55 protein-coding genes (1 of these 55 running past the window's edge) are annotated in these 55,931 nt (G+C 73.7%); 35 read left to right on the top strand and 20 right to left on the bottom strand.

Features of this window, described 5'->3' with window-relative positions; all coding sequences use genetic code 11:
- Nucleotides 1-495 carry the start of a PucR family transcriptional regulator ligand-binding domain-containing protein gene (locus ABTW95_RS28720; protein WP_396447329.1) on the bottom strand. 924 nt of this gene lie to the left of the window's left edge, so 495 of the gene's 1,419 nt are visible here — the first part of the coding sequence; its start codon is at nt 493-495; its stop codon lies beyond the left edge, outside the window.
- 96 nt (nt 496-591) lie between these two features.
- On the opposite strand from ABTW95_RS28720, the gene uraD reads away from it, so the two are divergent.
- From uraD to ABTW95_RS28665, 11 genes are all read left to right on the top strand, one after another.
- Complete coding sequence (gene uraD / locus ABTW95_RS28715; RefSeq protein ID WP_500227904.1) at nt 592-1,056, top strand: 2-oxo-4-hydroxy-4-carboxy-5-ureidoimidazoline decarboxylase; 465 nt, start codon at nt 592-594, stop codon at nt 1,054-1,056.
- Entirely contained in the window at nt 1,053-1,364 is a 312-nt protein-coding gene (gene uraH, locus ABTW95_RS28710; protein ID WP_500227903.1) for a hydroxyisourate hydrolase, read from the top strand. Before uraD ends, uraH begins: the two co-directional genes overlap by 4 nt.
- 5 nt (nt 1,365-1,369) lie before the next feature.
- Nucleotides 1,370-2,230 carry a factor-independent urate hydroxylase gene (pucL, locus tag ABTW95_RS28705; RefSeq protein ID WP_500227902.1) on the top strand — a complete coding sequence of 287 codons (861 nt, stop codon included), beginning with the start codon at nt 1,370-1,372 and terminating at the stop codon, nt 2,228-2,230.
- 13 nt (nt 2,231-2,243) lie between these two features.
- Nucleotides 2,244-3,122 carry an FAD binding domain-containing protein gene (locus tag ABTW95_RS28700; protein ID WP_500227901.1) on the top strand — a complete coding sequence of 293 codons (879 nt, stop codon included), beginning with the start codon at nt 2,244-2,246 and terminating at the stop codon, nt 3,120-3,122.
- Nucleotides 3,122-3,613 carry a (2Fe-2S)-binding protein gene (locus tag ABTW95_RS28695; RefSeq protein ID WP_396447334.1) on the top strand — a complete coding sequence of 164 codons (492 nt, stop codon included), beginning with the start codon at nt 3,122-3,124 and terminating at the stop codon, nt 3,611-3,613. The genes ABTW95_RS28700 and ABTW95_RS28695 overlap by 1 nt, the downstream gene beginning before the upstream one ends.
- Nucleotides 3,610-4,962 carry an 8-oxoguanine deaminase gene (locus ABTW95_RS28690; RefSeq protein ID WP_500227900.1) on the top strand — a complete coding sequence of 451 codons (1,353 nt, stop codon included), beginning with the start codon at nt 3,610-3,612 and terminating at the stop codon, nt 4,960-4,962. The genes ABTW95_RS28695 and ABTW95_RS28690 overlap by 4 nt, the downstream gene beginning before the upstream one ends.
- Complete coding sequence (pucD, locus tag ABTW95_RS28685; RefSeq protein WP_500227899.1) at nt 4,962-7,292, top strand: xanthine dehydrogenase subunit D; 2,331 nt, start codon at nt 4,962-4,964, stop codon at nt 7,290-7,292. Before ABTW95_RS28690 ends, pucD begins: the two co-directional genes overlap by 1 nt.
- Entirely contained in the window at nt 7,289-8,107 is an 819-nt protein-coding gene (locus ABTW95_RS28680; RefSeq protein WP_500227898.1) for a hydroxypyruvate isomerase family protein, read from the top strand. The genes pucD and ABTW95_RS28680 overlap by 4 nt, the downstream gene beginning before the upstream one ends.
- Nucleotides 8,092-9,411 (top strand): allantoinase AllB, encoded by a 1,320-nt coding sequence (allB, locus tag ABTW95_RS28675; protein WP_500227897.1) that lies wholly within the window; start codon nt 8,092-8,094, stop codon nt 9,409-9,411. Before ABTW95_RS28680 ends, allB begins: the two co-directional genes overlap by 16 nt.
- Nucleotides 9,408-10,421 carry an allantoicase gene (gene alc, locus ABTW95_RS28670; protein ID WP_500227896.1) on the top strand — a complete coding sequence of 338 codons (1,014 nt, stop codon included), beginning with the start codon at nt 9,408-9,410 and terminating at the stop codon, nt 10,419-10,421. The genes allB and alc overlap by 4 nt, the downstream gene beginning before the upstream one ends.
- Before the next feature lie 138 nt (nt 10,422-10,559).
- Nucleotides 10,560-11,903, top strand: a complete 1,344-nt coding sequence (locus tag ABTW95_RS28665; RefSeq protein WP_500227895.1) for an alpha/beta fold hydrolase — start codon at nt 10,560-10,562, stop codon at nt 11,901-11,903.
- A gap of 57 nt (nt 11,904-11,960) precedes the next feature.
- On the opposite strand, the gene ABTW95_RS28660 is transcribed toward ABTW95_RS28665, so the two are convergent.
- Nucleotides 11,961-12,197, bottom strand: coding sequence for a DUF397 domain-containing protein (locus ABTW95_RS28660; RefSeq protein WP_396447341.1), 237 nt, complete (start codon nt 12,195-12,197; stop codon nt 11,961-11,963).
- Nucleotides 12,198-12,288: 91 nt separating this feature from the next.
- A complete protein-coding gene (locus ABTW95_RS28655) occupies nt 12,289-12,924 on the bottom strand; it encodes a TetR family transcriptional regulator (protein ID WP_500227894.1) in 636 nt (211 codons plus the stop codon).
- 210 nt (nt 12,925-13,134) lie between these two features.
- On the opposite strand from ABTW95_RS28655, the gene ABTW95_RS28650 reads away from it, so the two are divergent.
- Genes ABTW95_RS28650 through ABTW95_RS28640 form a run of 3 tightly spaced genes read left to right on the top strand, consistent with a single transcriptional unit; the run spans nt 13,135 to nt 15,549 of the window.
- The gene (locus ABTW95_RS28650; RefSeq protein WP_500227893.1) at nt 13,135-13,269 is read left to right on the top strand and encodes a hypothetical protein; all 135 of its coding nucleotides are present in this window, start codon (nt 13,135-13,137) and stop codon (nt 13,267-13,269) included.
- Entirely contained in the window at nt 13,270-14,376 is a 1,107-nt protein-coding gene (locus ABTW95_RS28645; RefSeq protein WP_500227892.1) for an acyl-CoA dehydrogenase family protein, read from the top strand. It abuts the gene before it with no gap.
- The gene (locus ABTW95_RS28640) at nt 14,377-15,549 is read left to right on the top strand and encodes an acyl-CoA dehydrogenase family protein (RefSeq protein WP_396447344.1); all 1,173 of its coding nucleotides are present in this window, start codon (nt 14,377-14,379) and stop codon (nt 15,547-15,549) included. It begins immediately after the preceding gene.
- 3 nt (nt 15,550-15,552) lie between these two features.
- On the opposite strand, the gene gad is transcribed toward ABTW95_RS28640, so the two are convergent.
- The gene (gene gad, locus ABTW95_RS28635; RefSeq protein ID WP_396447345.1) at nt 15,553-16,980 is read right to left on the bottom strand and encodes a glutamate decarboxylase; all 1,428 of its coding nucleotides are present in this window, start codon (nt 16,978-16,980) and stop codon (nt 15,553-15,555) included.
- Between the two features lie 90 nt (nt 16,981-17,070).
- Nucleotides 17,071-17,742 (bottom strand): TetR family transcriptional regulator, encoded by a 672-nt coding sequence (locus ABTW95_RS28630; RefSeq protein WP_396447346.1) that lies wholly within the window; start codon nt 17,740-17,742, stop codon nt 17,071-17,073.
- Nucleotides 17,743-17,895: 153 nt separating this feature from the next.
- On the opposite strand from ABTW95_RS28630, the gene ABTW95_RS28625 reads away from it, so the two are divergent.
- Both ABTW95_RS28625 and ABTW95_RS28620 read left to right on the top strand, forming a co-directional pair.
- Nucleotides 17,896-19,515: an MFS transporter gene (locus tag ABTW95_RS28625; protein ID WP_500227891.1), complete on the top strand. Its 1,620-nt coding sequence runs from the start codon at nt 17,896-17,898 to the stop codon at nt 19,513-19,515.
- A 26-nt stretch (nt 19,516-19,541) separates the two neighbouring features.
- Nucleotides 19,542-20,198 (top strand): rhomboid-like protein, encoded by a 657-nt coding sequence (locus ABTW95_RS28620; protein WP_500227912.1) that lies wholly within the window; start codon nt 19,542-19,544, stop codon nt 20,196-20,198.
- A gap of 6 nt (nt 20,199-20,204) precedes the next feature.
- Here ABTW95_RS28620 and ABTW95_RS28615 read toward each other — a convergent pair whose 3' ends face one another.
- Nucleotides 20,205-21,446: an RNA polymerase sigma factor gene (locus ABTW95_RS28615; protein WP_500227890.1), complete on the bottom strand. Its 1,242-nt coding sequence runs from the start codon at nt 21,444-21,446 to the stop codon at nt 20,205-20,207.
- 269 nt (nt 21,447-21,715) lie between these two features.
- Between ABTW95_RS28615 and egtA the strand changes: the two genes are divergently transcribed.
- Genes egtA through egtD form a run of 4 tightly spaced genes read left to right on the top strand, consistent with a single transcriptional unit; the run spans nt 21,716 to nt 25,988 of the window.
- Entirely contained in the window at nt 21,716-22,927 is a 1,212-nt protein-coding gene (gene egtA / locus ABTW95_RS28610) for an ergothioneine biosynthesis glutamate--cysteine ligase EgtA (protein ID WP_500227889.1), read from the top strand.
- Nucleotides 22,918-24,273, top strand: a complete 1,356-nt coding sequence (egtB, locus tag ABTW95_RS28605) for an ergothioneine biosynthesis protein EgtB (RefSeq protein WP_500227888.1) — start codon at nt 22,918-22,920, stop codon at nt 24,271-24,273. Before egtA ends, egtB begins: the two co-directional genes overlap by 10 nt.
- Nucleotides 24,274-25,008 (top strand): ergothioneine biosynthesis protein EgtC, encoded by a 735-nt coding sequence (gene egtC, locus ABTW95_RS28600; RefSeq protein ID WP_396447352.1) that lies wholly within the window; start codon nt 24,274-24,276, stop codon nt 25,006-25,008.
- 26 nt (nt 25,009-25,034) lie between these two features.
- The gene (gene egtD / locus ABTW95_RS28595) at nt 25,035-25,988 is read left to right on the top strand and encodes an L-histidine N(alpha)-methyltransferase (protein WP_396447353.1); all 954 of its coding nucleotides are present in this window, start codon (nt 25,035-25,037) and stop codon (nt 25,986-25,988) included.
- Nucleotides 25,989-25,991: 3 nt separating this feature from the next.
- Here the strand turns inward: egtD and ABTW95_RS28590 are convergent, their stop codons facing one another.
- Nucleotides 25,992-26,771, bottom strand: coding sequence for an SGNH/GDSL hydrolase family protein (locus ABTW95_RS28590; protein WP_500227887.1), 780 nt, complete (start codon nt 26,769-26,771; stop codon nt 25,992-25,994).
- Nucleotides 26,772-26,922: 151 nt separating this feature from the next.
- Between ABTW95_RS28590 and ABTW95_RS28585 the strand changes: the two genes are divergently transcribed.
- Nucleotides 26,923-28,161: a hypothetical protein gene (locus ABTW95_RS28585; RefSeq protein WP_500227886.1), complete on the top strand. Its 1,239-nt coding sequence runs from the start codon at nt 26,923-26,925 to the stop codon at nt 28,159-28,161.
- 84 nt (nt 28,162-28,245) lie between these two features.
- Here ABTW95_RS28585 and ABTW95_RS28580 read toward each other — a convergent pair whose 3' ends face one another.
- Nucleotides 28,246-28,770, bottom strand: a complete 525-nt coding sequence (locus ABTW95_RS28580; RefSeq protein WP_500227885.1) for a cysteine dioxygenase — start codon at nt 28,768-28,770, stop codon at nt 28,246-28,248.
- 159 nt (nt 28,771-28,929) lie between these two features.
- Here ABTW95_RS28580 and ABTW95_RS28575 point away from each other — a divergent pair, with 159 nt between their 5' ends.
- Nucleotides 28,930-29,937 carry a LacI family DNA-binding transcriptional regulator gene (locus ABTW95_RS28575; RefSeq protein ID WP_500227884.1) on the top strand — a complete coding sequence of 336 codons (1,008 nt, stop codon included), beginning with the start codon at nt 28,930-28,932 and terminating at the stop codon, nt 29,935-29,937.
- Nucleotides 29,938-29,943: 6 nt separating this feature from the next.
- Here ABTW95_RS28575 and ABTW95_RS28570 read toward each other — a convergent pair whose 3' ends face one another.
- Entirely contained in the window at nt 29,944-31,407 is a 1,464-nt protein-coding gene (locus ABTW95_RS28570) for an aromatic amino acid ammonia-lyase (protein ID WP_500227883.1), read from the bottom strand.
- A gap of 159 nt (nt 31,408-31,566) precedes the next feature.
- On the opposite strand from ABTW95_RS28570, the gene ABTW95_RS28565 reads away from it, so the two are divergent.
- Genes ABTW95_RS28565 through ABTW95_RS28550 form a run of 4 tightly spaced genes read left to right on the top strand, consistent with a single transcriptional unit; the run spans nt 31,567 to nt 35,048 of the window.
- A complete protein-coding gene (locus tag ABTW95_RS28565; protein WP_500227882.1) occupies nt 31,567-32,772 on the top strand; it encodes an ABC transporter ATP-binding protein in 1,206 nt (401 codons plus the stop codon).
- A complete protein-coding gene (locus ABTW95_RS28560) occupies nt 32,772-33,422 on the top strand; it encodes an ABC transporter permease (protein WP_396447361.1) in 651 nt (216 codons plus the stop codon). The genes ABTW95_RS28565 and ABTW95_RS28560 overlap by 1 nt, the downstream gene beginning before the upstream one ends.
- Entirely contained in the window at nt 33,419-34,105 is a 687-nt protein-coding gene (locus tag ABTW95_RS28555) for an ABC transporter permease (protein ID WP_396447362.1), read from the top strand. Before ABTW95_RS28560 ends, ABTW95_RS28555 begins: the two co-directional genes overlap by 4 nt.
- Before the next feature lie 16 nt (nt 34,106-34,121).
- Nucleotides 34,122-35,048, top strand: a complete 927-nt coding sequence (locus ABTW95_RS28550) for an ABC transporter substrate-binding protein (protein ID WP_500227881.1) — start codon at nt 34,122-34,124, stop codon at nt 35,046-35,048.
- Nucleotides 35,049-35,104: 56 nt separating this feature from the next.
- On the opposite strand, the gene ABTW95_RS28545 is transcribed toward ABTW95_RS28550, so the two are convergent.
- The gene (locus ABTW95_RS28545) at nt 35,105-35,995 is read right to left on the bottom strand and encodes an endonuclease/exonuclease/phosphatase family protein (RefSeq protein ID WP_500227880.1); all 891 of its coding nucleotides are present in this window, start codon (nt 35,993-35,995) and stop codon (nt 35,105-35,107) included.
- Between the two features lie 478 nt (nt 35,996-36,473).
- Between ABTW95_RS28545 and ABTW95_RS28540 the strand changes: the two genes are divergently transcribed.
- Nucleotides 36,474-36,740, top strand: coding sequence for a hypothetical protein (locus ABTW95_RS28540; RefSeq protein ID WP_500227879.1), 267 nt, complete (start codon nt 36,474-36,476; stop codon nt 36,738-36,740).
- Here the strand turns inward: ABTW95_RS28540 and ABTW95_RS28535 are convergent.
- Nucleotides 36,715-37,368, bottom strand: a complete 654-nt coding sequence (locus ABTW95_RS28535) for a DUF4189 domain-containing protein (RefSeq protein WP_500227878.1) — start codon at nt 37,366-37,368, stop codon at nt 36,715-36,717. The genes ABTW95_RS28540 and ABTW95_RS28535 overlap by 26 nt on opposite strands.
- A gap of 226 nt (nt 37,369-37,594) precedes the next feature.
- Nucleotides 37,595-38,374, bottom strand: coding sequence for an IclR family transcriptional regulator (locus ABTW95_RS28530; protein WP_396447366.1), 780 nt, complete (start codon nt 38,372-38,374; stop codon nt 37,595-37,597).
- Nucleotides 38,375-38,454: 80 nt separating this feature from the next.
- Here ABTW95_RS28530 and hutH point away from each other — a divergent pair, with 80 nt between their 5' ends.
- The 6 genes from hutH to ABTW95_RS28500 all read left to right on the top strand — a co-directional run bounded on the left by hutH (nt 38,455) and on the right by ABTW95_RS28500 (nt 46,014).
- Nucleotides 38,455-39,999 carry a histidine ammonia-lyase gene (gene hutH, locus ABTW95_RS28525; RefSeq protein WP_396447367.1) on the top strand — a complete coding sequence of 515 codons (1,545 nt, stop codon included), beginning with the start codon at nt 38,455-38,457 and terminating at the stop codon, nt 39,997-39,999.
- Nucleotides 40,000-40,009: 10 nt separating this feature from the next.
- Nucleotides 40,010-41,662, top strand: a complete 1,653-nt coding sequence (gene hutU, locus ABTW95_RS28520) for a urocanate hydratase (protein WP_396447368.1) — start codon at nt 40,010-40,012, stop codon at nt 41,660-41,662.
- Nucleotides 41,663-41,681: 19 nt separating this feature from the next.
- Nucleotides 41,682-42,881: an allantoate amidohydrolase gene (locus ABTW95_RS28515; protein WP_396447370.1), complete on the top strand. Its 1,200-nt coding sequence runs from the start codon at nt 41,682-41,684 to the stop codon at nt 42,879-42,881.
- 10 nt (nt 42,882-42,891) lie between these two features.
- A complete protein-coding gene (locus tag ABTW95_RS28510) occupies nt 42,892-44,247 on the top strand; it encodes a formimidoylglutamate deiminase (protein WP_500227877.1) in 1,356 nt (451 codons plus the stop codon).
- Nucleotides 44,244-45,407 (top strand): imidazolonepropionase, encoded by a 1,164-nt coding sequence (gene hutI / locus ABTW95_RS28505; RefSeq protein ID WP_500227876.1) that lies wholly within the window; start codon nt 44,244-44,246, stop codon nt 45,405-45,407. The genes ABTW95_RS28510 and hutI overlap by 4 nt, the downstream gene beginning before the upstream one ends.
- Before the next feature lie 70 nt (nt 45,408-45,477).
- Nucleotides 45,478-46,014, top strand: a complete 537-nt coding sequence (locus tag ABTW95_RS28500) for a ferritin-like domain-containing protein (protein ID WP_396447373.1) — start codon at nt 45,478-45,480, stop codon at nt 46,012-46,014.
- Between the two features lie 64 nt (nt 46,015-46,078).
- On the opposite strand, the gene ABTW95_RS28495 is transcribed toward ABTW95_RS28500, so the two are convergent.
- The 3 genes from ABTW95_RS28495 to ABTW95_RS28485 form a co-directional block, all read right to left on the bottom strand.
- Nucleotides 46,079-46,561, bottom strand: coding sequence for a flavin reductase family protein (locus ABTW95_RS28495; RefSeq protein ID WP_500227911.1), 483 nt, complete (start codon nt 46,559-46,561; stop codon nt 46,079-46,081).
- Nucleotides 46,558-48,261 (bottom strand): signal peptide peptidase SppA, encoded by a 1,704-nt coding sequence (gene sppA / locus ABTW95_RS28490; RefSeq protein ID WP_396447375.1) that lies wholly within the window; start codon nt 48,259-48,261, stop codon nt 46,558-46,560. Before sppA ends, ABTW95_RS28495 begins: the two co-directional genes overlap by 4 nt.
- Nucleotides 48,262-48,334: 73 nt before the next feature.
- Complete coding sequence (locus ABTW95_RS28485) at nt 48,335-48,841, bottom strand: PaaI family thioesterase (protein WP_500227875.1); 507 nt, start codon at nt 48,839-48,841, stop codon at nt 48,335-48,337.
- A gap of 97 nt (nt 48,842-48,938) precedes the next feature.
- On the opposite strand from ABTW95_RS28485, the gene ABTW95_RS28480 reads away from it, so the two are divergent.
- Entirely contained in the window at nt 48,939-49,796 is an 858-nt protein-coding gene (locus ABTW95_RS28480) for an NUDIX domain-containing protein (RefSeq protein ID WP_396447377.1), read from the top strand.
- A gap of 43 nt (nt 49,797-49,839) precedes the next feature.
- Here the strand turns inward: ABTW95_RS28480 and ABTW95_RS28475 are convergent, their stop codons facing one another.
- The 3 genes from ABTW95_RS28475 to ABTW95_RS28465 form a co-directional block, all read right to left on the bottom strand.
- Complete coding sequence (locus tag ABTW95_RS28475; protein ID WP_396447378.1) at nt 49,840-50,193, bottom strand: ACT domain-containing protein; 354 nt, start codon at nt 50,191-50,193, stop codon at nt 49,840-49,842.
- Nucleotides 50,194-50,216: 23 nt separating this feature from the next.
- Entirely contained in the window at nt 50,217-52,448 is a 2,232-nt protein-coding gene (glgB, locus tag ABTW95_RS28470; protein ID WP_500227874.1) for a 1,4-alpha-glucan branching protein GlgB, read from the bottom strand.
- Between the two features lie 439 nt (nt 52,449-52,887).
- Nucleotides 52,888-53,106 carry a hypothetical protein gene (locus tag ABTW95_RS28465; RefSeq protein ID WP_396447380.1) on the bottom strand — a complete coding sequence of 73 codons (219 nt, stop codon included), beginning with the start codon at nt 53,104-53,106 and terminating at the stop codon, nt 52,888-52,890.
- Nucleotides 53,107-53,307: 201 nt separating this feature from the next.
- On the opposite strand from ABTW95_RS28465, the gene ABTW95_RS28460 reads away from it, so the two are divergent.
- Entirely contained in the window at nt 53,308-54,066 is a 759-nt protein-coding gene (locus ABTW95_RS28460; RefSeq protein ID WP_396447381.1) for a GntR family transcriptional regulator, read from the top strand.
- 67 nt (nt 54,067-54,133) lie between these two features.
- Here ABTW95_RS28460 and ABTW95_RS28455 read toward each other — a convergent pair whose 3' ends face one another.
- Both ABTW95_RS28455 and ABTW95_RS28450 read right to left on the bottom strand, forming a co-directional pair.
- Nucleotides 54,134-55,561 (bottom strand): maltokinase N-terminal cap-like domain-containing protein, encoded by a 1,428-nt coding sequence (locus tag ABTW95_RS28455; RefSeq protein WP_396447382.1) that lies wholly within the window; start codon nt 55,559-55,561, stop codon nt 54,134-54,136.
- Between the two features lie 2 nt (nt 55,562-55,563).
- Nucleotides 55,564-55,931, bottom strand: a 368-nt coding sequence (locus ABTW95_RS28450) for an alpha-glucosidase C-terminal domain-containing protein (RefSeq protein ID WP_500227873.1), incomplete at its 5' end; no start/stop codon positions are given.

The raw sequence follows: 55,931 nt of genomic DNA, 5'->3' as shown, positions 1-55,931 counted from the left end.
GACGACGCGGCCGGTCGGGGCGAGCAGGTGGCAGTGGCCGACCAGGTCGAGGACGGCGCCGAGGCCGGTGCCCTCGACGAGGCGGCGGTGCCGGTCCAGCACGGCGGCGAGGTCGGCGGCGCGGGCCCCCGACAGGTGCCGGACGACCTCCTCGGTGACGGTCGCGAACGCCACGTCCTCCGGGACCTTGAACAGGGGGAGGCGGTGGCGCCGGCACGCCTCGACCAGGTCGTCCGGGATGGCGCCGAGCGTGAGGTCCCAGGCGGCGAGACCCGACACGCCCGCCGAGGTGAGGGCGCGGACGAAGGTCTCGGAGTCGGCGGGGGAGGTCCGCCAGACGAGACCGGTCAGCACCAGCTCGCGCCCGCGCAGGTAGCGGCCCGGGTCGAGGAGGTCGGTGGTGACGACCCAGCGGATCGTGCGGTCCAGCTCGTCCGATCCGGTGACGACCTCCAGCCGCAGCTCGGGCATGGCGAGCAGGGAACGCAACCTCATATGGAGAAAGCTACAAAAGGAGGTGCGTGACCGGGACCACAGTTCGGACGTCCTGTGCCTCGACCCGTCCCCGGGCCGCTGTGTGTACTGGCAGGCGTGGAGCTGAGCGAGGCGGATCTGGCGGCGTGCTGCGCGTCCCGCCGGTGGGTCGCGGCCGTCGCCGGGCACGCGGACCCGGACGCCCTGCGGGCGGCCTCGAAACGCGTGCTGGACGAGCTGGAGTGGCCCGACATCGAGGAGGCGCTCGCGGCGCATCCCCGCATCGGGGAGCGGCCCGGCGGGCAGGGCCGGGAGGCCGGCTGGTCGCGCGGCGAGCAGTCCGGGATGGACGGCGCCGGGAAGGAAGTGCGGGACGCCTTCATCGAGGGCAACCGGGCTTATGAGGAGCGTTTCGGGCATGTGTTCCTGATCTGCGCGTCGGGCCGGTCGGCCCTGGAGATGCTCGCCGAGCTCAGGGAGCGGCTGGAGAACGACGCCCGGACCGAGCGCGAGGTCGTCCGGAGGGAGCTGGCCGCGATCGTGGACCTGCGGCTGGTGAAGCTGGCGAAGGAGAAGGGATGAGCCTGTCGACGCACGTGCTGGACGCGGTGAAGGGGCTGCCCGCGGCGGGGGTGGCCGTCCGGCTCGACCGGCGCGACGAGGACGGCTGGACGGCGCTGGCCGAGGCGCGCACCGACGCCGACGGCCGCGTCAGGGAGTGGGGGGCGGAGCCGGGGGCGGGCGTGCACCGGCTCACGTTCGAGACGGCGGGGCTGTCGGAGTTCTACCCCGAGGTCACGGTCGCGTTCACGATCGACGACCCCGGGCGGCACTACCACGTCCCGCTGCTGATCAGCCCGTTCGCGTACTCGACCTACCGGGGGAGCTAGCCGCGATGGCCATTGTTCTCGGACCCAACCGCTACGGGAAGGCGGAGACCCGCGTCGTCCGCGTGACCCGGGACGGCGGCACCCATCGGCTCAAGGACGTCAACGTCAGCGTCTCCCTGTCCGGCGCGATGGACGACGTGCATCTGACCGGCGACAACTCGGCCGTCCTGCCGACCGACAGCCAGAAGAACACCGTGTTCGCGTTCGCCAAGAAGCACGGCATCGGCGCGATCGAGGACTTCGGCCTGCTGCTCGCCCGCCACTTCGTCGCGTCGCAGCGCGCCGTCGCCCATGCCCGCGTGGAGATCCACGAGTACGGCTGGAGCCGCATCACGGGCGGGCACTCGTTCGTCCGGGACGGCGGCGAGGTCAGGACGGCGCTGATCCACAGCGACGAGCGGGCCGAGACGGTCGTGTCCGGCCTCACCGACCTCGTCGTCCTCAACTCGACCGGCAGCGAGTTCCACGGGTTCGCGCGGGACGAGTACACGACCCTGGAACCGACCGACGACCGCGTCCTCGCCACGTCGGTGACCGCGCGGTGGCGGCACCGGGGCACGGAGGCCCCCTGGGACGAGTCGTACCGCGCGGCCCGCGGCGCCCTGCTCGCGGCGTTCGCCGAGACGCACAGCCTGTCGCTCCAGCAGACGCTGTACCAGATGGGGCGCCGCGTCCTGTCCGAACGGGACGAGATCTGCGAGGTCAGGCTGTCGATGCCCAACAAGCACCACTTCCTGGTCGATCTGGAGCCGTTCGGCCTGAAGAACGACAACGAGGTCTACTTCGCCGCGGACCGCCCGTACGGGCTCATCGAGGGCACGGTGCTCACCGACGACGCGCCCGCCGCCCCGTCCGCCTGGAACTGAGGACACCGCAGACATGGACTTCCTGCGACCGCCGACCTGGGAGGACGCGCTCGACGCCAAGGCGCGGCGGCCGGGCGCGCGGCCCGTGCAGGGCGGCACCGACGTCATGGTCGAGATCAACTTCGACCGGGACCGGCCCGAGGCGCTGCTCGACCTGACCCGCATCGGCTCCCTCGCCGAATGGGACATGGCCGACGGGCGGCTCCGCGTCGGCGCCGGCGTCCCCTACGCGCGCCTGATCACCGAGCTCGGCGGGCGCCTGCCGGGGCTCGCGCAGGCGTCCCGCACGGTCGGCTCGCCGCAGATCCGCAACCGCGGCACGGTCGGCGGCAACCTCGGCGCCGCGTCGCCCGCCGGGGACGCCCATCCGCCGCTGCTGGCCGGGGACGCCGTCATCGAGGTCGAGTCGGCGGCGCGCGGCGTCCGGATGATCCCCGCCGCCGCCTTCTTCACCGGCGTCAAGCGCAACGCGCTCGCCCCGGACGAGCTGATCCGCGCGTTCTGGACGGTCCCCGCGTCCGGCCCCCAGTACTTCTCCAAGATCGGCACCAGGAACGCGATGGTGATCGCCGTCTGCTCGTTCGCGCTCGCCCTCCACCCCGAGGAGCGCCGCGCCGGCACCGGCCTCGGCTCCGCCGCGCCCACGCCCCGCCGCGCCGCCGAGGCCGAGACCTTCATCTCGCACGAGCTCGACTGGGAGGGCCGCCGCCCCCTCTCCGAGGCCGCCGGGCGGCGGTTCGGGGAACTGGTCGCGGAGGCCGCGTCCCCGATCGACGACGTCCGGGGCACCGGCGGCTACCGCAGGCACGCCCTCTCCGTGATGGCGCGCCGCACGCTGGCCTGGGCCTGGGACGACTACAGGACCGGAGCGTCCGGAAGGAGGGCGTCCTGATGCGCGTGAACGTCACCGTGAACGGCGCGGCGGAGGCCGTGGACGACGTGTGGGAGGGCGAGAGCCTCCTCTACATGCTGCGCGAGCGGATGGGCCTCCCCGGCTCGAAGAACGCCTGCGAGCAGGGTGAATGCGGCTCCTGCACCGTCTACCTGGACGGCGTGCCGGTGTGCGCGTGCCTGGTCGCGGCGGGCCAGGCCGAGGGCCGCGACGTCGTCACCGTCGAGGGCCTCGCCGGGGGCCCGCCCGCCGCGGACGGCGAGCAGCGCCTCGACCCCGTCCAGGAGGCGTTCGTGGAGGCGGGCGCCGTGCAGTGCGGTTTCTGCACGCCCGGCCTGATCGTCCAGTCGCACGACCTGCTGGAGCGGAACCCGGCGCCGTCGGACGCGGAGATCCGCGAGGCGCTCGCCGGGAACCTGTGCCGCTGCACCGGCTACGAGAAGATCCTGGACGCGGTGCGGCTCGCCGCCCGCCGGAAGGCCGCCGAATGATCATCGAGCACGCGCACGTCGCCACCGTCTCCGGGGACGAGTACCCGGACGGCCACATCGTCATCGACGGCGACCGCATCGCGGCCGTCGGCCCGGGGCCGGCCCCGGCCGCCGCGGCCGGCGACCCCGACCGCGTCGACGCGCGCGGCTGCCTCGCCACCCCCGGCCTGGTCAACACCCACCACCACCTGTACCAGTGGGCGAGCCAGGGCATGGTCACCGACGGGACGCTGTTCGAGTGGCTCACCACCCTCTACAAGCCCTGGTCGAAGATGGACGCCGAAGTCGTCGCGGGCGCGGCGACCGCCGGGCTGGGCTGGCTCGCCAAGTCGGGCTGCACCACGTCCACCGACCACCACTACCTGTTCCCGCGCGGGCGCGGCGACCTGTTCGCGGCCGAGATCGAGGCGGCGCGCGAGATCGGCGTCCGCTTCCACCCGTGCCGCGGCTCGATGGACCGCGGCGAGTCGCAGGGCGGGCTGCCGCCGGACGAGGTCGTCGAGGACCTCGACACGGTCCTCGCCGCCACCGAGGAGGCGATCGACCGGTACCACGACCCGTCGCCCGGCTCGATGCTGCGGATCGCCGTCGCCCCCTGCTCGCCGTTCTCCGTCAGCCGCGACCTGCTGGTCGAGTCGGCGCGGCTCGCGCGCGACAGGGGCGTCCGCCTGCACACCCACCTCGCGGAGACGCTGGACGAGGAGGAGCACACGCGGGAGCAGTTCGGCATGACGCCCACCGAGTACATGGACTCGATGGGGTGGCTCGGCCCCGACGTGTGGCTCGCGCACTGCGTCCACCTGCACGACACCGACGTCAAGCGGCTCGCCGAGACCCGCACCGGCACCGCGCACTGCCCCAGCTCGAACGCCCGCCTCGGCGCCGGGATCGCCCGCGTGTCGGACCTGCTCGCGGAGGGCGCGGCGGTCGGGCTCGGCGTGGACGGCTCGGCGTCCGCGGAGCTCGTCCCGCTCGCGGGGGAGCTGCGCCAGGCCCTCTACATGCAGCGCGCCCGCTACGGCCCGGCCTCCCTCACCGCCCGCCAGGCGCTGGAGATGGCGACGCTCGGCGGCGCCCGCTGCCTCGGCCGCGAGGACGAGCTCGGCTCCCTCGAACCCGGCATGCTCGCCGACGTCGCGCTGTGGCGGATGGACGGCTTCCAGGCGGCGATCGACGACCCGGTCGTCGCGTTCGCGTTCGGCCCGACCCCGCCGCTGCGGCGCCTCGTCGTCGGCGGGCGCACCGTCGTGGACGACGACGCCCTCGTGACCGTCCCGCAGGACGAGGCCGCGCGGCGCGGCGCGGCCGCCCACCGCCGCCTCATGCGGCTCGCGGAGGAGGTGCTCTGATGACGTCCCCGCTGGACAGGGCGTCCCCGGCGAAGAGCCCGGGGCACGTGGCCGCGCCGGGCATCGGCGGGGTCGGGGAGAGCCCGCTGCGCCCGGACGGCGTCCTCAAGGTCGCGGGCGAGTTCGCCTACGCGTCGGACCTGTGGATGGACGGCATGCTGTGGGGCGCGACGCTGCGCAGCCCGCACCCCAGGGCGCTCATCCGGTCGGTCGACATCGGGCCGGCGCTGGCGCTGCCCGGCGTCCGGGCCGTCCTGACCCACGAGGACGTGCCGGGCCGCAAGATGTTCGGCATCGACCACACCGAGGACCAGCCCGTCCTCGCGATCGACCAGGTCCGCTACCAGGGCGAACCGGTCGCGCTGGTCGCCGCCGACCATCCGGAGACCGCGCGCCGGGCGATGGAGCGGATCGCCGTCGAGTACGTGGTGCTGGAGCCGGTCACCGATCCGCGCGCCGTGATCGCCGACCCCGAGCGGCTGAAGGTGCAGGACCGGGGAGGCATCACCCGGTACCAGCCCGTCCGCGTCGGGGACGTGGACGCCGCGAAGCCCGGCGCCGGCGTGGTCGTCACCGGCGAGTACGAGGTGGGCATCCAGGACCAGGCGTTCCTCGGCCCCGAGTCGGGCCTGGCGATCCCGTCGGAGGACGGCGGCGTCGACCTGTACGTCTCCACCCAGTGGATCCACAACGACCTCAAGCAGATCGCGCCCTGCCTGGGCCTCGCCGAGGACCAGGTGCACATGACGCTCGCGGGCGTCGGCGGCGCGTTCGGCGGGCGCGAGGACCTGTCGATGCAGATCCACGCGGGCATGCTCGCTCTGCACACCGGCAGGCCCGTGAAGATGTCGTACAACCGGTACGAGTCGTTCTTCGGGCACGTGCACCGGCATCCCGCCAAGATGCGGTACGAGTACGGCGCCGCGGCCGACGGCCGGCTGCTCTACGCCGACGTCGAGATCATCCTGGACGGCGGCGCCTACACGTCGTCCACCATCAACGTGGTCGGCAACGCGGCCTCGCTGGGCGTCGGGCCGTACGAGATCCCCAACATCAGGATCGACGCGTACGGCGTCTACACCAACAACCCTCCGTGCGGGGCGATGCGCGGGTTCGGCGCCGTGCAGGCGTGCTTCGCCTACGAGTCGATGATGGACAGGCTCGGCGACGCATGCGGCCTCGGCCCGCTGGAGATCCGCCGCCGCAACGCCGTCACGCAGGGGTCGAAGCTCGCGACGGGCCAGGTCATCGAGTCGCCGGCGCCGCTCGCCGAGATGCTGACCCGCCTTGAGGCGATGCCCATGCCCGCCGAGGCGGACCCGGCCGACCTCCGGAACCTGCCCGGCGGCGTGTCGCAGACGACGCACGGCGAGGGCGTCGTGCGCGGCGTCGGCTACGGCGTCGGGATCAAGAACATCTGCTTCTCCGAGGGCTTCGACGACATGTCCACGGCCCGCGTCCGGCTGGAGGTCATCGGCGGGGAGGCCACGGCGCTCGTCCACACGGCCGCGGCGGAGGTCGGGCAGGGGCTCGTCACGGTCCAGGCGCAGGTCGCGCGGACGGAGCTGGGCGTCCAGAAGGTCACGATCGCCCCGGCGGACAACGGGGTCGGCGACGCGGGCTCGTCCAGCGCGTCCCGCCAGACGTACATGACGGGCGGCGCGGTGAAGGCGGCCTGCGAGGCGGTGCGGGCCCGGCTCCTCGCGCTCGCGGAGCGCCGCTACGGCCGCGGCGACCTCGACGTCGCCGGCGGGAAGATCGTCTCGCGGGCGGCCGGCGTGCTCGGCGCCGTCGAGGACGTCCTCGGCTCCGAGGTCATCGAGGAGACCCGCGAATACCACCACCGCCCCACCGCGCGGATGGACCCGGTCACCGGGCAGGGCCGCAGCCACACCCAGCTCGCCCTGTGCGTCCACCGGGCCGTCGTCGACGTGGACGTCGACCTCGGGCTCGTCAAGGTCGTCGAGCTGGCCGCCGTGCAGGACGTCGGTAGGATCATCAACCGGCTGTCGCTGGAGGGCCAGATCCACGGCGGCTCCGCGCAGGGACTCGGCCTCGCCGTGATGGAGGAGATCGTCGTGTCGGACGGACTCGTCCGCAACCCGTCGTTCACCGACTACCTGATCCCCACCATCCTCGACATGCCGCCCATGCGGCTGGAGATCCTGGAGAACCCCGACCCCGAGGCCCCCTACGGCCTCCGCGGCGCCGGCGAGCCGCCGACGCTCTCCTCCACCCCGGCGATCGTCGCCGCGATCCGCGCCGCCACCGGCCGCCCCCTCACGCGCGTCCCCGTCCGCCCCGAGCACATCGTCCGAGGGGAGCCATGACGCGCCGGTTCGTGGTCAACTGCTCGATCCTGTTCACCGAGCTGCCGCTGCTGGAGCGGCCGGCGGCGGCGCGGGCGGCGGCGGCGCGGGCGGCGGGGTTCGAGGAGGTCGAGTTCTGGTGGCCGTGGAACGGCGAGCCGGCGCCGGCCGACGCGGACGTCGGCGCGTTCTGCGCGGCGATCGAGGACGCCGGGGTGCGGCTCGCCGCGCTCAACCTCTACGCGGGCGACATGGCGGCGGGGGATCGCGGTGTGCTGTCCGATCCGTCCCGCGGTGAGGAGTTCCACCGCGGCCTCGACGTGCTGGTCCGGATCGCCGGGCGCCTGGGCACCCGGTCGTTCAACGCCCTCTACGGGCAGCGGCTCGACGGCGCCGACCCGGCCGACCAGGACCGGGTGGCGGCCGAGCGGCTCGTCCACGCCGCCGGGCGGGTCGCCGAGTTCGGCGGGACGCTGCTGGTCGAGCCGCTGGCGCGCGGGCTCAACGGCGCGTACCCGCTGGAGACGGCCGCCGACGTCGCCGAGGTGCTGGGGCGCGTCCGCGCGCGGGGCGCCCGGAACGTCCGGTTCCTGTACGACACCTTCCACCTGGCCGCGAACGGCGACGACCTGGAGAGGGCCGCGCGGGACCACGCCGCCGACATCGGGCACGTCCAGATCGCCGACGCGCCCGGGCGCGGGCGTCCCGGCACCGGCGCCATCGACTTCGACCGCGTCTTCGCCGTCCTCGACGAGATCGGGTACGGCGGGCGGATCTCGCTCGAATACGTGCCGCAGGGCCCGTCTTCGGAGGAGTTCGCGTGGACGACCTCCTGATCCGGTCCCGCCGGGCCGTGCTGCCGGACGGCGAGCGCCCCGCCGCCGTCTCCGTCCGCGGCGGCCGCATCACCGCGATCTCCGGCTACCGGACCGACGCCCGGGCGGCCGAGTCGGTCGACCTCGGGGACGTCGCGCTGCTGCCCGGCCTGGTCGACACGCACGTCCACGTCAACGAGCCCGGCCGCACCGAATGGGAGGGGTTCGCCACCGCGACGCGCGCCGCCGCGGCCGGCGGCGTCACCGCGCTCATCGACATGCCGCTCAACTCGCTGCCGCCGACCGTCGACCCGGCCGCGCTCGCCGCCAAGCGGGAGGCCGCGGAGGGCGCGTGCGCCGTGGACGTCGGGTTCTGGGGCGGCGCGGTCCCGGGTAACGCGGCGTCCCTGCGCCCCCTGCACGACCTCGGCGTCTTCGGGTTCAAGTGCTTCGCGTCCGACTCGGGCGTCCCGGAGTTCCCGCCGCTCGCGCCCGCGGAGATGCGGGCGGCGTTCCGGGAGATCGCCGCGTTCGGCGGGCTGGTCGTCGTCCACGCCGAGGACCCGGCCGCGCTGAGCGCGCCGTCCGGCGGCGGGTACCCGGAGTTCCTGGCGTCGCGGCCCCCGGCCGCCGAGCGGCGGGCCGTCGAGCGGGTCGTCCGGCTCGCGGAGGAGACCGGCGTGCGCGCCCACATCCTGCACCTGTCCGCCGCCGGCTGCCTGGAGGTCCTCGCGAAGGCGCAGGCGGACGGGATCCCGGTCACCGCGGAGACCTGCCCGCACTACCTGACCCTCTCCGCCGAGGACGTCCCCGCCCACCAGACCTCCGCGGCGACCGCGTACAAGTGCTGCCCGCCCGTCCGCGACGCCGCCAACCGCGAACTGCTCTGGCAGGGGCTGGCGTCGGGCGTGATCTCGTGCGTCGTCACCGACCACTCGCCGTGCACGCCCGAGCTGAAACGCGGCGGCTTCGCGACCGCGTGGGGCGGCATCTCGTCCCTCCAGCTGGGGCTCTCCGTCGTGTGGACGGCCGCGCGCGAGCGCGGGCACGGCCTGGCCGAGGTCGTCCGCTGGATGTCGGAGGCTCCCGCGGCCCTGGCCGCCGTCCCCGGCAAGGGCGGCATCGCCGTCGGCAACGACGCCGACCTGGTCGCCTTCGCGCCGGACGAGACGTTCACCGTCGACCCGGCGGCGCTCCACCACCGGCACCCCGTCACCCCGTACGGGGGCCGGACGCTGACCGGCGCCGTCCGGGCCACGTGGCTGCGCGGCGTCCGCGCCGGAGAGCGGCCCGCGGGCCGGCTGCTCGCCCGGGAGGCGCGATGACCGAGTTCACGTCCCTGCCCGACCTGGCCGTCCGCACCCTCGGCGGGTCGGTCGTCGCCGCGAGCGACGAGTCCTTCGCCGAGAAGGAGAACCTGATCAACCCGTGGGCGCCGGCGTTCTCCCCGGAGACGTTCGGGCCGAAGGGGCAGGTGTACGACGGCTGGGAGACGGCCCGCCGCCGCGGCGGCGGCCACGACTGGGCGCTGATCAGGCTCGGCATGCCCGGCGTCGTCCGCGGCGTCGTGATCGACACGGCGTGGTTCACGGGCAACTACCCGCCGCGCGCGTCCGTCGAGGCGTGCGCCGTGGACGGCTACCCCGCCGACCTCTCCGGCGCCGACTGGGTGGAGATCGTCCCGGAGAGCCCGCTGAAGGGGAACACCGCTCACCCCTTCCCGGTGCGGGCCGAGCGCCTGTTCACGCACGTCCGGCTGAACATGTTCCCGGACGGCGGCATCGCCCGGCTCCGCGTCCACGGCGACGTCGTCCCCGATCCCCGCGTCCTGGCCGGCCTGACCGTCGACCTGGCCGCCCTGGAGAACGGCGCCCGCGTCGTCGAGTGCTCGGACGAGTTCTACTCCTCGCCCGACAACATGCTGTTCCCCGGCCTCGCCCGCAACCAGGCCGAAGGCTGGGAGACGGCCCGCCGCCGCGACGGCGGGCACGACTGGGCGGTGATCCGGCTCGCCGCGCCCGGCGTCATCAGGCTCGCCGAGATCGACACCGCCAACCTGAAGTTCAACGCGCCCGCCGCCGCCGAGCTGCAGGGCCTCGACGCCCGCACCGCCGCCCGCGGCGCGTGGCGCCCCCTGCTGCCCCGTACCGGTCTCCTGCCCGACACCCGGCACCGGTTCCGCCTGACATCGCCGGAGGTCACGCACGTCCGGCTGGACATCCACCCGGACGGCGGCCTCGCCCGCCTGCGCCTCCTCGGCGACCTGACCCCGGACGGGATGCGGGAGCTTTCCGCCCGCTGGGACGCCCTCACCCAACATTCGGCAGAGCATTGACCGCCGCCAGAAATCTGCCTACATTCTGAGCACCCCACCACCGATCTCCTCTCCTCGCCCGCCTCCCGGAATGCTCGACAAAATCATGACGCCCGTTTATCAGGCGTTACGCAAGCAACCGGCCCCGGAGGAACCCCCATGAAACGACTCCAGGCAGGTGCGCTCGCCGCCGTGCTGGCGCTGCCCGCGGCCCTCGTACCGGCGGCCGCCCACGCGTCCGCGGACCCCGCGCACTACACCGGAACCCTCCCCGACGGCGCCACCTGGATCGCCGACGTCCCCGCGCGGTGGAACGGCACGCTCATCCTGTTCAGCCACGGCTTCGGGTCGCTCGCCCCCGCGAACCGCCCGAGCGAGGCCGCCGGGCAGGCGCTGCTCGACCGCGGCTACGCGCTCGCCGGCTCGTCCTACGACCCGGACGGCTCCCTCTGGGCGCTGGGCAGCGCCGTCCGCGACCAGATCGCGACCGGCGCGGCCGTCTCGAAGATCATCGGAAGGCCGCGCACCACCCTCGCGCTCGGCCAGTCCATGGGCGGCCTCGTCAGCGCCGAGCTCGCCGAGACCCGCGCCGTGGACGGCGTCCTCACCACCTGCGGCATCGTCGGCGGCGGCGTCGACCTGAACAACTACCAGCTCAACGCGGGCCACGCCATCGCGACGCTCCTCGCCCCGTCCCAGGACATCCGGCTCACCGGCTACACGTCCGCCCTCGACGGCATCGTCGCCGGCGCCCAGCTCGCCCAGGCCGTGAACGACGCCCAGGCCACCCCGGCGGGCCGTGCCCGCATCGCCCTCGCCTCGGCGTTCCTCAACCAGTCGTCCTGGTTCTCGGGCGACGCCCCGCCGCCCCGCCGCGACGCCGCGGCCCAGGAAGTCCAGCAGTACCAGTGGCTCACCTCGGGCGTCCTGGGCTTCATCTTCAGCGGCCGGTACTCGATCGAGCAGGCCGCCGGCGGCGACAGCGCATGGAACAAGGGGCTGGACTACGCGCGCCTGCTCCGCAGGTCCGCCAACCTGCGCCAGGTCAAGACCCTCTACCGGCAGGCCGGCCTGAATCTGAAGGCCGACCTCGCCGAGCTCACCGCGACCGCGGACAAACGGGTCGAGCCCGGCCCCCTCGCCTGGATGACCCGCACCTCGGAGCCCACCGGGCGCCTGGCCGTCCCGACCCTCACCATCCACACGATCTCCGACCAGCTCGTCCCCGTCGAGCACGAGAACGAGTACGCCGCGGCCGTCCGCGCCGCCCGCCGGGCCCCGCTGCTGCGCCAGGCGTACGTGCACCGGATCGGCCACTGCAACTTCACCGCGTCCGAATACGTGGCGTCCCTCCAGGCGCTGGAGAAGCGCGTGAAGACCCGCCACTGGCCCGGCACGACCGCCGAGTCCCTCAACAAGGCGGCCGCGTCCCTCTCTCTCGACTCCTCCGCCTTCGTCCGCTACCGCCCGGCCCCGCTGGTCGTGCAGCCGTCGCACCCCTGACCGCGCCGGAAAACGGAACGCCCCCGGCACGCGGCCGGGGGCGTCGCCGCGGGCAGGTCAGGAAGCCTCGGTGGGATCCTCCTCCAGGAGGTCGTCGAACTCGCCGTCCTTGACGCCCGCGATGAAGGCGTCCCACTCGGCCTCGGTGAAGTAGAGGATCGGCCCCTCGGGGTTCTTGGCGTCGCGCATCACGACGGCCCGCTCACCGAAATCCTTGTGCTGGACGGGGACGTCCTTGCCATCGATGAACTCGATGATGACCCCGTCGCTGAGGATCGGTTCCTGCTCGGTCACTGGCACACCTTCTTCGTCCCGGCTCTGTCGGGTCAAGGCTAGTGCGAAAGGTGCCGCGCCATCGGGGAAAGCGACCCCGGCGCCCCGCGCGTCAGGGGTCGATGAGCAGGCGCGCCGCGGTGATCTCCAGGCGGGACTGGATCTCCTCGATGGTGGCGTTGCCGCGCAGCATCTCGATCATCTCCATGGTCCAGATGCCGGACAGCGCGCGGGACACCAGGCGGCGCGGGTCGTCGGCGGGGATGTCCTCCGGCGGGCCGGACGCGGCGCGCAGCAGCAGCCCGCTCATCCGCTCGCCGAAGTCGGTCTTGACGTCCGACAGGAGCAGGGAGCGGATCAGCGCCTCCGCCAGCTCGGGCTCGCGCATGAGGCCGCGGGTGGCGCGCATCAGCACCTCGACCGCCCGCTCGGGCGCGGAGCCGCCGCGGGGCGGGCGGCGCTCGATGCTGCCTTCGAGGAGGTCGAGCTCCTCGCTGACGACGGCGACGACCAGGTCCATCTTGGACGGGAAGTAGCGGTAGAGCGTGCCGAGCGCGACCCCGGCCCTCTCGGAGACGGTGCGCATCTGCATCGCCTCGATCCCGCCGCGAGACGCGAGCGCCGCGGCCGCCTGGACGATACGCTTGCGCCGTTGGTGCTGGCTGCGGGAGCGCACGCCCTGCCCGGCCGCCTGTCCCGCCGGCTGACTCCGGGTCTCGTCCCCGGTCACTGTCGGCTCTGCGGTCACGGTCGCCATCCCTTCTGTGCGGGCCCGGTCGCCCGGCGCGTCCCCCCAAGCGTACCGCTTTGCGAGAACGTGTTATCTGATTTGCCGATGACGGCCGCCTCCAGTGCACTCTTACCCGGCGCTGGACCCTGACAAGCCAGCGGATTCGGGTTGCCCACGCGCACCGGCCGGTCTCTGGACACTGAGTAGAATCTGTTCTACTTTTTCGCCGTGGGCGCGTCCCGGGAGGTGGGCATGACGAGCGTCGCGGCGCTGCTGGAGGCGAGAGCGGACGACGACCGGCCCGGCCCGCGGGCCGGGTTCGGACGGCGCGGCCGGCTGCACCTCCTGGAAGGGAGCGGATGAGTGGACTTCAACCTCGACGAGACCCAGCAAGAGATCAAGGGCCTCGCCGCCGGAGTGCTCGCGCGCGAGGCCGCGCAGGAGCGGCTGGAGGCGTTCGAGAAGAGCGGCGCCCCCTACGACGAGGCCGCCTGGAAGGCCCTCGCCCAGGCGGGCCTGCTGGGGATCGTCCTGCCGGAGGACTTGGGCGGCGCCGGGCTCGGCCCGGTCGAGCTGGCGGTGATCCTGCGGGAGGTCGGCCGGCACGTCGCCCCCGTCCCGGCGTACGCGTCGCTGGCGCTCGCGGCGGTCCCGATCACCGCGCACGGGACGGCGGAGCAGCGCGCCCTGCTCGCCCCGCTGACCGAGGGCGCGACGATCCTGACCGGCGCGTACCGCGAGCCCGGCCCGGCGGGCGAGGTCGCGGCGACGGCCCGCAGGGACGGCGCCGGCTACGTCCTCGACGGCGTGAAGACGTTCGTCCCGTATGCGCGGGAGGCGTCGCTGATCCTCGTGCCCGCCCGCGTCGAGGGCGAGGGCGTCGGGGTCTTCCTGGTCGAGCCGTCCGCCGTGACGATCACCGCGCAGCCGTCGGCGACCGGCGAGCCGCTGTCGCGCGTGGCGCTGGACGGCGCGAGGGCCGGCGCCGGCGCGCTGCTCGGCGGCGCGGCCGACGGCGCCGCCTGGGACACCCTGCGCCGCTCGGCCGTCGCCGGCGCGGTCGCGATCTCCTCCGGCGTCATCGAGGGCGCGCTCGAACTGACCAAGGAGTACACCAAGACCCGCGAGCAGTTCGACCGGGCGCTCGCGCAGTTCCAGGCCGTCACGATGCAGATCGGCGACGTCTACATCGCCAAGCGCGCGCTGGACGTCGCCGTCTGGGCGGGCGTCTGGCGGCTCGCGCAGGGCGCGGACGACGCCGAGGAGGTCCTCACCGTCGCGTCCTACAACGCGTGCGACCCCGTCATCAGGGCCCTCTACACCTGCCAGCACCTGCACGGCGGCATCGGCCTGGACGTCACCTACCCGCTGCACCGCTACTTCGCCTGGGGCAAGCACTGCGGGCACCTTCTCGGCGGCGCGGAAGACCGGCTCGACGCGCTCGGCGCGCTCATCGCCCAGGAGGACTGAATGTTCATCGACCTGACCGACGAGCAGAAGAGGCTGCGCGCCGAGCTGCGCGAGTACTTCGAGAACTGCCTGACCGCCGAGCAGCGCGCCGCCATCGCCGCCGACCCGTTCGGCCCCGCCTACATGGAGCACTGCAGGCGCCTCGGCCGGGACGGGATGCTCGGCGTCGCGCTGCCGAAGGAGTACGGCGGCCGCGGCTACGGCCCCGTCGAGCAGACGATCTTCGCGAACGAGATCGCGCGCGCCGAGGTCACCTACCCGCTGATCACGCTGAACTCGGTCGCGCCGACGATCCTGCAGTACGGGTCGGAGGCGCACAAGGAGTTCTTCATCCCGCGGATCCTCGCGGGGGAGTGCCACTTCGCGATCGGCTACAGCGAGCCGGGCGCCGGCACCGACCTCGCCGCGCTGCGCACCACCGCGGTGCGGGACGGCGACCACTACGTCGTGAACGGCCAGAAGATCTTCACGTCCGGCGCGCACTACGCCGACTACGTGTGGCTCGCGGCCCGCACCGACCCGTCCGCGAAGAAGCACAAGGGCATCTCGATGTTCATCGTGGACTGCAAGGACCCCGGCTTCTCCTGGACGCCGATCATCACGATGGACGGCGCGCACCACACCAACTCGACGTACTTCCAGGACGTCCGCGTCCCGGCCGACATGCTGATCGGCGAGGAGAACAAGGGCTGGGACCTCATCGTCAACCAGCTCAACCACGAGCGGGTCACGCTCGGCCCGGCCGGCAACATCGGGCACACGCGCATCCGGTTCGAGCGCTGGGCCCGCGAGACCCCCGGCCGGGACGGGCGGCCGCTGATCGAGGAGCCCGCCGTCCGCCGGGCGCTCGCCCGGGTGCACGCCTACCTGCGCGTCAACGAGATCCTCAACTGGCAGGTCGCCGCGAACCAGGACCTCGGCTGGCTCGGCGCGGCCGACGCGTCCGCGACGAAGATCTACTCCTCGGAGCGGATGCAGGAGGTCGGCCGCATCGTCGGCGACGTCCTCGCCCGCTACGGCGACCCCGCCGACCCGGAGACGGCGGACTTCATGGCGTCGGCCGACCGGCTCGCCAAGGGCGCGCTGGTGCTCACGTTCGGCGGCGGCGTCAACGAGATCCAGCGCGAGCTGATCGCCATGATCGGCCTCGGCCTCCCGCGCGCCCCGCGCTGACCGTCAGCGCCCGCCCGGCCGGGTCCTCTTCGGCTCGGCGCCGTGGGCGAAGCCGGTCGCCTCGTCCGGGCTCCGCCGGGGTCCGCGCTGGGCCTCCAGCCGGCGCAGGACGCGGCGCAGGTCGTCCAGGAACAGGTCGGCGAGGTCGTGCCCGAAGCCGTTGCGCACCACCACGCGCAGGACGGCGAGGTCGGTGCGGTTCTCCGGGAAGGTGTAGGCGGGGACGAGCCACCCCGACTCGCGCAGCGCGGCCGACACGTCGAACACCGTGAACGCGCGGACGTCCTCGCGCACCCGGAACGCGAACGCGGGGATGCCGGAGCCGCCGGTGAGCGGGTCGAACGGGCCGAGCCGCCCGATCTCGGCGGCCAGCCGGGTCGCGACGTCCCGGCACGTCCGCTGGACGCGGCGGTACCCGTCGAAGCCGAGCCGCAGGAAGTTGTAGTACTGGGCGACGACCTGCGCGCCGGGGCGGGAGAAGTTCAGCGCGAACGTCGGCATGTCCCCGCCGAGGTAGTTGACGCGGAAGACGAGGTCGTCCGGCAGGGCGTCCTCGTCCCGCCAGAGCGCCCAGCCCACGCCCGGCATGACCAGCCCGTACTTGTGGCCGGACGTGTTGATGGACGCGACCCGCGGCAGCCGGAAGTCCCAGGCCAGGTCCGGGTCGAGGAACGGCGCCACCATCGCGCCGGACGCGCCGTCCACGTGGACCGGCACGTCCAGGCCGGTGCGCTCCTCCAGGTCGTCGAGCGCGGCCGCGATCTCGGCGACGGGTTCGTAGCTCCCGTCGAACGTGGACCCGAGGACGGCGACGACGCCGATGGTGTTCTCGTCGCACAGCTCGACGGCCTCCCGCGCGCCGAGGTGGTAGCGCTCGCCCTCCATCGGCACGTAGCGGGGCTCGACCTCGAAGTAGTTCGCGAACTTCTCCCAGCAGATCTGCACGTTGACGCCCATGACGAGGTTGGGCCGGTCCGCCGGCCTCCCCGCGGCCCGCCGCCGCGCCCGCCAGCGGCGCTTCAGCGCGAGGCCGCCGAGCATCGCCGCCTCGCTGGACCCGGTCGTCGAGCAGCCCACCGCGCGGCGCGGGTCCGGGGCGTGCCAGAGCCGGGCGAGCATGTGCACGCAGCGCGCCTCCAGCTCGGCGGTGCGCGGGTACTCGTCCTTGTCGATCATGTTCTTGTCGGCGCACTCGGCCATCAGCCGCGCCGCCTCCGGCTCCGCCCACGTCGACACGAACGTCGCGAGGTTCAGCCGGGCGTTGCCGTCCAGCATCAGCTCGTCGTGGACGATCTGGTACGCGGTGCCGGGGTCGAGCTCGCCGGCGGGCAGCGCGTACCGGGGGATCGTCAGCGGCTCCCGGCTGAAGATCGGGTTGATCTCCAGGTCGCGGCCGCCCTCCCGGTCGGCGCGGGGGTGCTTCAGTGCCATGCCGCGGCCCTACCCCCGCCGCCCCGCGCCACACCGGACGCCGCGGGTCCCGGGGAGGCACCGCTCAGGCGGCCTTCGCGGCGGGCCCGCTCACTCCGCCGGCCGCACGGGCTCGTTCAGGCCCTTCTCCAGGAGGGCGAACGCCTGGTCGACCGCCTCGGAGAGCGAGCCGAACGTGCCGCCCATGCGGTCGGCGGCGTCGGCGGCGGCCTGGAAACCGCAGTGGGCCGCGGCGGCGACGACGTGCGGGCGCAGGTCGGCGTCGGGGTCGAGGCCCATCCGCCGCGCGACGACCTCGGTCAGCAGCGCCTGCTTGCGCTGCGCGTGCTCCAGGCTGCCCGCCAGCAGGGTGGGGCTGTCCTTCACCATGGACAGCATGCACTGGAAGCGGCCGGGGTCGAAGCCGAGCTCGCCCGCCTCGCAGGCGCGGGCGATCTCCACCACGGTGCGGCGCAGCGCGGTCATGATCGGCTCGTCGGGCGGCCGGGCGGCCAGCATCTCCGTCACGGCCCGGACCTGCTCCTCCTGGAAGGTGAGGGCGACGTCCTCCTTCGAGGCGAAGTAGCGGAAGAACGTGCGGGACGAGACGTCCACGGCGTCGGCGATCTCCTCGACGGTGGTCGCGTCGAACCCCTTCTCGGCGAAGAGGGTGAACGCGGCGTCGATGAGCGCCTCACGGGTGCGCTGCTTCTTGCGTTCGCGCCTGCCCGGGGGCTGGGGTCCGGGACCGGACGTGCCGGTCTCGGGGGCGGTCGCGGTCATGGGCGCAGTGTAACCACCGGGTGAACGCGCGCCAAGTGGCAGCGGATGAATTCCGTCATAAGCTGAATCCTGTCTCCGGATGACCTCAGGCAGTTGACGACAAGTGTCATCACATGACACTTTGAAGCCCTGCCAATTCGGAGGTTCGAAAACATGAGTCATTCGCAGGGCGCCGACATCCTCGAACCCGGCGCCGTCAACGTCCCGCCGCGCGGCAAGGCGCGCGGGCGGCCGTCGAGACCGGGCCACGGGCATCCCTGGCTCACCCTCGTCGCCGTCGCGCTCGGCGTGATGATGGTCGGCCTGGACGCGACCGTCGTGTCCATCGCCAACCCCGCGATCGCCGCGGACCTCGGCGCGAGCCTGTCCGGCCTGCAGTGGGTGACCAACGCCTACCTGCTGGCGCTGGCCGTCACGCTGATCCCCGCCGGGAAGATCGCCGACCGGTTCGGGCGCAAGCGCACGTTCCTCGCCGGCGTGCTCGGGTTCGCCGTGTCGTCGCTGCTCATCGGGCTGTCCGGCGGGCTCGGCATGGTGATCTTCTGGCGCGTGCTGCAGGGCTTCGCGGGCGCGCTGCTGCAGCCCGCCAGCCTCGCCATCCTGCGCAACACCTTCCCCGCCGAGCGGCTGAACGCCGCGATCGGCATCTGGGGCTCCACGGTCGGCATCTCGATCGCGGGCGGGCCGATCGTCGCCGGGCTGCTGGTCGAGAACGTCAACTGGGAGTCGGTGTTCTTCCTCAACGCCCCGCTCGGCGTGGTCGCGCTGCTGGTCGGCCTGTGGGTGATCCGCGAGTCGCGCGACGAGGAGGGCGCCGGCTCGTTCGACCTGCCCGGCGTCGCGCTGCTCACCGGCGCGCTGTTCGCCCTGGTCTGGGGCCTCATCAAGGCCGGCGAGGACGGGTTCGGGGACGCCGTCCCGCTGGTGTCGTTCGCCGTGTCCGCCGTGCTGTTCGCCGCGTTCGTGCGAAACGAGCTGCGGGTCGAGCGCCCGCTGCTGCCGCTCGGGCTGTTCCGCTCGGTGTCGCTGTCGGCGGCGACCGGGCTCATCGTCCTCGGCTTCTTCGCGATGTTCGGGACGATCTTCTTCATCACCCTCTACCTGCAGCAGGTCCACGGGATGAGCCCGGTGGACGCCGGCGTCCGGATGCTGCCGATGACCGGCGTGTTCATCGTCGCGTCCCCGATCGCGGGCGCGCTGACCAGCCGGTTCGGCCCGCGTCCGCCGCTCGTCCTCGGGATGGTGTTCACCGCGGTCGCCATGTTCGGCCTGTCCCGCATCGGGGTGGAGGCCCCCTACGTGCAGCTCTGGCCGTGGTTCGTGCTGGTCGGCCTGGCGTTCGGGATGATCATCGTCGCCGGGACGGAGGCCATCGTGGGCAACGCGCCCGCGCACCTCGCGGGCGTCGCGGGCGGCCTGCAGCAGACCGCCTCGCAGGTCGGCGGCGTCCTCGGCACCTCGGTGCTCGGCGTGCTGCTGTCCACCAAGGTCGGCGACGTGCTGTTCGGGCGGCTGACCGACGCGGGGGTCCCGGCGCCGGCGGCGCATCGGCTCGAAGGCGCGGGCGGGCTCGTGTCGCAGGGCGTCGCGCCCGTCCCGCCCGGCACGCCGGACCCGGCCGCGGACGCCATCACCACCGGAAGCCACCTCGCGTTCATGGACGGCTTCCAGGAGTCCCTCACCGTCGCGGCGGCGGTCGCGCTCGCCGCGGTCCTCGCGGCCCTGCTCGTGCGGCGCGGCAACACCCCGGTGGACGGAGCCGCGGCCGCCTGACCGGGCCGGGTTAGGCTGCCGGTGTGATGGGCGCGTTCGCGAAGCGGTACGCGATGCCGCTGACGTTCCTGGGGCTGTTCGCGGTCGTGTGGCTGGTGCAGGTCCTCGTGCTGCCGCCGGGCGCCCGGCACGCCCTGATCGCCTGGGCCAGCACGAACCTGTCCAACCTCGCGGTCAACCCCGTCGGGACGATGGTCGCGTCGGCGTTCGTCGCCGAAGGGGCGCAGGGCGTGCTGCTGGTCGCGGCGGCGGTCGGGCTGTTCCCGCTCACCCGGCGGTTCGGGAACCTGCGGGCCGTCGTGCTCGTCGCCGCCTCGCACGTCCTCGGCACCCTCGTCAGCCAGGGCATCGCGCTCGTGCGGCTGGAGGCCGGCCTCCTGTCGGACTCCATCCGCACGATCCCCGACGTCGGCCCGTCCTACGTGCTGTGCGCGGCGCTCGTCGCGGCGTTCCTGTACGGGCGCGGGCGGGTGCGCCGGCTGCTCGCGCTCGCCGGCCTGTGCGCGCTCGCGCCCGTGCTGCTGGACGGCCTGCTCGCGCTGCAGATCGCCGCCGTCGGACACCTGACCGCGATGCTCGCCGGCGCGCTGATCGGCGGGCTGCTCCTGCTGCTGGAGCGCCGCCGCGGCGGCGTGCCCGCTGCCCCGGAGATCGGCCTGCCGGGACCGGCCGCGGAGACCTGACCCCGGTCAGCCCTGCCCCGGCTCCGGGGCCGGGTTCGCGGTGGGGCTGGGGCTCGGCGTCCCGGAGTCCTCCACCGGAGGGGACGACGGGGTGTCCGTCGGCGGTGCCGTGGGCGACGCCGAACCGTCGTCCGGCGGCGTCGCGGGGTCGGACGGCGACGCCGTCGCCGGGGGAGCGGTCGGCGACTCGTCCGGCGGAGCGGTCGGCTCCTGCGGCCGCGTCGGCGTGTCCGTCGCGGGCTTCTTCTCCGGCGACGGGGTGCCCGGTGCGGTGGACGCGGGCGGGGCGGGCCGCGCCGGGGAGCCGCCCGCCGGCTGCGGCGGGTCGTCGAAGGCGCTGCCGACCGGGTTCTCGGACGCGGTCGGCGAGCCGCCCGCCCGCTCGGAGCCGGTGAGGCCGGGCAGCGGGTTCCGCGGCACGCCGGTGGTCTTCGCGGACGCCGGGTGCGTCTGGCCCTCGCTCGCCGACGGGACCATCGAGGCGCTGCCGCCGCCCTTGGCCGCCGGCCAGGTGGCGAGCAGGCCGATGACGGCGGCCGCCGACGCGGCGACGCCCGCGGCGGCGCCGAGGCCCTTGGACAGGCCGCCCGAGACGCCGCGCTTCGGGCGCTCGCGCCGCTCGGAGCCGATCACCACGAGCGGGCTCGGCGCGATGACGCTGGGCAGCTCCCGGGTGGCCTCCTGCGCGCAGGCGGCGAGCACGCGGTCGCGCAGCCAGCCGGGCGCGTGCGCGGGCGCGCGGCGGGCCAGCAGCTGCGGCAGCCGGCCCTTCTCGAACGCGGCGATCACCTCGGGCTGCGGCCCGGCCGTGCCGCGCATGAGGATGTCGATGACGGCCCGCTCCAGCCGCGTCCGCGCGGCGGCGACCAGCTGCGCGACCGTGTCGGGCGCGATGCCGAGGACCCGGGCGATGTCGTGGGGTTCGAGCCATTCGCCCGCCCACAGCAGCAGGACCTCGCGGTGGTCGGAGCGCAGCGCGGCGGCGGCGCGCAGCATCGGGTCGGCGCCCGTGAACAGCGTCCCGCCGCGGGCGGCGAGCTCCCCGGTGAAGGCGCCCCGCTCGGCGCAGGCCGTCCGGGAGAGCGAGTACAGCCACAGCACGCTGTCGCCGCGCGGCGGCTGGTGCACCGCCGCGGTGAACGTGTCGCCGACGGCCGCCGCCGCGAGCTGGTCGCCGACGAGCGACCAGCAGTACGCGTACAGGCGGTCGGCGTGCGCGTCGTAGAGCGAGCCCAGGTCCCCGCGCATGTGCCCTCCGTTCCCGTCCGGCTCGTCCGCCCCACTGCTCGGCTGACAAATCGTGCATATCGCTGATCAACCGGACTCTAGCGCCTCGGGTCCGCGGCTGAGAAGTCCGAGGTCGGACGGCCCGTCGAATAGCACGGAAGGTAGTCGGGACATCTGCGAACGGTGATGTTCACGGAGATTCGGCGAAGTTCCTGAAAATCGGCGGATTCCTGATGCGGTTCAGCAGGGAAGGATTCGAACTCGCTGTCGATTTACGCGAGGAGTCAACGGTGACCCGTCTGACGGTTGATGGTGTCTACCAGCACATTCGCGGTGTCTGCTTCAAGACCGGCCCGCCCGGGACGGTGGGCGCGGAGACCGAGTGGTTCGTGGTCGACACCGCCGACAGCGCCGCGCACGTCCCCGCCGGGCGGGTGCGCGCGCTGGTCGAGTCCGCCGGCCCGCCGGCCGGCGGCAGCAAGATCACCTATGAGCCGGGCGGGCAGCTGGAGCTCAGCTCCGCGCCGTTCCGCGGGCTCGGCGCGCTGCACGCCGCGCTCGGCCGGGACATCGCGCACGTCCGCGCGGTGCTCGGCGCGGACGGGCTCGCGCTCGCCGGGCACGGGGTCGACCCGGTCCGCGGCCCCCGGTTCCAGGCCGACCACCCCCGCTACGCGTGCATGCGCGACTACTTCCGCGCCGGCGGCTTCCCGGACGCGGGCCTCGCGATGATGTGCTCGACCGCGTCCGTCCAGGTGAACCTGGACATCGGCGCCGACGACCCGGACGCGTCCCGCCGCTGGCGGCTGGCGCACGCGCTCGGGCCGGTGCTGGTCGCCGCGTTCGCCAACTCGCCGCTGCGGGCCGGCCGCCGCACCGGGTCGCGCTCGTCCCGCCAGGCGATCTGGACCGAGCTGGACCCGTGCCGCACGCTGCCGGTCCTGCGGGACGGCGCGGACGGCGACCCGGCGGAGGCGTGGACGCGGTACGCGCTCGACGCCAAGGTCATGCTCGTCCAGACGGCGGAGGGCGAGTGGGTGTCCGACCCGGGCATGTCGTTCCTGGAATGGCTCGACAAGGGCGAGCCCGGCGAGGACGACCTCGCCTACCACCTGTCCACGCTGTTCCCGCCGGTGCGGCCGCGCGGCTGGCTGGAGCTGCGGATGATCGACGCGCCGCCGGGCCGGTACTGGCCGGTCCCCGTCGCCGTCGCGACCGCGCTGCTGGACGACCCGGCCGCGTCCCGGGCCGCCGAGGCGGCCGCCGAACCGGTCGCCGGCCGGTGGGCCGAGGCCGCCCGCGACGGGCTGTCCGACGCGCCGCTCGCCGCCGCCGCGCTGGCCTGCTTCACCGCCGCGCTCGACGCGCTGCCGCGGCTCGCCGGGGCCGGGCTCGTCCCGCTCGTCGAGGAGTACGTCCACCGGTACGTCGCGCGGGGCCGCAGCCCGGCCGACGATCCCCCATCTCCGATTCCCTCCCAGGAGGACCCGACATGGCCCTGACGAACTCCCCGGGCCCGCTCGACGTGCACGACGAGGACGCGCTGAAGGAGCTGATCGCCGGCGAGCTGGGCGCGGTGCGCGACCGCAGCCTCGGCCTCACCACCGACGTCCTCGCCGAGAACGACCTCACCGCCCAGGTGTCGCCGCTGATGTCGCCGCTCGTGTGGGACCTCGCCCACGTCGGCAACTACGAGGAGCTGTGGCTGCTGCGCGCGGCGGCGGGCCAGGAGGCGATGCGCCCGGAGATAGACGGCCTGTACGACGCGTTCGAGCATCCGCGCTCCGAGCGGCCGTCGCTGCCGCTGCTGCCGCCGGACGAGGCCCGCTCCTACATCGGGACGGTCCGCGCCAAGGTGCTCGACGCGCTGGCGTCGGCGCGGTTCGACACGGCGGATCCGCTGACCTCGGGCGGGTTCGTGTACGGGATGGTCGTGCAGCACGAGCACATGCACGACGAGACCATGCTCGCCACGCATCAGCTGCGGAAGGGCGCCCCCGCTCTGCTCGACCCGGTGGCCGAGCCCATGCAGAAGCCCGCCGGGGCACTCGGGGCCGACGAGGTGCTGATCGAGGCGGGTCCGTTCCAGATGGGCACATCGGACGACCCATGGGCGTACGACAACGAGCGTCCTGTGCACCTCGTCGACCTGCCCGCGTACTACATCGACGTGGAGCCGGTGTCCAACGCCGCCTACCTCGCCTTCATGGAGGCCGGCGGCTACGACGACCCTCGTTGGTGGGGCCCGGCCGGGTGGGAGTGGCGCACCAGCACGGGCAAGCGCGCCCCCGCCTTCTGGACTCGGGAAGGGAACCAGTGGGTACGGCGCCGCTTCGGACGGACCGAACCCGTCCCGCCCCGCGAACCCGTCCAGCACGTGTGCTGGTACGAAGCCGACGCCTACGCGCGGTGGGCCGGCAAGCGGCTGCCGACCGAGGCCGAATGGGAGAAGGCCGCCCGCTGGGATCCGGACGCGCAGCGCTCAAGGCGCTACCCGTGGGGCGAGGTGTACGAGGAGGGCCGCGCCAATCTCGGGCAGCGCATGCTGCGTCCCTCCGAGGCCGGCTCCTACCCGTCGGGTGCGTCCGCCTACGGGGTCAGGCGCCTCCTGGGGGACGTGTGGGAGTGGACTTCGTCCGACTTCCGCGGCTACCCCGGCTTCCGCTCGTTCCCGTACCGGGAGTACTCGGAGGTCTTCTTCGGCCCCGACTACAAGGTGCTGAGGGGCGGTTCGTGGGCGACGCACCCGCTCGCCATCCGCGGATCGTTCCGCAACTGGGACTACCCCATCCGCAGGCAGATCTTCTCCGGGTTCCGCTGCGCGCGGTCGGCGGGGGAGGAGCGCTGAATGTGCCGCCACCTCGGCTACCTGGGGCCTGAGCAGACCCTTCACTCGCTCATCTACGACGGCGAGCACTCGCTGGAGACCCAGGCGTACGCGCCCCGCATGACGCAGGGCAACCTGCTGAACGCGGACGGGTTCGGCGTCGGCTGGTACCACGGCGGCGAGCCCGTCCGCTTCCGCCGCGCCCAGCCGATCTGGACCGACCAGTCGTTCCGCGAGGTCGCCGGAGCCGTCCGCGCCTCCTGCGCGGTCGCGGCGATCCGGTCGGCGACGCCCGGGTTCCCCGTGGACGAGTCGTGCGCCCAGCCGTTCCGCGCCGGCCGCCGGCTGTTCAGCCACAACGGCAGGATCGAGGGCTACGCCGGCATCGAGGCCAAGCTCCGCGAACTCGCCGGGGACATCGCGGAGACGCCGGACGCCCGCGCGCCCGTCGACTCGGCGCCGCTGTTCGCGCTCGCCGCCCGGTACTGGCGGGACGGCCTGCCGCTCGGCGACGGCCTCGCCGCCGCCGTCGCCGCGGTCACCGCGCTCGCCCCCGGCCGCTACAACCTGCTCGCCTCCGACGGCGCGTCGCTGGCCGCCACCACCTGGGGGGACTCCCTGTTCGTCCGGGAGGACGCCGGCGCCGTCCGGATCGCGTCCGAGCCGCTCGACGACGCCCCCGGCTGGCGGCGCGTACCCGACCGCTCCCTCGTCACCGCCGGGCCCGGCCCCGGCGTCCGCATCGATCCCCTGTGACGACCGAAACCGCTGAGGAGAACCACGTGGACCGGTTCCTGACCGCCGACGACCTCGCCAAGACGCTCCGCCGGGACGTCCGGGAGGGGCTCGCCGGCACCCCGAAGACCCTGCCGCCCAAGTGGTTCTACGACGAGCGCGGCAGCGCGCTCTTCGAGAAGATCACCAAGCTGGAGGAGTACTACCCGACCCGGCGCGAGCGGGAGATCCTCGCCGCGCACGCGCCGGACGTCGCCGCGGCCACCGGCGCGCGGACGCTCCTGGAACTGGGCGCCGGGTCGGGGGAGAAGACCCGCCTGCTGCTCGACGCCCTCTCCGGCACCCTCCGCACGTACGTGCCGGTGGACGTGAGCGGCGACTTCCTCGACGAGGCCGCCGCCGGGATCGCCGCCGACCACCCGGGCCTCGCCGTGCGCGCCGTCGTCGCCGACTACGAGCAGCACCTGCCGCTCCTGCCCGGCGGCGAGCGGCGGCTCGTCGCCTTCCTCGGCGGGACGATCGGCAACATGCCGCCCGCCGAGCGGATCGGCTTCCTCGGCGGCGTCCGCGCCACGATGGACGACGGCGGCTTCCTCCTGCTCGGCGCCGACCTGGTCAAGGACGCCGGGCGCCTCGTCCGCGCCTACGACGACGCGGCGGGGATCACCGCCGAGTTCAACCGCAACGTCCTGTACGTCATCAACCGCGAGCTGGGCGCCGACTTCGACCCGGACGCGTTCGAGCACGTCGCCGTCTGGAACGAGGCGGAGGAGTGGATCGAGATGCGGCTGCGGTCCGTCCGCGACCAGGACGTCCGCGTCGGCGGGCTCGACCTGGAGGTGTCGTTCGCGGCGGGGGAGGAGATGCGCACCGAGATCTCCGCCAAGTTCCGCCGGGACCGCCTCGGCGCCGAGCTCGCCGCCGCCGGCATGGAGATCGCCGAGTTCTGGACCGACCGGGCCGGGGACTTCTCCCTGACCCTCGCCCGGCCCGCCGGCTGACGCTCAGCCCTTCCGGACCGGGTGGGCGAGGCCCAGCCGCTTCACGTCCGCGGCCAGGCGGGTCGCCACGTACCGGTGGCCCGCCGGGTTCGGATGGGTGCGGTCCTTCTTGATGAGCCGCGCCGCGTTGCCGGTGCCCGTCAGCCGGTCACCGGTGATCCACTGCTCGCCGATCGGGTCGACGAACGGGATGGCGAGCTGACCGGCGAGATTCTTCAGCGCGTCCCGCACGGCGATCGCCCCGGGAACCGGGGCGCCCGTCCCCCACAGCGGCCCGAGCAGCACGATGTGGGTGCCGGGCCAGCGCTGCCGGACGCGTTCCAGCAGCAGGTGCGCCGCCGCCGCGACCTGCGGCGCCGGGTAGCGCCAGTCGTTGTGGCCGCCGGACACGATCAGCATGTCGGGCGCGGGCCGCCAGCCGAGCTGGCTCTCGAACAGCCGGAGGAACGGCTCCCTCCCGCGGCCCTGCGCGACGAACCCGGTGCCCGCGCGCCCGCCGATGACGACCTGCCAGCCGAGCAGCCGCGCCGTCGCGGCCGCGTACGTCGTCTCCGGCTGGACGCCCCGGTCGCCGACGGTGTAGCTGTCGCCGAGGAACATCACCACGGACGGCGCCTTGCGGGACCCGCCGTCCCCGCCCGCGCCGCTCCCCGGGCCGTCCGCCGCGGCCGGCTTGTGCACCGAGCCCGCGAGCACGGAGCAGCCGGTGGCCGTGAGGACCGCCACCAGGCTCAGGCACAGCACCAGAGTCGCCGCGCCGCGTCGGGCGCGGCAAGATCTCATGGAAGACCACCCAAACGTTCCAGGGGATGCACCCCGCATCTTACTGATCCGCCGCCCGTGACGGGTGCGCGACGCGTTTTACGTCCCGCGCCCGTGCGCGCCGCACGGAGCCGCTGCGGGCGCGGGGCGCGAACCGCTATTTTTGGCGATCATGGTCAACGGTGCGGTCCTGGTCTCGACACTGCTGAGCCTCGCGGCCGCACCGCGGGCGGCGCGGCGCGCGACCGGACCGGGTGCGGGCCGCCGGGCGCGTCGCTGGGCACGCCCGGAGACGTTCCTGGCGCTGATCGTCGGCCTCGTGTACGTGAACCAGGTGCTCTTCACCGTGTACATACTGCGCGTCCACGGCGGGGACACATCCTTCATCGCGAAGTACCTGCCGGAGGGGTATTTCGCGCTGGCGGACGGCCGGGCCATGCGCGACCTGGCCGGGCACTTCCCGATGCCCGGACTGCACGCGCCGTCCCTCCTGCGGGTGCAGGCCCTCTTTGAACTGCCGTTCGGCCTGCTCGCCTACGTGACGGTCCTCCGCTGGCTGGATCGCGGCCTGTACCGGCGCCTGGCGACCTCATGGCTGGTGTGGGCGGCGTCGTTCTCCTACACGTTCGTCTTCTGCGCGGTCGAGTGGGACCTGCGCAACCCCTACACGGTGGACGACATCGTGATCCGGGCCTGCTCCGCCGTGCTCACTCCTCTGCTCCTCCAGTGGCTGGCCAGGCAGGAGGACGACGGCCCCGTGCGCGCCTCGTTCGCGCAGATGCTCCTCTTCGCCGTGTCCGTGTGGGCGCTGGGGCACCTCGTCCTGTTCGTCTACGACACCGCCCTGCTCTACAACCTGGGCCATGTCGGCGGACGCCTGCCGGGCGCGGTCGTGGCCCTGTGCGCTCTCGTGGGCGCGCGCGCCGCCTCGTCCCGCCTGCCGAACGGCGAAGCAGGCGCCGCGCTCTCGTCGGTCGTCAGCGGCTTGAGATGGGCGCTGCTCCTGTTCTTCGTCCCGGCGCTGGCCGTCCGCTACGGGGTCAACTTCGGCATCCCGCTCCTCGCGGCGGCGGCGGCCTTCGCCGTCCTTCTCGGCGCCGCCGCGTGCGCCCTCCGCGAGGCGCTCTTCGGCCTCGGGCGGGCCCGCCTCGCCCTGTGGGCCGCCCAGGCCCTCCTCGCCCTGCTCGCCGGAGGCGCGGCGGGTTACGCGGCACTCCGCCTGCTGACGGACGAGTACTACGAAGCGGGCCTCCTGCGGGGCCTGAGCGTCTGCTTCGCCGTCATCATCGCCGTATGCGCCGTGAGCGACCACTGGCTGGCCCGCCGCTCCGGGACCGCCGCGCAGGCATCACGGTGTGACGCTCCGGGGAGCGGGGGCGCTGAAGGGAGTGTGGGCGTCCGGCCGGTGTGAGCGGGCTCCGGCCGGACCCGTCCCTCTGCCGGGCCCGGATCCCCCGGCCGGGCCCGGCAGAGCGCTCAAGCCCGGAACGCCCCGTCAGGCCGGGTCCTCCGGCGGCCGCAGCTCGTCGGTGTAGCTGACCGGCATGCGGCGCATCACTCCCGACTCGTCGACGGAGTACTGGCCGAGGCGCCACAGCGGCGGCGAGTAGGCGTGGATCGACACGCTCGCGTCCTCCACCCCGGTGAGCCGGTGGATGTGGTCGGGGCCGAAGCAGAACGACTCGCCCTCCTTGACCACGGTGCGCACGGGGTCGCCGCCCATGCGCGGGTTGCTCTCCTCGATCGCGCCGGCGACGACGCGGACGGCGCCCGACGAGATGTCGTGGTCGTGCCATCCGGTGTCGTTGTCCGGCGTCCAGCAGAGCAGCCATACGTCGACGTGCTCGTCCCGGTGGAGGGAGGCGTAGTGGCGGCGGCCCTCGGGGAACGCGACGTGCGGGCGCCACAGCCCGGGGCGCTCGGCGAGGTCGTCGACCAGCTCCCGCAGCTCGCGCTTGTCGAGGGTGCGGCCGGGCAGGCCGGGCAGTTCCGCGGTGCGGGGCAGGACCTCGGAGGACACGGGTTCGCTCCTTTCCGTTCTGTCGTCGGGTGCGGCGGAAAACCGCTGTACGCGGCTACTGAACCGCATCAGTTAATCGCTTCAGTGAACCGCTTCAGTGGCCGGACCGTCAAGTGCGCGTCCATTGCTCTGTCGGCGGCGGCATCTAGGGTTGGGGGGATGTCGGACAAGCGCAAGCGCGCGACCATCCGGGAAGTGGCGCAGGCGACCGGGCTGTCGCCTGCGGCCGTGTCGTACGCGCTGCGCGGCATCCAGACCTCGGAGGAGACGCAGGAGCGGGTCCGCGCGGCGGCGCAGGAGCTCGGCTACGAGGCCCATCCGATCGCGCGCGCCCTGGCCAGCGGCCGCACCGACCAGGTCGGGCTGCTGTGCGGCTCCCTGGAGGACTACTGGCAGCAGTCCCTCGCGGTCGGCATCGGCCGCGCGCTGCTCGCCCGCGACCGCTACGCCCTCATCGTGGACGCGGGCGGCGACCCCGAGCGGGAGCTCGCCCTCGCCCGCCGGCTCCGCGACCAGCGGGTCGACGGCCTGATCGTCCAGCCGCTCGACCCGTCCGCCTCGTTCTGGTCGGAGCTGGCCGGCACGATCCCGGTCGTGTCCATCGGCGACGCGCTGCACGGGGGCCAGGCCCAGGGCGAGGTCGTGTTCGACAACCGGCGCGGCGTCACGCTGGCGCTGGAGCACCTGCGCGGCCTCGGGCACCAGCGCGTCACCGTGTTCACGCCGACGCGCGCGAGCACCCCCGACCGCCCCGCCGACGTCCACGTCAACGCCGAGGCCGAGCGGCTCGGCCTGCGGGTGGACGTGGTCGTCGTGCCGCAGGCCCTCGGCGAGGCCACCGACGTCGCGCTGCGGGTGCTCGGCGGCCCCGACCGCCCGTCCGCCGTCTTCTGCTTCGCCGACTCCATCGCCTACGGCGTCTACGCCGCCACGCGCGAGCTCGGGCTCGCGGTGCCCGGCGACGTCGCGGTCTGCGGGTACGACAACCATCCGATGTCGGCGCTGCTCACCCCGCCGCTCACCACCGTCGACTGGGACATCGACGGCATCGTCCACAGCGCCGTCCGGCTCGTCGTGGACGTCATCGACGGGAAGCCGCGCAAGCGCCGCGTGGTGCGCGAGCCGTCGCTCCGCGTGCGCGCGTCCACGGGCGGGCGGCCGGAGTAGGGGGCGCTAGGGATGAAGCCGGGCCAGCCGGGGCAGGAGGTCGGCCGCCGCCGCGATGTCGGTGTCGAGCGGCCGGTCCTCGACGCGCGGGTCCAGGACGGAGCCGGCGAGGTCGGCCGCCGCCCGCAGCGGCCCGCCGGACGGCGCGCGCCCCTGCATCCGCAGCGCCCGGACGGCGGCCACCAGCTCGCAGCCGAGGCCCAGCCGGTAGGCGGCGACGGCGTCGGTCGTCGCGCGCGCCGACTGCGTCGAGAAGCCCGCGTGCTCCTCGACGCCGCGCGACAGCACCGCGCTGCCGAGCGCCGCCGGGGTCGCCAGGCGGCGGACGTCCGCGAGGCACGAGTGCGCCACGTACTCCAGGATCATGATCCCGGACGACGCCTCCGTGGCGGCCTGGAACGGGTAGAGGCCGGTGAACGCCGGCTCGGCGAGCGTCCCGAGGCGCGCGGCGGCGAGCGCCATCGTCTGGAACAGCGCGGCGCGGGCCGAGTCGAGGGCGAGGCCGACGTAGGCGGTGTGGAAGTTGCCGTTGTGCCAGACCGTCCGGCCGGGGACGTCCACCAGCGGGTTCTCGGCGGCGGCGTTGATCTCGCGGGTGACGACCTCCTCGGCGTACCGGGCCGCCTCCAGCGCCGGCCCGTGCACCTGCGGGAACGCCCGGTACCCGTACGGGTCCTGGATGCGCATCGGCGCGGGCTGGTCGAAGGCGAGCAGCGCCCGCATCGCCGCCGCCGCGTCCTGCTGGCCGGGGTGCGGGCACGCGTCCTGTACCGGCTGGGCGTACGGCTCGCCCGAGGCCCGGACGGCGAAGTGCGACAGCGCCGCGACGACCGTGGACGCGCGGAGCAGCTCCCGCAGGTCGGCGACGGCGAGCGCCGCCTCCCCGAGCGTGGCGGCGTTGGAACTGATGAACGCGAGCGCGTCGGCCGAGCGCAGCCGGTACCCCGGGCCGCGCGGCGCCGCCCCGTCCGGGTCGGCGAGCCACGGCCGCTCGCCGAGCAGGCACAGCGCGGTCGACGCGAGTGCCGTGAGGTCGCCGGTGCCGATGGCCCCGTACACCGGCACCGGAGGAAGGAGGCCCAGGTTGAGAACGTCCGCGAGGGCCTGCAGCACGCCGGGCTCCACCCCCGAGCCGCCCGCCGCGATCTGGTTCAGCCGGACCGTCAGCATCGCCCGGACGATCTCCGGCGCGACCAGCGGCCCGGCCCCGGCGGCGTGGCTGCGCAGGAGGCGGAGGCCGTGCGCGTCCGCGTCCTCCCACTCCACGTCCACGACGCGGTTCGCGCCGACGCCGGTCGTCCGCCCGTACACCGGTTGCGACCCGGCGACCTCGCGGGCGACCCGCCACGCGGCGCGGGCCCGCTCGACGCCGTCCGGGCCGATGGCGACCGTCACGTCCTCGCGGGCGGCGCGGACCACCTGCGCGCAGGTGAGCGCGGTCCCGTCGATAACGATTCGGCTGTTCTCCACGCGGCGGCGCTACTTTCCCCGTTTTACCGGTAGATATCCTCAAGATCTGACGTTCCGGACAAGCCGGGACACCGAGGTGACCGTACCCATTGGTTACGGTTGTGGAGAAGGCCGAAATCGATCATCGGCGTCGCGGGCGCCCAACGAGGACGTGAATCGTTGATCACCTTTGAGGGCGTGACCAAGCGCTACCCGGGCGGCACCGTCGCGCTGGACGACGTCAGCCTCGACTGCCCCACGGGCCGCATCACCGTGTTCGTCGGCACGTCCGGCGGCGGCAAGACCACGGCGCTGCGCACCATCAACCGCATGGTCGACCCGACGTCCGGGCGGGTCCTCATCGACGGGCGGGACGTCCGCGAGCGCAAGCCCGCCGAGCTGCGCCGCGGCATCGGCTACGTCATCCAGCACGCGGGGCTGTTCCCGCACCGCACCGTCCAGGACAACATCGCCACCGTCCCGTACCTCGTCGGGTGGAACAAGAAGAAGGCGCGGGCGCGGGCGCTGGAGCTGATGGAGCGGGTCGGCCTCGACCCGTCGATGGCCAGGCGCTACCCGTTCCAGCTGTCCGGCGGCCAGCAGCAGCGCGTCGGCGTCGCGCGGGCGCTCGCCGCCGACCCGCCGATCATGCTGATGGACGAGCCGTTCAGCGCCGTCGACCCCGTCGTCCGCGCCGAACTGCAGGACGAGTTCCTCCGCCTGCAGGACGAGCTGCACAAGACGATCGTGTTCGTCACCCACGACATCGACGAGGCCATCAAGCTCGGCGACCGCATCGCGGTGTTCCAGACCGGCGGCAAGCTCGTCCAGCTCGACACCCCCGAGAACCTGCTCGCCCACCCCGCCGACCCGTTCGTCGCCGGGTTCATCGGCCAGAACCGCGGCATCCGCACCCTGTCCTTCGCGGCGACGGACGGCCTGCGGCTGAGCGGGCACGCGGTCCGGCGGGCGACCGAGGACGCCGCGGGCGCGGCCGGGCTGGAGTGGGCGCTCGTCGTCGACGATGACCGCAGGCCGCTCGGCTGGGTCCGCCCCGGCGGGGTGACGGGCCCGCTGGGGGAGGCGCGGCTCACGCCGGTCGGGCCCACCTTCCTGGTCGGAACCGATTCCGTGCGGGTGGCGCTCGACGCCGCGGTCCTCTCCCCGTCCGGTCTGGCGGTCGGCGTCGACGAGGCCGGCGCGGTCGTCGGCACGGCCGGCGGGACCGACCTGCTCGCCGTCTCCGCCCGCGGCGCCCGCGACCTGTCCGGCGGCCCCGCCGGCCCCGCGGGCGACGCGGCCGGCGGCACACCGGACGACGGGCCGGACGACTCCCGGGAGGCCGCTCCGGACGAGGCCCGCGCCGACGCCGGAGGCGGCGGCTGATGGACATCGACTGGGGCTGGATCGGCGAGCACACCGACTCGCTGGGCGAGAACGCCCTCCTGCACCTGCGGCTCGCGCTGCTGCCGGTGCTGTTCGGGCTGCTCATCTCGCTGCCGCTCGGCGTGCTGTGCCGCCGCTGGGGCTGGCTCTACCCGCCCGCGCTGACGCTCGCGAACGTGCTGTACGCCATCCCGTCGCTCGCGCTGTTCATGCTGTTCATCGACTACACCGGCCTCAACCCGGCCACGGTGATGATCCCGCTGACCCTCTACAGCCTGTCGGTGCTCGTCCCGAACGTGGTGGACGGGCTGGCGTCGGTGTCCGAACCCGTCCGGCAGGCGGCCACCGCGATGGGCTTCGGACCGCTGCGCCGGCTGCTGCAGGTCGAACTGCCGATCGCGGTGCCGATCGTCATCGCCGGGACGCGCGTCGCCGCCGTCTCGTCCATCAGCCTCGTCGCCGTCGGGCAGCTGATCGGGCAGGGCGGGCTCGGCGCCGACATCATCCGCGGCTACCAGCTGCAGTTCCAGACGCAGATCATCGCCGCGACCGTCCTGATCATCCTGCTCGCCCTGGTGACGGACGCGGTCCTGGTCCTGGTCCAGCGCCTGCTCACCCCGTGGGCCCGAGCGCGGGGGGCGTCCTCGTGAACGACGTGTGGAACCAGATCGACCTGTTCTGGTCGTGGCTGACCGCCTCGTCCCAGTGGCACGGCGCGGACGGCATCCCGCACCGGCTGCTCCAGCACCTCTACTACAGCGGCGTGTCGCTGGCGGCCGCGGCGGTGATCGGGCTGGCGCTCGGCCTCCTCATCGGGCACACCGGGCGCGGCGGCTTCCTGGCGATCACACTCGCGAACTTCGCCCGCGCGATCCCCACCTTCGGGCTCATCCTGTTCATCGTCGTGATCGAGTACAGCATCACGCCGGTGCTGGTCGCCCTGGTGGCGCTGGCCGTCCCGCCGATCCTGGTGAACACCTACGAGGGCGTCCGCGGGGTCGACGCCGACGCCAAGGACGCGGCCCGCGGCATGGGCATGACCGGCTGGGGCGTCCTGTGGCGCGCGGAGCTGCCGATGGCGCTGCCGCTGATCCTGCTGGGCCTCCGCACGTCCGCGATCCAGGTCGTCGCCACCGCGACCATCGCCGCCTACCCGGGCTTCGGCGGACTCGGCCGGTACATCATCGACGGGCTCGCCCGCAACGACTACCAGCTCGTCCTCGGCGGCACCGTGCTCGTCGTCCTGCTCGCCCTGATCGTCCAGCTCGTCTTCGCGGCGCTGCGCCGCATCGTGATCTCGCCGGGCCTGCTCGGCTCCCCCCGTTCCTCCTGACCGAAGGACTATGGACATGAAGAAACTCATCCGTGGCGCGGCAATCGGGCTCGTGGCCGCCCTGGCGCTGTCGGCCTGCGGCGGCGGGGACTCGTCCGGCGACGACAAGAACCCCCTCGCCGGCGGCGGTAACAGCGGCACGATCACCGTCGGCGGCGCCAACTTCCCCGAGAGCAACCTGCTCGCCGAGATCTACGCCCAGGTCCTGGAGGGCAAGGGCCTCAAGGTCACCCGCAAGTTCAACATCGGCGCCCGCGAGATCTACTACGACCAGGTCGTCAAGGGCGGCATCAGCGTGATGCCGGAGTACAACGGCGCGCTGCTCACCACCTCGGTCGACAAGAACAGCAAGGCCGCGAGCACCGAGGAGATCAACGCCGAGCTGAAGGCGAAGCTGCCGCCGTCGGTCGAGATCCTGAACTCGGCCGAGGCGCAGGACAAGGACTCCGTCACCGTCAACCCGCAGACGGCCGCGAAGTACGACCTGAAGTCCATCGCCGACCTGAAGCCGGTCGCGAAGGACCTCGTCATCGCCGGCCCGTCGGAGTTCAAGACCCGGCAGCAGGGCCTCGTCGGCCTGAAGGAGGTCTACGGCCTCGACTTCAAGAAGTTCCAGCCGTTCGACGCCGGCGCGCAGGCCACCCTGGTGAAGCTCCTCACCGAGAACAAGATCCAGGCCGCGGACCTGTTCACCACCGATCCGACCATCCAGGAGAACAAGCTGGTCGTCCTCGAAGACCCGGAGAACGTCTTCAGCGCCCAGAACGTGACGCCGCTCGTGCACAAGGCGTCGGTGAACGACGAGGCGAAGGCGGCCCTGAACGCCGTCTCCGCCAAGCTCACCACACAGGACCTCCTGGACATGATGAAGCGCATCGCCATCGACAAGGACGACCAGGAGAAGGTCGCCGAAGACTGGCTCAAGAAGTCCGGTCTGGCCTAGCAGGGAAGGCCGCCCGGCGGCCGGGCCTCCTCAGCGGGGGCCCGGCCGTCCGCGTCTCAGCGGGTCCCGAGTTTCAGGTGGGCGATGACGGGGTCGTGGTCGGACGGGTAGACCTCGCCGTCCCGGTAGGGGTCGATCTCGGCCCAGACGGTGCGGACGGCGCCGCGGGCGAGGATCCAGTCGATCCGCTTGCCGTCGCGTTCCGGCGGGAGCCAGTGGTTCTCCGTGCGGTACTGCGGGCCGCGCCGGGCGGCGGTCGTCCACGTGTCGCGGAACCCGTCGGCGCCGGTGAGGATCGAGTACACCGGGGAGGCGCCCGCCGCGGAATTGAAATCGCCGGTGAGGACGACGGGCACGCCCGCCTGGAATTCGCGGACGCGGTCGAGGATCAGCCGGGCGCTTTTCACCCGCGAGTCCGCCGACATGTTGTCGAGATGGGTGTTCGCCTGGTAGAGCACCCGGCCGGTGCGCCGGTCGCGGAACTTGCCCCACGTCACCATCCGGACGTAGCCGTTCCCCCAGGTGGCCGAGCCGATGACGGACGGGGTGTCGGAGAGCCAGAAGTGGTCGAAGTCCAGGACCTCGAACCGCTGCTTCCGGTAGAAGATCGACAGGAACTGGTCGCGGGTGCCGCCCTGCGTCCCCAGGCCGATCCAGCCGTAGTCGGGCAGCGCCCGCGCCAGGTCGCGGACCTGGTACCAGCGCGCCTCCTGCACGCCCAGCAGGTCGGGGTCGTGCTCGTCCAGCAGGTGCTCGACGAGCGGCAGCCGGGTCTTCCAGTCCCTGGGCGGGGGGTCGTTCACGCCCCGCAGGTTGTACGTCATGACGCGGACCGTGCCGTCGTCGTCCGCCCGCGGTTCGGCGAGCACGAACCCGGAGACGAGGAGCGCCACGCCGGCGGCGAGAGCCGGCCAGAACCAGCGACGACGTAGGACGCGTCCGAGCATCTTCCCCCTCCCGCCGCATTAAGAATATATCTTCTTTATCAACTTGTCTATTTTCAATATTCCATCGCTCAATAATCCGGAAGGCGGCAAGAATTCCGGCAATGGCCGTTATCGCCTTCCGTTGAAAGAAGTGGTAGCCCCGATGACCGGCCTCGTGGCCGTCCGCGCGGCCGGGGGAAACGAGCGCTCCGGCTCGATGCCGGCCTGCCGCGCTCGGCGCGGACGGCCCCGCGTGCGGAACCTGCGGCAGGCCGGTGGTCCCGTTGATTCAGCGGGCGGGCGGGTGATCCGCGACGTCCACGGCAAGGTCACCGGAGGCGCCGGCTCCACGCGGCACCCAGAACGACGACTTCCCCTCGCCCCGAGGTGGCGCGACCATCCCGACTCCCCTTTTGGGTTGATCTTGCGCTGTCTACGCTGTGAGTGACCGTGGCGCGGGTGAGGAGACGGGTTGCGCGCGATAGCCGAGCATCACTCTGTGAAGCTGCACCATTTCGTGAAGGCGCGCAGGTTCGGCGACACGAGCGTGGTCACTTACAAGGTGTCGACGATAGAACTCCGACGGCCCGGCCAGGGAAGCAGCGTCACGGAAGTGCGCTGCGGCGCATGCGGCGATGTGGTCGGGCTGCGGGTTCATTCCGTCCGGCGCACCAAGAGGGCACGGCGCCGCCGGCTGGGCATGGTCGCGCTGGCACTGCTGGCCGTTGCTGCGGGGGCGTTCAGCGGGTGGTGCACACCCAGGTGATCGAGCGGCCGCCGCCCGCGTTCGATATCGCGTTCCGCTTGGCGGCGGACTTCGTGGACCCGCGGCCGCCCCAGTACCTGTTGGTCTTGGAGTTGTAGGCGACCGCGCCGCACCCGTTGACGAACGTGGTGAGGACCTTGCAGCCGGAGCCGCACTCCTTCAGCGCCCGCCGCTTGGCGGCGGCCGGGGTGTCGTAGTCCCACGCCTTGCCGATGGCGCCCCTCGGGCTCACGGCGATGGCCCCGTAGTTCATCGGAGGCGGCGAGTACGTGGGCTCCGGGGTGGACGGCTCCGGGGTCGGCAGCGACGGCGGGCTGTAGGTGGGCGGGCTGTAGGTGGGGGTCGGGAAGTCGGAGATCGTGGGCGTCGCGGCCAGCGGCTTGATCTCCGGGTCGTCGGAGTCGCCCCCCGCGAACACGTAGACCCCGCCGCCGATCAGCACCAGGAAGGCGACGACGGCGACGATGACGATGACCGGTCCGTTGCCGCCCTTCGGCCGCTGCGGGCCGGACGGCCCCCATCCCGGCGGGCCCGGCGGCGGCGACCCCCAGCCGGGAGGGCCGGACGGGCCGCCCGGAGGGCCGTAGGCGGGTGGACGGCCGCCATGCGGCGGTTGTGGAGGTTGCACTGGACCGCTCCCCGAACTGTGCTGATATCCGGAGATCATAGCGATTCCCCGGTACGTCATCTGTTCGGCGGAACGCGCTGGACTTCCCGCCGGCGATCACGCCGTTCGGACACGCGGAACGGAATCCGGTCGGCCGAGGCTGCCGACCTGGGTCTTTCCCGCCGTCCACGGAGGCCGGGGCGGCGCCGCCGCCGGGAGGCGGCCGGTGCGGGTTGGCCCAGCCCGGTCAGGGCGCCGGCGGGGAGCCGGCCGGCGGGCGGCCGGTCAGCCGGGCGGTCAGGGACGCCGCCGAGGCGCGGACGCGGGCCGCCAGCGAGGGCCAGGTCTCCGGCGGGTGGTCCCCGCGGCGGAACGTGACGGTGATCGCGGCCGTGGGGTGGCCGGTGTGGTCGAAGGCGCAGGCGGCGATGCTGGCGAAGCCCTCGGTGACGTGCCCGTCCTCCACGGACCAGCCCCGGCGGGCGTCGTCGGCGAGGGTGCGGCGCAGCTCGCGCAGGGACGCGGGGCCCCTGCCCGTGCGGTTCACGAAGCGGCCGGGGAACAGGGCGCGCACCTGGGCGGGCGGCAGGTGCGCGAGGAGGGAGCGGCCGCTCGCGGTCAGGTGCGCGGGCATGCGGACGCCGACGTCGGTCACCAGGGTCGCGTGCCGGGGCGGCTGCTCCTTGAGGAGGTAGAGGGTCTCGGCGCCGTGCAGGACGCCCAGCTGGGCGATCTCCCCCACCTGGTCGACCAGGCGGCGGAGGAGGGGGCGGGCCAGCCGCTCCAGCGGTTCGTGGCGCAGGTAGGCGGAGCCGATCTCGAAGGCCGCGACGCCCAGGCCCCAGCGGCGCTCCTCCGGGACGTAGGAGACGAAGCCGTCCTCCGACATCGCGGTGAGCAGGTGGTACGTGCTGGAGCGGGGGAGTCCCAGCGCGCGGGCGATGGACGACGCGGGGAGCGGGCCGGGCGCGGCGGCGAGGAGGCGCAGCACCGCCAGCGCGCGGCGGGCGGCGGGTACCTGGGGCATGGCCGCATTGTCTCGTATCTGAGACAGATGACGGTCTTCCGGGGTGGGACGGGCGCCGGCGAGCGGCTCCAATGGTGGGTATGGGTGTTCCTATGGTTGAGGTCGGGCCCGAGGCGCTGACGTTCGCGCAGGTCGTCGCCGTCGCGCGGGACGGCGCCCGGGTCGCGCTGACCGACGGGGCGCTGAAGCTGATCGGCGAGGCGCGGGCCCACATCGAGGAGCTGTCGGCCCGCCCGACGCCCGTCTACGGGGTGTCCACCGGTTTCGGGGCGCTCGCCACGCGGCACATCGCTCCGGAACTGCGCGACCAGCTGCAGCTCAACATCGTCCGGTCGCACGCCGCGGGCTCCGGGCCCGAGGTCGAGCGCGAGGTCGTCCGGGCGCTGATGCTGCTGAGGCTGCGGACGCTGGCCACCGGCCGGACGGGGGTCCAGCCGGCGACGGCGCGCACCCTCGCCGAACTGCTCAACGCGGGCATCACCCCGCAGGTCTTCGAGTACGGCAGCCTCGGGTGCTCCGGGGATCTCGCGCCGCTCGCCCATGTCGCGCTCGCGCTCATCGGCGAAGGGTCCGTCCGGGACGCGGACGGCGTCCTGAGACCGGCGGCGGAGGCGCTCGCCGCGGCCGGGATCGCGCCGGTCAGGCTCGCGGCCAAGGAGGGGCTGGCCCTCCTGAACGGGACGGACGGCATGCTCGGCATGCTCGTCATGGCCATCGAGGACCTGCGGAGGCTGCTCACCGCGGCCGACGTCGCCGCCGCCATGACCGTCGAGGCCCTGCTCGGGACGGACCGCGTGTTCGCCGCCGACCTGCAGGCGCTCCGGCCCCATCCCGGGCAGGCCGCCAGCGCCGCCAACCTGCGCGCGCTGCTCGCCGCGTCCGAGATCATGGAGTCGCACCGCGGGCCCGACTGCACCCGCGTCCAGGACGCCTACTCGCTGCGCTGCGCGCCGCAGGTGAACGGCGCGGCGCGCGACACGCTCGCGCACGCCGAGCTGGTCGCGGGCAGGGAGATGGCGTCCGCCATCGACAACCCCGTGGTGCTCCCGGACGGGCGGGTCGAGTCGAACGGGAACTTCCACGGGGCGCCCATCGCGTACGTGCTCGACTTCCTCGCCGTGCCGGTCGCCGACGTCGCGTCCATGTCCGAGCGGCGCACCGACCGGATGCTCGACCGGGGGCGCTCCTCCGGGCTGCCCGCCTTCCTCGCCGACGACCCCGGCGTCGACTCCGGGCACATGATCGCCCAGTACACCCAGGCCGGGATCGTGTCGGAGCTGAAGCGGCTCGCGGCCCCGGCGAGCGCCGACTCGATCCCGAGCTCGGCCATGCAGGAGGACCACGTCTCGATGGGCTGGACCGCGGCCCGCAAGCTGCGCCGGGCGGTGGACGGGCTGGCCCAGGTGATCGCCGTCGAGATCCTCACCGCCGCGCGGGCCCTGGACCTGCGCACCCCGCTGCGCCCCGGCCCGGCCACCGGCGCCGTCGTCGCGAAGCTGCGCGAGGCCGTCCCGCCGCCCGGCCCGGACCGCTACCTCGCCCCCGAGATCGCCGCCGCCACCGCGCTGGTGCGGGACGGCTCCCTGATCGCCGCCGCCGAAGCCGTCACCGGCCCCCTTTCGTAAGGAGCCCGACATGTCCGGACCTCGTCCTGTCCGCGCGCCGCGCGGCACCGCGCTGACCGCCGCCAAGGGCTGGCCGCAGGAGGCCGCCCTCCGCATGATCCAGAACAACCTCGATCCCGAGGTCGCCGAGCACCCCGACGAGCTGGTCGTCTACGGGGGCTCCGGGAAGGCGGCCCGGAACTGGGACGCCTTCGACGGCATCGTCCGGTCGCTCGCCGATCTGGAGGGGGACGAGACGCTGCTCGTCCAGTCCGGCAAGCCGGTCGGGATCTTCCGCACGCACGAGTGGGCGCCCCGCGTGCTGATCGCCAACTCCAACCTCGTCCCGCAGTGGGCGACCTGGGAGGAGTTCCGCCGGCTGGAGTCGCTCGGCCTGACGATGTTCGGGCAGATGACCGCCGGGTCGTGGATCTACATCGGGACGCAGGGCATCCTGCAGGGCACCTACGAGACGTTCGCGGCGGTCGCCGCGAAGCGGTTCGGCGGCAGCCTCGCCGGTACGATCACGCTGACCGCCGGCCTCGGCGGGATGGGCGGCGCGCAGCCGCTCGCCGTGACGATGAACGGCGGCGTCGCGATCTGCGTCGAGTGCGACCCGTCCCGCATCGAGCGGCGCGTCGAGCACCGCTACTGCGACGTGAAGGCGGGCTCCCTGGACGAGGCGCTGCGGCTCGCCGAGGAGGCGAAGGCCGAGCGGCGCCCGCTGTCGATCGCCGTGCTCGGCAACGCCGCCGACATCGTCCCCGAGCTGCTGCGCCGCGGCGCGCCGATCGACGTCGTCACCGACCAGACCAGCGCCCACGACCCGCTGATGTACCTGCCGCGCGGCATCGCGTTCGAGGACATGGCCGCCGAGCGCGACAAGGACCGCGACGGCTTCATCGCCAAGGCCCGCGCCTCGATGGCCGCGCACGTCGAGGCGATGGTCGGGTTCCAGGACGCCGGAGCCGAGGTCTTCGACTACGGGAACTCCATCCGCGGTGAGGCGCAGCTCGCCGGCTACGCGCGCGCGTTCGAGTTCCCCGGGTTCGTGCCCGCCTACATCCGGCCGCTGTTCTGCGAAGGCAAGGGCCCGTTCCGCTGGGCGGCGCTGTCCGGCGACCCGAAGGACATCGCCCGCACCGACAAGGCGATCCTCGACCTGTTCCCCGACAACGAGCCGCTGACCCGCTGGATCAGGATGGCGGGGGAGAAGGTGCACTTCCAGGGCCTGCCGTCGCGGATCTGCTGGCTCGGCTACGGCGAGCGCGACCGGGCCGGCGAGGCGTTCAACGAGCTGGTCGCGCGCGGCGAGATCAGCGCGCCGATCGTGCTCGGCCGCGACCACCTCGACTGCGGCTCGGTCGCCAGCCCGTACCGGGAGACCGAGGGCATGAAGGACGGCTCGGACGCGATCGCCGACTGGCCGCTGCTGAACGCCATGCTCAACACCGCGTCCGGCGCGACCTGGGTGTCCGTCCACCACGGCGGCGGCGTCGGCATCGGCCGGTCCATCCACGCGGGCCAGGTCTGCGTCGCGGACGGGACGGCGCTCGCCGGCGAGAAGCTCCGGCGCGTCCTCACCAACGACCCCGGCACCGGCGTCATGCGGCACGTCGACGCGGGCTACGACCGCGCCGCCGAGGTCGCCGCCGAGCGCGGCGTCCGGATCCCGATGCGTTGACCGGCTCAGGAGGAGGGGCATGGGCTTCGAGGAGATGTGGGCGGCGCTGCTGCCCATCGGGCGGGACGAGGCGACCGGGGGCTACCACCGGTTCGCCTGGACGCCGCCCGAGCTGGAGTGCCGTGCCTGGTTCCTGGACGAGGCGCGCCGCCGCGGCCTCGCCGTGGAGCACGACGCCAACGGCAACATGTTCGCCTGGTGGCTCCCGGAGGACGGGACGAGGGACGGCGCGGTCCTGACCGGCAGCCACCTCGACTCCGTCCCCGGCGGGGGAGCGTTCGACGGGCCGCTCGGCATCGTGTCCGCGTTCGCGGCGGTCGACGCGCTCCGGGAGCGCGGCTCCGCGCCCGCGCGGCCGATCGGGATCGCCGCGTTCGCCGAAGAGGAGGGCGCCCGGTTCGGCGTCGCCTGCCTGGGGTCGCGCCTCCTCACCGGGGCGATCGACCCGGCGCGGGCGCGCGCGCTGACCGACGGCGGCGGCCGCACGTTCGCCGAGGTCATGCACAAGGCCGGGCTCGACCCGGAGGCGATCGGCCCGGACGACGGCCTCCTCGGCCGCATCGCCTGCTTCGTGGAGCTCCACGTCGAACAGGGGAGGGCCCTGGACCGGCCGGTCGGGGTCGCGAGTTCGATCGTCCCGCACGGCCGGTGGCGGTTCGGGTTCACCGGCGAGGGCAACCACGCGGGGACCACCGCCCTCGCCGACCGCCGCGACCCGATGCTGCCGTTCGCCCGGATGGTCATCGCCGCCCGCGAGGCCGCCGAGCGCAACGGCACGGTCGCGACCGTCGGGAAGGCCGACGTCGTGCCGGGCGGGGTGAACGCGATCGCCTCGTCCGTCACCGCCTGGCTGGACGCCCGCGGCCCCGCCGACGACGCCGTCCGCCGCACCGTGCGGGAGACCGGCGAGGCCGCCCGCGCCGCCGCGCGCCCGCACCGGGTGAGCGTCGACATCGCCGAGGAGTCCTACACCGAGATCGTCGAGTTCAACCTCGCCCTGCGCGACCGGGTCGCCGCGGTGCTGGGCGGCGCGCCCGTGCTGCCGACGGGGGCGGGCCACGACGCGGGCGTCCTGTCCGCCCGGCTCCCTGCCGCGATGCTGTTCGTCCGGAACCCGACCGGGGTGTCGCACGCGCCCGCCGAGTCCGCCGAGCCCGCGGACTGCCTCGCCGGCGTGGAGGCCCTCACCGCGGTACTGGACGACCTGGCGCGCGGGTAGGGATTCCGGTATGCAGTGGCATGCGCAGTTCGCCTGGCTTGGCGACGGTGTGGCCGCCGACGTGCTGATCGAGGCCGACGGCGAGCGGATCACCGGCATCGCGGCCGGCGTCCCCTCCGCCCCCCACGCCCAGCGGCTGCCCGGCCTGACGCTCCCGGGCCTCGCCAACGCCCACTCCCACGCCTTCCACCGCGCCCTGCGCTCCCGCGTCCAGGCGCACTCCGGCACGTTCTGGACGTGGCGCGAGCAGATGTACAAGGTCGCCGACCGGCTCGACCCAGAGTCGTACCGCGCCCTCGCCACCGCCGTGTTCGCCGAGATGGCCCTCGCCGGCGTCAGCTGCGTCGGCGAGTTCCACTACCTGCACCACCGGCCCGGCGGCACGCCCTACGCCGACCCCAACGCGATGGGCGAGGCGCTGATCGCCGCCGCGGCCGACGCGGGCATCCGGATCACCCTGCTCGACGCCTGCTACCTCACCGGCGGCATCGGCCGCCCGCTCAAGGGGCCGCAGCTGCGCTTCGGCGACGGCACCGCCGGCAACTGGGCGCGGCGCGTCGACAGCCTCTACGAGGCGACGGACAAGGCGGGCCGGCGGCACGCCCGCGTCGGCGCCGCGATCCACTCCGTCCGCGCGGTGCCCCGCGAGCAGCTCCGCGCCGTCGCGGCCTGGGCGAAGGAGCGCCGCGCGCCGCTGCACGTCCACCTGTCCGAGCAGCCCGCCGAGAACGAGGCGTGCCGGGACGCCTACGGCATGACCCCCACCCGCCTGCTCGCCGAGGCGGGGGCGCTCGGCGCGCTCACCACCGCCGTCCACGCGACGCACCTCGCCGACGACGACATCGGCCTCCTCGGGACGACGATGACCGGCGTGTGCATGTGCCCGACCACCGAACGCGACCTCGCCGACGGCATCGGCCCCGCCCGCGCCCTCGCCGACGCGGGCGCCCCCATCTGCCTCGGCTCCGACCAGCACGCCGTCATCGACCTGTTCGAGGAGGCCCGCGCGGTCGAGCTGGACGAGCGGCTCCGCACCCGCGCCCGCGGCCACTGGACGGCCGGGGAGCTGCTCGCCGCCGCCACGTCCAACGGCCACTACGGGCTCGGCTGGCCCGAGGCGGGACGCCTGGAACCCGGCGCGTACGCCGACCTGGTCACCGTCGACCTCGGCTCCGTCCGCACCGCCGGCGCCGCGCCCGGCTACGCCGCCGAGGCCGCGGTCTTCGCCGCGACCTCCGCGGACGTCCGGCACGTCGTCGTCTCCGGCCGCCCCGTCGTCCACGACGGCCGCCACCTGCTGGTCGACGACGTCCCCGCCGCGCTCGCCGAGGCCGTCGCCGCCGCCACGCACGAGGAGCCCGCTTGAGCACGGTCATCACGAACATCGGGGAGCTGGTCACCAACGATCCCGCCGCCGGGGACGGCCTGGGCGTCCAGCGCGACGCCGCCCTCGTGGTCGAGGACGGCCGGGTCGCGTGGACGGGGCCGGCCTCGGCCGCGCCCGCCGCCGACGAGTCGTTCGACGCCGCCGGCCGCGCCGTCCTCCCCGGATTCGTGGACTCCCACGCGCATCTGGTCTTCGCCGGCGAGCGCGCCGAGGAGTTCGCCGCCCGCATGAGCGGCCGCAAGTACGCGGCGGGCGGCATCCGCACCACCGTCGAGCGCACCCGCGCCGCGTCCGACGACGACCTGCGCGCGAACCTGCGCCGCCTCATCGGCGAGATGGCCCGGCAGGGCACGACGACCGTCGAGTGCAAGTCGGGCTACGGGCTCACGGTCGGGCAGGAGGAGCGCGCCGTCCGCATCGCCGCCGAACTCGCGGACGAGGTCACCTACCTCGGGGCGCACGTCGTCCCCGCCGAGTACCAGGACGATCCCGCGGGCTACGCGCGGCTCGCCGCCACCGACATGCTCGCGGCCTGCGCACCGCACGCCCGCTGGGTGGACGTCTTCTGCGAGGAGGGCGCGTTCGACGCGGACCAGACCCGCGAGATCCTCCAGGCGGGCGTCAAGGCGGGCCTGAGCCCCCGCCTCCACGCGAACCAGCTCACCCAGGGCCCGGCGGTGCAACTCGCCGTCGAACTCGACGCCGCGTCCGCCGACCACTGCACCTTCCTGAGCGACGCCGACGTGGACGCCCTGGCCTCGTCCCGAACGGTCGCGACCCTGCTGCCCGGCGTCGAGTTCTCCACCCGCCAGCCCTACCCCGACGCCCGCCGCCTCCTGGACGCCGGAGCCACCGTCGCCCTGGCCACCGACTGCAACCCGGGGTCCTGCTACAGCTCCAGCATGGCGTTCTGCGTCGCCGTGGCCGTCCGCGACATGCACATGACCCCGGCCGAGGCCGTCTGGTCCGCCACCGCCGGCGGCGCCCGCGCCCTCCGCCGCACCGACGTCGGCCTCCTCGCCCCGGGCGCCCGCGCCGACGTCCACGTGCTGGACGCCCCGTCCCACATCCACCTCGCCTACCGGCCCGGCGTCCCCCAGACGGCCGCGGTCTGGAAGCACGGCCGCCGGGTCGTCTGACGCCCGCGGGCCGTGTGGAGGGCGGGGCGCCGGGTAGAGGGTCCGCAGCGACCGACTGTGGAGGCCCCCGATGGCGGAGTTCCTGACGGACATCAAGACCCTGCGCGAGCGCGCCCGGCAGGAGATCGACAAAGGCCCGATCACCGAGGCGTACGGCGCGGACGCCGACCGGGTGATCCAGGTGTGCAACGAGGCCCTCGCCACCGAGATCGTCTGCACGCTGCGCTACAAGCGCCACTACTACACGGCGACCGGCATCCACGCCGAGGCCGTCGCGGGGGAGTTCCTCCAGCACGCGGCCGAGGAGCAGCAGCACGCCGACATGCTGGCGGAGCGGATCGTCCAGCTCGGCGGCGAGCCCGACTTCTCGCCCGACACGCTCACCACCCGCGCGCACGCCGAGTACGACGCCAGCCTCGACCTCGTCGAGATGATCAAGGAGGATCTGATCGCCGAGCGGATCGCCATCGCCTCCTACACCGAGATCGTCCAGTGGCTCGGCGACGGCGACCCGACGACCAAGCGCGTCTTCGAGCGCATCCTGGAGCAGGAGGAGGAGCACGCCGACGACCTCCGCGGTTTCCTGGAGCGCCTCCCGAAGTCCTGACCCGGCGGCCCCGCTCTCCTCGGCGGCCGCCGCGGGCTCGCCGCCGTCGCCGGGCCCGGGGCGGTCAGTCCGGGGAGAGGTAGCGGCGGTTGACTCTGATCAGGGGTTTCTGCCCGCGGGTGATGTAGTCCGTCGAGAGGGCCTCGGCGACGAAGAGGGTGTGGTCGCCCGCCTCGATGGTCTGGCGGGTCTCGCATTCCAGGGCGGAGACCCCGGTCTCGGGGATCAGCGCGTCCGAATGCCCGCCGCGGTGGTGCGGTTCGGCGGCCAGGAGGATGCGGGCGCTCGGGCGGCCCTCGGCGGCGAAGCGGCCCGCCAGGGCGCGCTGGGACGACGACAGGATCGTCGCGGCCCAGCGGGGGCGGCGGTTCAGGACCTCCGAGAGGTAGGACGAGGACGCCACGCTCGCCAGCACCATCGGCGGGTCCAGGGACACGGACATGAACGAGGACACCGTCGTGCCGAGGTCGTCGCGGCCGTCCCGCACGGTCAGGACGACGACGCCCGTGGCGAAGCCCGCGACCGCCTCGACGAAGTCGGCGCTCAGCGGATCTCCCAGGCGCCCGGGAGGGTGAGCGGGCCCGCGGCGGGCAGGCCCAGGCGGGCGGCGAGGCCGCCGAGGGAGCCCCAGCCGTCGAAGCGGGCCGACGCGGCGGTGCGGTCCTCGCTGGACTCCGGCGGGCGGAGCCGCTCCAGCGGCGAGGTGTGCGGGTAGACCCGGATCGGCGCGTCGGAGGCGAGGCCGGCCTTCTTGCGCGCCAGGTCGAGCGCGGTGTCGATGCCGCCCAGTTCGTCGACGAGGCCGTTGTCCTTGGCGTCGGCGCCGGTCCAGACGCGGCCCCGGGCCAGCTCGTGGACCCGTTCGCGGGGCAGGTCGCGGCCCTCGGCGACCTTCGCGGTGAAGTCGTCGTAGATCCGGTCGAGGGAGGCGTTGACGCGCTCCCACTCGGAGTCGCTGAAGTCCTTGGTGGCGCTGAGCATGCGGGCGTGGTCGCCGTCGGCGACGGCGCCGAGCCCGATGCCGACCCGGTCGAGCAGGCCGCTCACCACGGCCTTGCCGACGACGACGCCGATCGAGCCGGTGAGCGTGCCGGGCTGCGCGACGATGGTGTCCGCGGCCATCGACACGTAGTAGCCGCCGGACGCGGCGACGTTGCCCATGGAGACGATCACCGGCTTGCCGGCGCGGCGCGCGAGGACCACCTCGCGCCAGATCGCGTCGGACGCGACGGCGGAGCCGCCGGGGCTGTTCACCCGGAACACGATGGCCTTGACGCGGTCGTCCCGCACGGCGGCGCGGAACGCGGCGCCGATCGTGTCGGAGCCCATCGCGGGGCCGGAGCCCGGCAGCGGGCCGCCCCGGCCGCTGCGGCCGAGCCGGATGGGGCCGTGCCCGTTGATCAGCGCGACCATGTCCTGCCTGCCGGGCTGCGGGAGGCGGCTCGCGAGGCCGTGCGCGCGGTTGTAGCGGGAGACGAAGCGGAGCTGCGCGTCCTCGCCGAACTCCTCGCGGAGGGCCGCGTAGACCTCGTCGCGGTAGGCGAGGCGGTCGACGAGCTTCTCCGCCAGGGCCTCGTCGGCGAGGAACGGGCCGCGGTCGATCAGCTCGCGGACCTTCTCCTCGGGCAGGCCGCGGGCGGCGGCGACCCCGGCGGTGATCTGCTCGCCGAGCGAGGTGACGAGCCGCCGGGACGACTCCTCGTGCTCGGGCGTGTAGGTCTTCTCCATGAACGTGTTCGCCATGGTCTTGTACTCGTGGCGCTTGCCGAACCGCGGCTGGATGCCCGCCTTCTCCAGGGCGCCCGCGAAGAACGGCTCCTCCAGCGCGATGCCGGTCAGCCCGACCTCGCCCGTGGGCTGCAGGTAGATCTTGTCGAAGGCGGTGGCGAGGTAGTACGGCACGGTGCCGCGCCCGCCCTCGCCGTACGTCTCGGCCCACGCGACGGTGAGCTTGCCCGCCTCCCGCAGCGCCTGGACGGCCTCGCGCAGCTCCTGGACGAGCGCCAGCCCGATCCCGCCGGAGACCTTCACGACCAGGGCGCGCACCCGGCTGTCGGAGCGTGCGCGGCGCAGCCCGTCCAGGACGTCCCGCAGGTTCGTCCGGCGCATGGACAGGATCGCCGAGACCGGGTCGGCCGGCGGGGTCTCCACGATGCCCTCGGTGAGGTCGAGTTCGAGGATCAGCGGGGCCGTCCGCCGGTCGCGGGCCTGCTTGATCACGTTGACGACTGTGCCGGGATCCACCATGGCACCAGCCTATGCGTTCGCCCGCGGCCCTTCCCGCGCCCCGGGTCCGGCCGGATCCCGCCGGACGCGGGGGTCAGCGCGCGAACGCCTTGTTGGGGATCACGCTCGCGGACGCCTGCGCGACGGGGCGGCCGTCCGCGTCCGTGATCAGCGCGTTGGAGACCATGCGGGTGCCGCCGGGGTGCAGGCACGTCCCGGTGACCGTGTACGCGCGGCCGGCCCGGACGCTGCGCAGGTAGTCCACGTTCAGGTTGAGCGTGAGCATCGGCATGAAGCGGTCGCACGTGCTGCTCGCCGCCATGCAGACCGCGTTGTCGAGGATCATCGCGATGTAGCCGCCGTGGACGACGCCGCCGGGGTTGCAGAGCTTGTCCTCGGGCGTCCACGCGATCTCCACCCGGCCCGGCTCGGCGGACCGCACCGCCTGCCCGATGTAGTCGCCGATGTCGGAGAACTCCGGGACCCTCCCGTCCGCGATCGCCTGGATGAATCCGGCGCCGGACAGCGTGTCCCACAGTTCGGCGGCCTCATGCAGAGCCTCCGCGCTCGCGTCGACGCTCAACTCGATCTCCCTGGTCACGGTGATCTTCGAATGGTATTCGGTGGCCGCGGGGGCGGCACTGTGCCGTTCATCACGGGCATCCGGCGCGGGCCCGTCCGGCGCTAACCTCGGACGCATGGGAGACGGCGACGGCTGGGCGGGCTGCGGGCAGGGCCACACGCACTGGGGGCGGTTCGGCGCGGCGGGCCTGCTGGCCTACCACCGCGACCCCGGCGGCCAGGTGTGGATCCTGCTGCAGCAGCGCGCGTGGTGGGGCATCGGCGGCGGGACGTGGGGCATGTTCGGCGGCGCGCTGCACAGCCACGAGGACGCCGTCACGGGCGCGCTCCGCGAGACCGCCGAGGAGTGCACGCTCGACACCGCGGTGGTGAACGTGCACGGCACCCGCGTCGAGGACCACGGCGGCTGGTCGTACACGTCCGTCCTCGGGTCGCTGCCCGAGCGCATCCCCGTCGGGCCCGCGTCGCGGGAGACGCGCCGGGCGGAGTGGGTGCGGCTCGAAGAGGTCCCCGGCCGCAAGCTGTTCGAGCCGTTCGCCCGGTCGTGGCCCCGCCTGCAGGACGCGATGAAGGGCCTCGTCCTCGTCGTGGACGCGGCGAACGTCGTGGGCGCCCGCGCCGACGGCTGGTGGAAGGACCGCGCGGCGGCGAACGCACGGCTCCGCGACGACCTGAAGGCGCTGGGCGGCGGCGTGCGGGGCCTGCCCGCGGGCGCCGTCCCGTTCGACCGCTGCTTCCCCGAGGTCGTCATGGTCGTGGAGGGCGCGGCGCGGCGGATCGCGGACGAGCCGTCCGACGGGGTGAGGGTCGTGGCGGCGCCCGGCAGCGGCGACGACCGGATCGTGGACCTCGTCCGGGAGGCGGGCCCCGACACCGCGCACCTGGTGGTCACCGCCGACCGGGAGCTGCGCGCCCGCTGCGAGGAGGCCGGCGCCGCCGTCACCGGCCCGCGCTGGCTCCTCGAACGCCTGTAGAAGAGGGCGCCCGTGGAAGAGGGCGCCTGCGGAAGAGGGGCGGCTAGACCTCGACGCGGTGGCCGGCGTCACGGAGCGCCGCCGTCGCCTCCTTCAGCCGGTGCTCCGGGACGAGCACCAGATCGGCGTGGTAGGTCGACGCGACGAAGACGGGCACCTCGGCGTCCGCGAGCGGCCCCACGATCGCGGCCAGCATGCCCGGCGCGTCCAGGCCGTGCGCGGCGTCGCCGTAGAAGCCGGCCCAGCGCTCGGTCTCCGCGTACGGCGACGCGTCCCGCACGACGGTGAGCCCCTCCGGGGCCCGCACCAGCGCGATCCACTCGTCGTCCTCGGGGAACGTCGCGTGCGGCAGGTGCTCCACCGTGAACTGGCCGGGGACGATGTGCAGGCGCTGCATGCGCCCACCCTATTCACGCGAGGCTACTCGGGCACCAGCCAGACGGCCCCGAGCGGCGGGACGCGCAGCACCGCCGACGCGGGCAGCCCGTGGCACGGGTCGCCGGCCGCCTCGACGCGGCCCATGTTGCCGACCCCGCTGCCGCCGTACTCGTAGGCGTCGGTGTTGATCACCTCGCGCCAGCCGCCCGCGCGGGGGAGGCCCAGCCGGTAGCCCTCGTGCGGGTTCCCGGCGAAGTTGACGACGCACGCGATGACCGGCGGGTCGCCGCCGTCCCGCGGCGTCCCGTAGCGCAGGTAGGAGAGGGTGTTGCCGCCCGCGTCGTTGCCGTCGATCCAGCGGAACCCCTCGTGGTCGCTGTCGCGCGTCCACAGCGCGGGCTCGCCCCGGTAGGTGCGGTTCAAGTCGCGGACGAGCTTCTGCAGGCCGAGGTGGTTGGCGCCCTCGGCGGCGTTGTCGAGGAGCCACCAGTCCAGCGGGCGCTCCTCCGCCCATTCGGCGCCCTGCCCGAACTCCTGCCCCATGAACAGCAGCTGCTTGCCGGGATGCGACCACATGTAGGCGAGCAGGGCGCGCAGCCCGGCGAACTGCTGCCAGGCGTCGCCCGGCATCTTGCTCAGCAGCGACCCCTTGCCGTGGACGACCTCGTCGTGCGACAGCGGCAGGACGTAGTTCTCCGAGAACGCGTACACCAGCGAGAACGTGATCTCGTTGTGGTGGTAGTGCCGGAACACGGGCTCGTGGCGCAGGTATTCGAGCGTGTCGTGCATCCAGCCCATGTTCCACTTGAACCCGAAGCCGAGCCCGCCGAGGTGCGTCGGGCGCGACACGCCCGGCCACGCCGTCGACTCCTCCGCGATCGTCATGATGCCGGGGTTGCGCTTGTAGACCGTCGCGTTCATCTCCTGCAGGAAGGAGATGGCCTCCAGGTTCTCCCGGCCGCCGTAGATGTTCGGCGACCACTCGCCCTCGTTGCGCGAGTAGTCGAGGTACAGCATCGAGGCCACGGCGTCCACGCGCAGCCCGTCGATGTGGAACTCCTCCAGCCAGAACGACGCGTTCGCCACGAGGAAGTTGCGGACTTCGGCGCGCCCGAAGTTGAACACCAGCGTCCCCCAGTCGGGGTGCTCGCCGCGTGCCGGATCGTCGTGCTCGTACAGGGCGGTGCCGTCGAACCGCGCCAGCGCCCACTCGTCCTTGGGGAAGTGGGCCGGCACCCAGTCCATGATGACGCCGATACCCGCCTGGTGGAGGCGGTCGACCAGGTGGCGGAAGTCGTCCGGGTTCCCGAACCGCGCGGTCGGCGCGTAGTAGGACGTCACCTGGTAGCCCCACGAGGGCCCGTAGGGGTGCTCCGCGACCGGCAGCAGCTCGACGTGCGTGAACCCCATGTCGCGCACGTACTCGGTGAGTTCCTCGGCGAGCTCCCTGTAGCCGAGCCCGGGACGCCACGACCCGAGATGCACCTCGTACACGCTCATGGGCTCGTGCAGCCAGTCGCGGTCCTTGCGGCCGTCCATCCAGTCGCCGTCGGCCCACTCGTAGGACGAGGTGAACACGCGGGACGCCGTCGCCGGGGGGCGTTCCGCCCACTGCGCCATCGGGTCGGCCTTGGTGCGCCACACGCCGTCCGCGCCGAGGATCTCGTACTTGTAGCACATGCCGTCGCCGACGCCCGGGACGAACAGCTCCCAGACGCCGGTGGAGCCGAGCGACCGCATCGGGTGGGCGCGGCCGTCCCAGTGGTTGAAGTCGCCGACCACGCGCACGCCGCGCGCCGTCGGCGCCCACACCGCGAACCCCGTCCCGTGGACGGTGCCGAACGCGGACGCGTAGGAGCGGACCCGCGCGCCGAGCGCCCGCCACAGCTCCTCGTGCCGCCCCTCGCCGATCAGGTGCAGGTCGAGTTCGCCGAGCGTCGGCAGGTGCCGGTAGGGGTCGTCCTGGATCGTCTCGATGCCGTCCCCGTAGGTGACGGCGAGCCGGTAGTCGGGGACGGCCAGCGGCGCCTTGCTCTCGTCGCCGTCCGCGAACGAGGCGTCCGCCGGCAGCGTGGCGCGGAACAGCCCCTCGTGGAAGTGGCGCAGCGGATGCCGCTCCCCGTTCGGCAGGACGACCTCGACCTTCTCCGCGAGCGGCCGCAGCGCGCGCACCGTCACGCCGTCCTTGCCCGGATGCGCCCCGAGGACGCCGTGCGGATCGTGGTGGTCGCCGCCGACGAGCCGGTCGATCTCCGCGCGCGTCACCCGTGCCATGACCTCACGGCCTCCCGTCACTGAGCTTTCACCCCTGTAGAGGTGCCCCGAGAAGCGCCGGTCTCACATGCCGGGCCGACCTGTTTCCACGAGCTTGACGTTCATGATCGGGATGGCTCGGCGCGGGTCGGCGGCGGGCACTCGGCGGGGCTCGCGGCCGGGCTCCGGCCGGTTGCGGCCGCACGGGCGGCTCGACTCTTTCGTCGTGGGGTCGCGCCGGATGGCGCCGCCCGTGCGGCCACGTCCGCCGGGCCCGCGTCCTACCGGGCCCCGTCCTTCCGGGGAACGGCCGCCTCGCCCCAGGGGTGACACCGACCCCACCCCCCTGGGATCCACTCCTGTGTCACCTCAGCGACACAGGTACCTGCCGTATCGGCGCATCCCGGCCCGGTCCGCCCCCGCTCGCGGACCGGGCCGCGCTGCTCCCCATCGCGCACGTTCACGTGTCCCCGCGTCCCTGGCGGGTCTGCTCGGCGAGCAGGCCGCGCAGCCCCGCCGGGTCGTCCGCGGCCACCGTCATCGCACATCCCGCCTGGAGTTCGGCGTCGCTGAGGTCGCCGCTGCGGGTCGCGTACCAGCGTCCCGCGTCGCTGCGCCACACCTGCCAACCCGGGAACTCCTCCTCGATGGCCGCCTTCAACTCGTCGAAGTCGCCCATCAAGGTCGTCCCTTCCCCAAGGCCGTTCTTCTGTATACAAAAGTCTTACTTGGCCTAAGAGGTGTCAAGCTGTCCGTAAGCGGACCGTGCCCTCGCGGATAGCGCCCGCGGGGCAGGGATGGCAAGGAGGGACCAACCGGGATCGAACGTCAGGTCGAACGCGGTTCGAACGCGCGGCAACCGAGTTGGGAGGTGACGCCGGTGCCCGACCGCCCCGCCTACCTGCGCATCGCCGACACGCTGCGGGAGGGTATCCGGGACGGCAGCCTGCCGCCGGGGACCCGGCTGCCGACCATCGCGGAGCTGTGCGAGGCGCACGGCGTCTCGGAGATCGTCATCCGCCAGGCGGTCGCGCTGCTGCGCGGCGAGGGGCTCGTCGAGACCCGCCGCGGCGGCGGCACCCTCGTCAAGGTCGTCCCGCCGGCGCGCCGCGTCGCGATGGACCGGTACCGCGCGGTGACCCGCCCCCTGGCGGTCCCCGAGACCACCTTCACCCGCGACCAGAAGATCACCTGGGCGGAGTACCGGCTCGACAAGGAGTTCACCCGGGTGCGGGCGGACGGCGAGCTCGGCGCCCTGTTCGAGCTGCCGGCCGGCACCGAGCTGCTGCGCCGCCGGTTCGTGTTCTACGCGCGCGGCGAGCCGCAGCAGATCTCCGTCAACTACCTGCCGTGGGACCTCGTCGGCGGCACGCCGGTCTCCGACCCGGCGCGCGAGCCGTGGCCCGGCGGGACGCTCGCGCAGCTCGCCTACCTCGGGCATCCGCCGATCCGGGTGGAGGAGGCCGTCCGGTCCCGCATGCCGACCCCCGAGGAGGCCGAGACGCTCCGGATGAGCGGCGGCGTGCCGGTCCTCGGCATCACCCGCCGGATGCTGGCGCGCGCCGGCGTGATGGAGGTCTGCCGCGAGATCGTGCTGCCCGCCGACCGCGTCGTCCTCGACTACTCGATCGACCTGTGACGCCGGCCCGGAGCGTCCGGGGCGGAGCGTCCGGGGCGGAGCGTCCGGCCCGGAGCGTCCGGGGCGGTCAGCCCGCGAGCCGGCTCAGGGACTTCAGCGGGACGGGCAGCCAGGCGGGCCGGTTCCGCGCCTCGTACCGGACCTCGTAGACGGCCTTGTCGAACTCGAACGCCCGCACGAGCGCCTCGTGCGCGGCCGGGTCGGGCCCGCCGGCCGCCGCGTACCCGTCGCAGAACGCCGCCCGGTTCCGCTCCGCCCACGTCCGGGCCCGCTGCTCCAGCGCGTCGGCGCTGTCGCCGGGCAGGTCCGCCTCCCGCGCGAGCAGGAACCGCGCCGCGTACTCGAAGGAGCGCAGCATCCCGGCGACGTCGCGCAGCGGGTGCCCGAGGGCGCGGCGCGCCGCGGGGTCGCGGGCCGGTTCGCCCTCGAAGTCGAGCAGGTACCAGCCCGCGTCGGTGCGCATGACCTGGCCGAGGTGGTAGTCGCCGTGGATCCGCTGGAACGGCAGCGGCGCCGCCTCGGCCGCGACCCGGTCGAACACCTCGCGGATCGCGTGCGCGTGCGGGCGCAGCTCCGGGACGTCGGCGCAGACCTGGTCGAGCTGCTCGTTCATCCCGAAGACGATGTCCCGCAGCACCTCGGGCGGCGTCCACGTCACGCCGAACGCGGCGGCGAGGTCGCGGTGCACCTGCGCGGTGGCGGCGCCGAGCCGCTCGGCCTCGGCGGCGAAGTCGCCGCCGGCGCGGCCCGCGTCGCTCGGCGTCGGCTCGGCGGCCGGCCCCGGCGGCGCCGGCTGCGCGAACCAGTCGCGGACGCTGGTGAGGGCGAGCTGCCAGCCGTCCGTCCCGGTGCGCAGGAACTCCGACAGCAGCGCCAGCGTGACCGGCTCGCCGCCGCCGTCCGCGCCCGGGTCCAGCTCGATCCAGCCGTGCACGGCCGGGACGTGCTCGCAGCCGCGGCGGGTGAGCGCGAGGTTGACCTCCAGGTCGGGGTTGACGCCGGGGGACAGGCGGCGGAACAGCTTGCAGATGTAGGCGTCGCCGAAGATCAGCGAGGTGTTGCTCTGCTCGGCCGAGGACGGCAGGCCCTCCAGGCCGGTGCGGATGCCGGTGCCGGGGGCGCGGCGGAACCGCAGCGGCCCGACGGCCGTCTCGTCCGCCATGAAGTCGAGGAGGACGCCGGTGAGATCCGGGTCGTGGACGGCGTCGTAGACGTGCCCGGTGACCGCCGGGTCGCCGGACGTCCGCCCGATCACGCTGGACACCAGCCGGTCGGGCAGTTCGCGGCGGACGCCCAGCAGCAGCTGGTAGTGGTCGGTGGCGCCGTTCTGCCGGACGTCGAGGATCAGGTGGTGCAGGGCGGGATCGCCGGAGCGCAGCTCGGTGGCGGTGCCGATGGACAGCTCGTCGATGGGGAGGTCCTTGCCGCCGAACCACCGCTGCCGGGGCAGCCAGTCGGCCAGGAGCCGGACGAGGGAAGGATCGGGCGGCGGCACGGCTACATCACTCCTTCGCCCGGCTCGCTCTCCCCGGGCGCCCGTGGAAGCAGGAACCAGTAGAAACCGTGCCCGGGCAGGGTCAGCAGGTAGGGCAGGTCGCCGATCGCGGGGAACTGCACGCCGCCCATGCACTCGATCGGCGCGGAGCCCCGGAAGCGCCGCAGGTCCAGCTCGACCGGCTGCGGGAAACGGGAGAGGTTGTTCACGCAGAGGACGGTGTCCATGCCGCCCCACTGGTTGGTGTCCCCATTGTGGATCTCGCGGGTGAAGGCCAGGACGGAGGGGTTGGAGGCGGACAGTTCGACGTAGGAGCCGACGCCGAAGACGGGGTGGCGCTGCCGGATCTCGATCATTTTGCGGGTCCAGT

The sequence above is a fragment of the Spirillospora sp. NPDC127506 genome, assembly GCF_040302145.1.
Taxonomy (GTDB): Bacteria; Actinomycetota; Actinomycetes; order Streptosporangiales; family Streptosporangiaceae; genus Spirillospora.
This window is presented reverse-complemented; position numbering and strand designations above follow the sequence as displayed.

Coding starts and splice junctions, on each gene's coding strand:
- uraH (WP_500227903.1), top strand. CDS start 1,053: ATGAGCCTGTCGACGCACGTGCTGGACGCGGTGAAGGGGCTGCCCGCG.
- pucL (WP_500227902.1), top strand. CDS start 1,370: ATGGCCATTGTTCTCGGACCCAACCGCTACGGGAAGGCGGAGACCCGC.
- ABTW95_RS28700 (WP_500227901.1), top strand. CDS start 2,244: ATGGACTTCCTGCGACCGCCGACCTGGGAGGACGCGCTCGACGCCAAG.
- ABTW95_RS28695 (WP_396447334.1), top strand. CDS start 3,122: ATGCGCGTGAACGTCACCGTGAACGGCGCGGCGGAGGCCGTGGACGAC.
- ABTW95_RS28690 (WP_500227900.1), top strand. CDS start 3,610: ATGATCATCGAGCACGCGCACGTCGCCACCGTCTCCGGGGACGAGTAC.
- pucD (WP_500227899.1), top strand. CDS start 4,962: ATGACGTCCCCGCTGGACAGGGCGTCCCCGGCGAAGAGCCCGGGGCAC.
- ABTW95_RS28680 (WP_500227898.1), top strand. CDS start 7,289: ATGACGCGCCGGTTCGTGGTCAACTGCTCGATCCTGTTCACCGAGCTG.
- alc (WP_500227896.1), top strand. CDS start 9,408: ATGACCGAGTTCACGTCCCTGCCCGACCTGGCCGTCCGCACCCTCGGC.
- ABTW95_RS28665 (WP_500227895.1), top strand. CDS start 10,560: ATGAAACGACTCCAGGCAGGTGCGCTCGCCGCCGTGCTGGCGCTGCCC.
- ABTW95_RS28640 (WP_396447344.1), top strand. CDS start 14,377: ATGTTCATCGACCTGACCGACGAGCAGAAGAGGCTGCGCGCCGAGCTG.
- gad (WP_396447345.1), bottom strand. CDS start 16,980: ATGGCACTGAAGCACCCCCGCGCCGACCGGGAGGGCGGCCGCGACCTG.
- ABTW95_RS28630 (WP_396447346.1), bottom strand. CDS start 17,742: ATGACCGCGACCGCCCCCGAGACCGGCACGTCCGGTCCCGGACCCCAG.
- ABTW95_RS28625 (WP_500227891.1), top strand. CDS start 17,896: ATGAGTCATTCGCAGGGCGCCGACATCCTCGAACCCGGCGCCGTCAAC.
- ABTW95_RS28620 (WP_500227912.1), top strand. CDS start 19,542: ATGGGCGCGTTCGCGAAGCGGTACGCGATGCCGCTGACGTTCCTGGGG.
- ABTW95_RS28615 (WP_500227890.1), bottom strand. CDS start 21,446: ATGCGCGGGGACCTGGGCTCGCTCTACGACGCGCACGCCGACCGCCTG.
- egtB (WP_500227888.1), top strand. CDS start 22,918: ATGGCCCTGACGAACTCCCCGGGCCCGCTCGACGTGCACGACGAGGAC.
- egtC (WP_396447352.1), top strand. CDS start 24,274: ATGTGCCGCCACCTCGGCTACCTGGGGCCTGAGCAGACCCTTCACTCG.
- ABTW95_RS28590 (WP_500227887.1), bottom strand. CDS start 26,771: ATGAGATCTTGCCGCGCCCGACGCGGCGCGGCGACTCTGGTGCTGTGC.
- ABTW95_RS28585 (WP_500227886.1), top strand. CDS start 26,923: ATGGTCAACGGTGCGGTCCTGGTCTCGACACTGCTGAGCCTCGCGGCC.
- ABTW95_RS28575 (WP_500227884.1), top strand. CDS start 28,930: ATGTCGGACAAGCGCAAGCGCGCGACCATCCGGGAAGTGGCGCAGGCG.
- ABTW95_RS28560 (WP_396447361.1), top strand. CDS start 32,772: ATGGACATCGACTGGGGCTGGATCGGCGAGCACACCGACTCGCTGGGC.
- ABTW95_RS28550 (WP_500227881.1), top strand. CDS start 34,122: ATGAAGAAACTCATCCGTGGCGCGGCAATCGGGCTCGTGGCCGCCCTG.
- ABTW95_RS28545 (WP_500227880.1), bottom strand. CDS start 35,995: ATGCTCGGACGCGTCCTACGTCGTCGCTGGTTCTGGCCGGCTCTCGCC.
- ABTW95_RS28530 (WP_396447366.1), bottom strand. CDS start 38,374: ATGCCCCAGGTACCCGCCGCCCGCCGCGCGCTGGCGGTGCTGCGCCTC.
- hutH (WP_396447367.1), top strand. CDS start 38,455: ATGGGTGTTCCTATGGTTGAGGTCGGGCCCGAGGCGCTGACGTTCGCG.
- hutU (WP_396447368.1), top strand. CDS start 40,010: ATGTCCGGACCTCGTCCTGTCCGCGCGCCGCGCGGCACCGCGCTGACC.
- ABTW95_RS28515 (WP_396447370.1), top strand. CDS start 41,682: ATGGGCTTCGAGGAGATGTGGGCGGCGCTGCTGCCCATCGGGCGGGAC.
- ABTW95_RS28510 (WP_500227877.1), top strand. CDS start 42,892: ATGCAGTGGCATGCGCAGTTCGCCTGGCTTGGCGACGGTGTGGCCGCC.
- ABTW95_RS28500 (WP_396447373.1), top strand. CDS start 45,478: ATGGCGGAGTTCCTGACGGACATCAAGACCCTGCGCGAGCGCGCCCGG.
- sppA (WP_396447375.1), bottom strand. CDS start 48,261: ATGGTGGATCCCGGCACAGTCGTCAACGTGATCAAGCAGGCCCGCGAC.
- ABTW95_RS28480 (WP_396447377.1), top strand. CDS start 48,939: ATGGGAGACGGCGACGGCTGGGCGGGCTGCGGGCAGGGCCACACGCAC.
- ABTW95_RS28475 (WP_396447378.1), bottom strand. CDS start 50,193: ATGCAGCGCCTGCACATCGTCCCCGGCCAGTTCACGGTGGAGCACCTG.
- glgB (WP_500227874.1), bottom strand. CDS start 52,448: ATGGCACGGGTGACGCGCGCGGAGATCGACCGGCTCGTCGGCGGCGAC.
- ABTW95_RS28465 (WP_396447380.1), bottom strand. CDS start 53,106: ATGGGCGACTTCGACGAGTTGAAGGCGGCCATCGAGGAGGAGTTCCCG.